The organism is Burkholderia territorii, from assembly GCF_902833055.1.
Taxonomy (GTDB): Bacteria; Pseudomonadota; Gammaproteobacteria; order Burkholderiales; family Burkholderiaceae; genus Burkholderia; species Burkholderia territorii.
The window spans coordinates 57,672-114,333 of record NZ_CADFEJ010000009.1 but is presented as its reverse complement, the minus strand read 5'-3'; the positions used below and the strand labels follow the sequence as shown (position 1 = coordinate 114,333).

The following is a 56,662-nucleotide window of genomic DNA, read 5'->3' as shown; positions in this document are numbered from 1 at the left end:
GACATGAAGAACGACATGCCCGAACTGGCCCCGCAAGCGCTGCCGTCGGTCGATGCGCTGACGTCGCTGCTGCGCGACCAGCGCGCGGCCTACCTGCGCGCGCCGTACCCGGAGTGGGACACCCGCGCGCAGCACTTGCGCGCGCTGCGCACGATGCTGATCGATCACGCGGATGCGCTTGCCGATGCGATCAGCGCCGACTTCGGGCATCGCGCGAAGCAGGAAGTGCTGCTGTCGGAAATCTGGATGGCGAAGGAAGAGATCGACGATGCGCTCAAGCACGGCAAGCGCTGGATGAAGCCGATCCGCAAGCCGATGAACAAGTGGCTGCGGCCGGCGCGTGCGAAGGTGCTGCCGCAGCCGCTCGGCGTGGTCGGCATCGTCGTGCCGTGGAACTATCCGATCCTGCTCGCGGCCGGGCCGCTGATCTGCGCGCTCGCCGCCGGCAACCGCGCGATCGTCAAGATGTCCGAACTGACGCCGCGCACGTCCGCGCTGTTCGAACAGCTGATCGCGAAAACTTTCTCGCGCGACCACGTCGCGGTCGTGAACGGCGATGCGCAGATCGGCGCCGCGTTCACCGCGCTGCCGTTCGATCATCTGCTGTTTACCGGCTCGACGCATGTCGGCCGCCACGTAATGCGCGCCGCGGCCGACAATCTCACGCCCGTCACGCTCGAACTCGGCGGCAAGTCGCCCGCAATCATCGGCCCGAACGCGCGCTTCGACGCGGCCGTCGACGCGATCATCGGCGGCAAGACGCTGAACGCGGGCCAGACCTGCATCGCGCCCGACTACGTGCTGCTGCCGCGCGGGATGGAAGCCGCGTTCATCGAGCGCGCGCGTGTGCGTTTCGCGAAGCTGTATCCGGACCTGTCGACCAACGGCGACTACACGACGATCGTGTCGCCGCGCCATTACGCGCGGCTGCAACAGCTCGCGGCCGATGCGCAGGCGGCCGGCGCGCAACTGCATCCGTTGTCGGATGCGCCGTCCGATCCCGCGTCGCGCAGGTTCGTGCCGTGTGCGCTCACGCAGGTGCCGGCCGCGTCGCAGCTGATGCAGGAGGAAATCTTCGGGCCGCTGCTGCCGCTCGTGCCGTACGAACGGCTCGACGAAGCGATCGCATACGTGAATGCGCGTCCGCGACCGCTCGCGCTGTACCTGTTCGACGAGGATGGCGGCACGGTCGAGCGCGTGATGCGCGAAACGATCTCCGGCGGCGTGACGGTCAACGATGCGTTGCTGCACATCGCGTGCGGCAGCTTGCCGTTCGGCGGTGTCGGCGCGAGCGGAATGGGCGCGTATCACGGCTACGACGGCTTCGTGACGTTCTCGAAGATGAAGCCCGTGCTCACGCAGGCGCGCCTGAATACCCGCGGGCTGATCGCGCCGCCTTACGGCAAGCGCTTCGCCGCGGTGATCAAGATGATGCTGAAGTTCTGAGCGACGCGTGGCGGGCGGCGCCACACGCGGCGCCCCGCTTCCGAATGCCGCGCGGCGATGCCGCCGCGCGCGCCGTCATACGGGCCAGAGCGGCCCTTCCTGCATCGCGCCGATCTGCTCGCGCAGTTCGAGCACGCGTGCTTCCCAGTAGCGATGCGTGTTGAACCACGGGAACGCGGCGGGAAACGCCGGGTCGTCCCAGCGTCGCGCGAGCCAGGCCGCGTAGTGGATCAAGCGCAGCGTGCGCAGCGCCTCGATCAGATGCAGCTCGCGCGGCTCGAATTCGCAGAAGTCCTCATAACCGGCGAGCAGGTCCGCGAGCGCACGCGACGCGCCTTCGCGATCGCCCGGCAGCAGCAGCCACAGATCCTGGACGGCGGGCGCCATCCGGCTGTCGTCGAAGTCGACGAAATGCGGGCCCGCGTCGGTCCACAGCACGTTGCTCGGATGACAGTCGCCGTGCGTGCGCAGCAGGCGGATCTCGCCGGCACGCTCGAACGCTGCCTCGACGCCTTCGAGCGCGAGCGCCACCGCCGTCTCGTAGGCGGGCCGCACGTCGGCGGGAAGGAAATCGTGCGCGAGCAGGTAGTCGCGCGGCTCGTAGCCGAACGTGCGGATGTCGAGCACGGGACGCGCGACGTACTGCTGCGTCGCACCCACCGCGTGAATCCGGCCGATGAAGCGGCCGAGCCATTCGAGCGTGTCGCTGCGGTCGAGGTCGGGCGCACGGCCGCCGCGCCGCTCGAAGATCGAGAAGCGGAAACCGTCGAACGCGTGCAGCGTGCGGCCGTCGATGACGCGCGCGGGCACCGCCGGAATCTCGCGTGCGGCGAGTTCGGCGACGAACGCGTGTTCTTCCAGGATTGCTTCGTCCGACCAGCGCGCGGGCCGATAGAACTTCGCGACGACGGGCGGGCCGTCCTCGATACCGACCTGGTAGACGCGGTTTTCGTAGCTGTTGAGCGCGAGCAGGCGCCCGTCGGTGCGCAGCCCGGCCGGCATCAGCACGCTGTCGAGCGCGTCGAGCACGCACTCGGGCGTGAGACCGGCGAACGGCGGGCCGGCGGGAGCTGCGGGGGCGGAAGTGACGTCTTTCATGCCCCGCATTGTGCCGTCAGCCGCGCCGAAACACGAGCGTCCGGTGCGGCACGCGCGGTCAGTGGATCGCGGCGCCGGCCGGCAGCACGGATTCGCCGGTATCGATCAGGTCCTCGAGAAAGAACGGCTCGGTGTTGAGTTCCTTCGACTCGCCCGGCACGCCCGCGTACCAGGTCACCATGGCCATGTCGCCCAGAACGCGCTGGACGATGCCGCGCGCGCCCTTCGGCACCGCGATATGGGTAGTGCAGACAATCGACCCGACATGCATGATGGTTCCCCACTCTTGAAACTTGAATCCCGGCTCGCTGGCGAGCCGGCAAATGCACGATCCGCGCCGCCCTCGCCGGGGTGTTGCGCGTGATCCCATTGTTCACGGTTTATCGAAGCGCGAAAAGAAGAAGAAGCGGGCGAAGTGCCGCGAATTCGTCGAATGTCTCCAATCAACCACTGCGCCGCGCGTGCGCTTGCACGAGCGGATACCCCCATCATACCCTGTCGAATGTGACCGTCCGCCGAATCCGGCCACGCGCGCGGCGCCGGCTTCCGCGCAAGGTGTTGCGCGAGACGGCCGCCCTGCGTTACCTTTGACGCTCATTCGCGTTCAAGCGCATTCCGACACGATGCAATCGCCCACGTCCGCCCTCGCAACATCCCGGCCGCAGTTCGACTCGCGGCCGCAGGCGTGCGCGCATCCGTCGGTCCTCCCTCCTCCTGTCGCACCGCCGCTCGTCGGCGCCGCGCCGCCCCCGCCGGCGGCACGCGTCGGCTGACCGGCCGGCTTTCGGTTTCCCGTTTTCCATTCGTTCGTCCGCAGCCGTTCGTGCGCCGTCGCGCACGGCGCGTTTCCGCGCACGCGACATGGAACGTTTCGATCCGTTCGACAGGTGAATTCACATGGTTTCGCTCAAACGCGCGCTCGCCGCGCATGGCGTGACGTCGCTCTTCGTGCTGCTGTGGAGCAGCGGCGCGATCTTCGCTGAACTCGGTCTGCGTCACGCATCCGCGTTCGTCTTCCTCACCGCGCGATTCGCGCTCGCGTCACTCGTGCTGCTCGTGCCGGCCATCGTGCGCGGACGCTGGCTGCCGCCGCGCGGCGCGCGACGCATGGCCGCAATGACCGGCCTGCTGATGATGGGCGGCTATTCGATCTTCTATCTGCTCGCGCTCGAGCGCGGGATCGCGCCGGGCGTGCTGGCGACGATCCTCGGCGTTCAGCCGATCCTCACGCTGGCAATCGTCGAGCGTCGCTGGCGACCGATGCGCGTCGCGGGGCTCGCGCTGTCGCTGACCGGCCTCGCGCTCGTCGTGTGCCGGGGCGTGGGCGGTGCCGGCTTGCCGGTCACGGGTGTGGCCTGCGCGCTCACGGCGCTCGTCGCGCTGACCGCCGGCTCGCTGCTGCAAAAGCGCATGCGCGCGGCGCCTGCCGACGTGCTGCCGCTGCAGAACGCGATCGGCCTCGCGCTGTGCGTGGCGATCCTGCCGTCGCGGCCGGTCTCGCTCGACATCGGCTGGGCATTCGTCGTGTCGCTGCTGTGGCTCGGCATCGTGATCTCGGTGATCGCGCAGTTGCTGTTCTACCGGTTGATGCAACACGGCGATCTCGTCAACGTGACGAGCCTGTTCTATCTCGTGCCCGTCGTCACCACGCTGATGGACGCGATCTGGCCCGGCAACCGGCCGGAGCCGCTCGCACTCGTCGGCATGGGCGCGATCGTCGCGGGGCTCGCGCTCGTGTTCCGCACGCCGGCCGTTCGCGCGCGAGCGGATCGCGCGTAAGCGAACGGGCCGCCGCGCCCGCGGACGCGGCGGCCCGCATCGACATGTGCGTGATTTTTCGGCGCCAACCGAAAGGAGCGGGAAAGAATGGTGCAAGGCATTCGTCCGGCTTGCCGGAAAAACGCGGAATTGCACGGGTTTTCCGCATACTTTTAATGGTTCGGATAGCGAAAAACGCGGCGAGGTTGCCTATACTCGAATTGACCGCCCCGTTCGCAATCGGGGGCGGCGCAACATGAGAAATGCCCGGCATGGAGATGGAAGACGCGCGTGCGCCTGTTCCGGCCGGCTACGGAGACACGCATGACGACCTATTTCACGATCGGCGACTTCATCCTGTTGATTCCGATGGCGCTGGCCGGCGCGCTATTTCTCGGCGCGGTGCCGTGCGCAACCGAATTCCGCCACAACCTGTTGCGCGCGCTCGGCGTGATTCTCGGCGTCGGCGTAGCGGTATTGCTCGTCGAAGGCCTGCCTGCGCTGCTCTAGCGGGCGTTGACGTGCACCGGTCACGCCGCTGCATCGCAGCAGCGTAACCGTTCGTGTGTGCGTGCGCAGCAATACGGGATGCGTTGGTTCGCATCCCGTATCGACAATGCTCGATGCCGCTCAGATTGCCTGATCGGTTGAGGGCTTTTCCCACAGATTGATGCCGCCCTCGGTCGCGTAGCGATCGATCTCCGCAAGTTCGTCGGCCGAGAAGTCGAGATTCTTCAGCGCGCCGACGTTTTCACGCACCTGCTCCGCACGGCTCGCACCGATCAGCGCGGACGTCACGCGGCCATTGCGCAATACCCACGCGAGCGCCATCTGCGCGAGGCTCTGCCCGCGCCGTTGCGCGATGCCGTTGAGCTTGCGCACGTGCTCGAGGTTGTCCGCGCTCAGATGCTCCTGCTTCAGCGAACCGCCGCCCGGCTTGTTCACGCGCGCATCGGCCGGCACGCCGTTCAGGTATTTGGATGTCAGCAGCCCCTGCGCAAGCGGCGTGAATGCGATGCTGCCCGCGCCGATGTCGTCGAGCGTGCCGAGCAGATCCTGCTCGATCCAGCGGTTCAGCATGTTGTACGACGGCTGGTGGATCAGCAGCGGCACCTTGTACTGCGCGAGCAGTTCGGCCATCTCGCGCGTCTTCGCGGCCGAATACGACGAGATGCCGATGTACAGCGCCTTGCCCTGCTGCACGGCCGATGCGAGCGCGCCGGCGGTTTCCTCGAGCGGCGTGTGCGCGTCGAAGCGGTGCGAATAGAAGATGTCGACGTAATCGAGACCCATCCGCTGCAGGCTCTGGTCGAGGCTCGCCAGCACGTACTTGCGCGATCCGCCGCCGCTGCCGTACGGCCCCGGCCACATGTCCCAGCCGGCTTTCGTCGAGATCAGCAGTTCGTCGCGGTATGGGCGGAAATCTTCCTTCAGCAACCTGCCGAAATTGGTCTCGGCGCTGCCGTACGGCGGCCCGTAGTTGTTCGCCAGGTCGAAGTGATTGATGCCGAGGTCGAAGGCGGTGCGCAGGATCTCGCGCTGCGTGGCGATCGGCGTCGAGTCGCCGAAGTTGTGCCACAGACCGAGCGACAGGGCGGGCAGTTTGAGCCCGGATTTGCCGCAGGTGCGGTATTGCATGTCGGCATAACGTTCGGAAGCTGCTTGGTAGGCCATGAGTCGATTCCGTGAAGACGTCGGGGTGGGACGCGCGCCACGCGCGAACATCGCGCGCGGCGGCGAGGGAAACGTACGACAGTTATGGTATCGAACGTAGCCGAAGCGCGCACGGCAATGGACGCGGCCGCGTGCGTCGCCTACACTGCGGCGTCTCGAATCACCGTTACAGCGAGGTTGGTATGTCCCGGGTCATCTCGGTTGCGCTGCTGGTCGGCGGCGTCGTGCTGCTGTATTTCGGCGGCCAGTCGTTTCATTCGATCAACGACAACGTGTCGCGCTTCTTCACCGGCTCGCCCGCCACGAAGACGATCCTGCTGATCGCCGGCGGCGCCGTCGCATCGCTGATCGGCCTGATCGGCCTCGCGATGCCCGCCAACAAGCGCTGAGCGCGCTGCGCAAAACGCAACGGGCGGCCCAGGCCGCCCGTTCGTTCATCTGCCCACGCGGCCGCAGTGCCGCATCGGACAACCGGCGCGGCCGCCTCGCCGCCGAACGCTGCTAGAACTGCACTTCCGGCTTCGCCGCCGAACGCGTGCCAGGCAGCGGCCGGTTGCTCACGCCGTGGTACGTATAGACGAGCGAGAACTTCACCTGGTCGGAGCGGTTCTGCCCCGCCGAATGCAGCGTGTTGCAGTGGAAGAACACGACGTCGCCCGTCTGCAGCGACGGACAGGTTGCCGCATCGATCATCTTGCGGTTTTTCGGCAGGTCGCTGCGGAAGAACTTCGCGTCGTCGAACGCTTCCGGCCCGAATTCTGCCGTGTGCGAACCCGGCACCAGCCAGAGCGCACCGTTTTCATTCGTTTCCGGCCCGAGCGCGAGCCACACCGAGACCATGTCCGCGCGTTCGAACGACCAGTAGCGGAAGTCGCGATGCCAGCCCGTCAGGCTGCCGTACGCGGGATGCTTCGTCATCATGCAGTTGTGATGCGCGCGTGACAGCACCGGCTGCTCGCCGAAGTACTCGCGCATCCACGCGCCGATTTCGGGCGCGATCGCGCGCGCCGCGAACGCCGGGTCGCGCGTATACGCGTCGAGCAGCCGCCGCACCGTGTGACCGCCCGGCGCATGCTTCGACTCGGGTGCGCCCGGGTAGCGCAAATCCGCCTCGAACTCGATCGGCTCCGCCGCTTCCTGCAACTGGCGCACCGCGATCTGCCTGAGCGCCGCGCACTGCGCCTCGTCGACGAGGCCGCGCGCGACGACGAAACCGCGTTCGCGCAATTCCGCGACTTGCGCGCGGATCGATTCCGACTGCAATGGAGACGACATGGGATGCCAGACGTTTATCGTGTGAATGTGACGATTGTAAATCGGCGCCGGATGCCGCGAACAGCGCCATTGTCGTGCGCAGGGGCATGCCAATCGTCGATTTGATCTGGCGCAAGGGAACTGTGCGGCGCGGCGCGAGCCTCAGCGACAGGCGGTATGCGGCGACACGCCGGCGGCACAAGGGTTTATCGCGACTTTTGCACGTCACGAAACCCTTGTAGCCTGTCGCGGCCTGTCAATTCTGGCGGGCGCGGCGCGCAACGACTTTCGGTAAGATCCGTTGCGCAATCCGAGGCCGTTCATACCAGTGCGCTTTTCAAGGGCGCCATCCATACAAGCGAAGCATCGTTCACATGCCATTCCGTCTGACTTCCCGTTTCAACCGCACTGCCAAGCGCGTCGCGCCCTCCGCTCCCGCCCGCCCGCTGCGCCATCACCGCGCACGCACGCAGGCGCTCGCCGAGCACACGCACGCGCACAGCCGGCTGGACGGCATCCGCGCGTGGTTCCACGCGTTCTTCTCGATGATGAGCGCGCAGGCGTTCGCGCGCCGTGCCGGCCTGCGCTCGCTGCTGCAGAAGCCGTCGTCGCTGCGCGCGCTCGCGCTGCGCCGCACGCTCGGGCCGCAGCGGCGCATCAACCGCCCGCGCCGCCTCGCGGCCAGCAATGGGTGGTTCGGGTTCAGCGCACGCTGAGCCCCCCCCATGAAAGCCATTGCGGACGATGCTGTCCGCAATGCGCAATCTCATACGTTCGAGTACTCGCGCTGATTTGCCCCTTCGATGGGTCAGTCGAAGTCGGTGCGTCGGACCGCCGTCCACGTCAGCATCTGTCCGGCATCGCCGTTCCCGCTGGTTCAACCACGATTCGATGCCGTACGCACTTGTCCCAGAACGCGTCGGTCGCTTCCCGGGTCATTTCCAGCGCCTCGCACATTGCCACGAAACGCTCTCGTGTAAACGGTCCGCCGGCTAGCGCGTCGATCATCGCGTAACCATTCGCGTTGAACTTGAATACAAAAAAATGCGCGGCATCAAAGAAGCTGCGATCCGCCTTTCGCTCAATCAAGTTTCGATTAATTTCGTACATATAGGCCCTCCGTCTAGCACCAGTAGTTCGTCAAGTCCTTATCGAGTCGCTGATCCACAAGCCTGTACAGCGCGGCCTCCGAACAAGAAGCCGCTGCCACGTATTCGGCCAGCGAATCGGCCGAGATGTGATCGCGCAGCATGTCCAGCACCCACAGGTTGACCTGGCGCTCTACGTCGATAGAAGCATGACGCCTCGGATCTGTTGCCAGCGTACGCGTCGCGACATGGCCGATTTCGTGCAGGGTCGTGAAGAATCTCAAGGCGCCCTCCACTCTTTCGCTCACGACGACATGGCGCTGACCGCCATGCTCATAAATGAGCGCATTTGCACCGATATCATGGGCGGCAACCGTCACGCTTGCTATTCCATGTTGCGTCGCCGCATCGAGCACAACGCGCTCGAAGAAGGCCGCCTGCTTGCCTGCAACGAAAGTGCAATACTGTTCGGCGAGTGCCCCCTCCGACAACGAGCCGATTCGCTCTCCCCATTCGCCGGCAGCAAGTTCGCCGTCTGCGCCGATAACGAGCGGAGGAAGGCGCCTGGTCGGGCGAATTTCGCGACCGGTCCGGACATCATGGGTAGGGCAAGCAATCCAGCCGTCGCCGCTTTTGCTGTCCATGAAGGCCGACGCGGCTTGCAACACCTCCCGCTTCATCCCGGGCGTGAGCGGCTCAAATGCGGCGCAAGACCCCGACGATTCATAAAAGGCCAGCTTGACTCGCGCGACGCCCAGCCGCCACGCATGCTCGAACAACGCCATCGCTTCGCCCCGGTTTTGTTCGTGCAAGCACAAGGCGAGGTTGACCTTCAGTCCGGCCGCGCGCAAGCGGACGATCGCATCCCCGACCTCATTGAAACTCCCGGCACCGCGGATAGCGTCGTTAGACCGTGCGGTTGCACCGTCGAGACTGACCTGAACGCTCGGAATCCCATGCCTGCAAAGGGTTTCGACATGCTCGTCCGTGACTCCGGCGCCGGTCAGGCCGACCAACGGCAACAGGCCGGCGGTTCGCGCATATTCGACAATCAAATCGAAATCGCGGTGAAGAAGCGGTTCGCCCCCTGACAATACGAGCATGTAGGCCCGATGATCACGCGCCTCGTCGATGATCGACAGGCACTGCTCGAGCGGCAACTCATAACGGCCAATCTTGTCGTTCTCCACCAGAAAGCAGTGCCTGCACCGCGACTGGCAGCGATACGTGATGTAGAGGCTAATCGTTTGAGGGAGAAACGGGGACGATACGTTCGCCATCGACATCACCTCGAAAAAGTGAAATCAAACCAATCAAGACCGCGGTAGACGCGCTCAACATGACGAACGCGCTCGCGAATCCGATCCGTTGCGCGATCATCCCGCTTCCCCACAAGAACACCGCGGCACACACCGCTCTGACCAGAGACGCCGCCGACAGAATCGTGGTTCGGTTGGTTGTCCCCGCGGGTAAACAGCGGTTAATCAAGTAGGCGGCATATGACGGATACATGCCTCGGACGATCTGGTGACAAGCAATCGAGAACAACACCCATTCCAACGAAGCGAAAGCATTCGGAACGGTGATCACGCAAGCCGCCGCCGCGAACAGGAGAATCAAGACCGTCGCCGGGACACGGGACAACAACGCGGATTTGCGTATGTGGCTGAACACGTAGGCTGCCGCTGAAGAAAACCCGTACATCGCGGCGAATATCCACCCGATGGCCTCGACATCTGCGCCGCCCTCTAGCAGCAACGGCTGATAAAAATTGAAGCCGGCCCGCAGACAGGCGAACGTGACAGCCGCTACGAGGATGGCTCCCAGCAAAGCGCGGGATGAAATGGTGGTCGCAATGCCGTCTCTCGCGATTTCGACAAGCCCGGGCCGGCGCGATCGATGCTCGTACACCGGTTCGCGAATCCAAAGCGCAAACGACAACGTCAATGCGGCGAGAATGCCCATGTCGAGATACATCGGGAATGCGAGGGAGCGCGACGCAAGCCAGCCACCGACTACCGAAGCAGCCCCCCCGCACAACAAAGACACGCTCGTCGCACGAGCATTGACGGTGTGAAAGTCGGCATCTCGGCCGCATGCGGCGAACGCGTCGAACATCATTGCCTGAAATGCTCCATTCGATAGTGCCCCCCCGCATGCGAACAGAAATGCGATCAGCCACGGCGATGCCCGATGCCCGTAGCGGACCAGACAAACCATCGCGGCGAAATACACGACGTTGCCGGTCACCAGCGCGAACTTTCTGCCATACCGATCGGCAAGCACGCCTGTCGGAATCTCGAGCAACCACAAAAAAACGAAGATCAGCGAAATGATCGAGCTGTATTGGGCGAACGTGAATCCGGCATAGGACGTGTAAAAAAACACGAGAACGGGCGCCGAGAATGCTTCGAGAGCGAGGCATGCCTGTAAATAGCAAAGGCGCCGCCAGCGCTTCAGCTCATCGGCCATCACGATTCCGATGTAAAGAGATTGCGCGAGTAGGCGTTGAATGCGACATGGCAACCGTGTTGATGAACGTCATCGAACGATCTGATTGTCGGTGTGCGCTCCCCCTGAGCTTGCCCACGCCACCGCCGGAACAAGGCGTCACCTCGCCACATCGCGTCTATATCCGCAGGCGACTGGATGGCTTGCTCGGTCCGGTCCTCTTCGACGAGCATGTCGCACGCCGAAACGGTGAGATCGCTATTGATGATCATCGACGTCGTGCCCGCACCGCATCCGAAAGTCGCATCCGAGGAAGACCGATTCGGCGAGATGTGTATCCGCTTCACGAAGGCGCCCCCTTCGACATCAAGCCCCGGAAATCGGGACGAGTGATGCACGATGGCTTCCGCAATTTCTCGACACATGTCGGGTGACAGCAAGTGTTGCCGAGCCAGCAATCGACCGGTCCCAATAGGGATAAAGGCATTCAACTTGATGCCGGTTACCCCCAAGGCGGCCGCCAGTTCGAACATGCTTTCGAGCCGACGATAATTGACCCCGGTCAGGGTAAATGCGAGATGAATACGTGCGCCTGCGTCGACCAGCGCCCGAATCCCGCGGACGGCGCGCGCAAATGTCCTGGGGCCGCGAATGGCGTCGTTTTCCTCCGCCACGGGGCTTTCGAGGCTGACCTGATACTGCACGCCACCTGCGTCGACCAATTCGTGCGCCTTCTCGGTATCGACCAATGTCGCATTGGTCGCGATTTTCGACCGCATCCCGTGCGAAGTGATTCTCCTGACGATTTCAGCCAGATCGTTTCTCGCAACCGGCTCGCCGCCTATTAAGACAATTCCGAAAACGCCGCGAGCACCGAGATAATCAATAATCGGCACAATTTCATTAAATTCGGGAGCGCGTTGATAGTCCGTCAAATAGCAGTGCGTGCAACGCAGATTGCATCGCTGCGTGATATACCATTTAACGAACAGCGGAAAATCCATTGCCTCGATTTTTTTCATGACGGCCTCTCATCCCTGACGGGAGCAGGAGGCACCCTCCACTCCCGCCTGCTGCTGATCTCTACGCGGGTCAGCCAAGCACGCTGGAGCTGCTCAAGCAGCCCTCGACATTGATAGCGGTGAAATCAGCCGGTTCGCCTGGTACGGCGATATCGATGTTGTATTCGGAGCGCATCACTTCGGCCGCGACATTTTCATTACTCGATTGAATCGATTCCATCATTTTCTCCATTAAATTAAGATTTCCATTTACGGACAGATCGAACACAACTCGCTTCAACCCGTCATTTGAAAAGTTACTTCTCGAAAACAGGATCGTCAACGTCAACGAATGTCAACATTTGTAACAATTTAGAGATAGTGAATAGATCGCTCAGCGTGACGTCGATCAATATCGATCCGATCGATAAATGACCTGATTGAAAATCGAAACGAAATTGAATATTTGAATTCACCGCGCGTCGGTACATCGTTCGCCCGTCATCGCGCAGGCGTGTTCTATCGGCACGGCGAAACAGTCCCGCGTATTTCGTCTGCGAAGCCGAAAACAACACGCCCCGAGAAGCGGCGGCGCGAAGATGGTTGGCCAGCGGGACGAATCAACGCGCGCCGTCAACGGCCACGATGGCCGTTTTGAGAAGGGAAAAAGACAATGCCCCGGAAGTCCACGACTTACGGGGCATTATTGGCCGCAACCACTATCGATACTTCACGGGTTCGAGCGGAGTGCTGCCGGGCCAACGCCCGACGATGGCAGGACGACGCTTACGCGACGCGAGCCGTCGGCTCCACGCCGGCCGCTTCGGCCAGTGCGAGCGCCTTGTCGGTCGCTTCCCACGAGAATTCCGGCTCTTCGCGGCCGAAGTGGCCGTAAGCTGCCGTCTTCTCGTAGATCGGGCGCAGCAGGTCGAGCATCTTGATGATGCCCTTCGGACGCAGGTCGAAATGCTCGCGCACGAGCTTCGTGATCACCGCATCCGACACGCGGCCCGTGCCGAACGTATTGACCATCACCGAAGTCGGCTCGGCGACGCCGATCGCGTACGACACCTGGATCAGCGCGCGCGATGCGAGGCCTGCCGCGACGATGTTCTTCGCGACGTAACGGCCGGCATACGCAGCCGAACGGTCGACCTTCGACGGATCCTTGCCCGAGAACGCGCCGCCGCCGTGCGGTGCGGCACCGCCGTAGGTGTCGACGATGATCTTGCGGCCCGTCAGGCCGCAGTCGCCCTGCGGGCCGCCGATCACGAACCGGCCGGTCGGGTTCACCAGGAACTTGATGTCGCCCTTGATCAGCTCGGCCGGCAGCGTCGGCTTGATGATTTCCTCGATCACGGCTTCGCGCAGTGCCGGCAGTTCGATGTCCGGTGCGTGCTGCGTCGACAGCACGACGGTATCGATCGAATCGGGCTTGCCGTCGACGTAGCGGACCGTCACCTGCGACTTCGCGTCCGGGCGCAGCCACTGCAGGCGGCCGTCGCGGCGCAGGCTCGCCTGGCGCTCGACGAGACGGTGCGACAGGTAGATCGGCAGCGGCATCAGCTCCGGCGTTTCGTCGCATGCGTAACCGAACATCAGGCCCTGGTCGCCCGCGCCTTGATCGAGGTTGTCGTCGTGCGCGCGATCGACGCCTTGCGCGATGTCAGGCGACTGCTTGTCGTACGCGACCAGCACCGCGCAACCCTTGTAGTCGATGCCGTAGTCGGTGTTGTCGTAGCCGATGCGCTTGATGGTGTCGCGCGCGATCTGGATGTAGTCGATGTTGGCCGTCGTGGTGATTTCACCGGCCAGAACGACGAGACCCGTGTTGCACAGCGTTTCGGCTGCAACGCGGGAGTATTTGTCCTGCTCGAGGATGGCGTCGAGAATCGCGTCCGAGATTTGGTCCGCGACCTTGTCCGGATGGCCTTCGGAGACGGATTCGGACGTGAAGAGATAATCGTTTGCCACTTTTTCAGGCTCCTGTGTGGTTACGGTTGGTTTCACGTAGCCAGCTTCGTTGGGCCTGAAGCGGCGACGCTTTAGCGGATTACCAGGACCGGGCAGCGCGCTTCGCGCCAGCCGGCTTCGCCCCGCAAGTTGTCAGTTAACTCGGCGAAGCCCGTATTATAGCGGCTTTCGTGAATTGTCACAGAGCGCCGCCCGTGCTGCATCTTCCGCTGTCCTACCCCCCTGTTCGCAACGTGCCGGCCTGCCGGCCTCACGGAGACTTCGCATGCTAGGCCGCCTCGGCACGCACCTCGCCATCGGCTTGCTGAAGCTGCTCGCCCTGCTGCCGTACGGCCTGACCGCACGGTTCGGCGACGGCCTCGGCTGGCTGCTGTACCAGATTCCCAGCCGGCGAAAGCGCATCGTACACACCAATCTGAAACTCTGCTTCCCCGACTGGAGCGACGAGCGGCGCGAAGAAGTGGCCGGCCGGCATTTCCGCCACGCGATCCGCAGCTACGTCGAGCGCAGCGTCCAGTGGTTCGGTTCCGAGCGCAAGCTCGCGAAGCTGATCCAGGTCGACAGCGCCGTCGACCTCACCGATCCGGACCTGCCGCCGACGCTGTTCCTGGGCCTGCATTTCGTCGGCATCGAAGCCGGCTCGATCTGGCTGAACCGTTCGCTGCAGCGCCGCTGCGGGTCGCTGTACCAGCCGTTCTCGAATGCCGTGCTCGAGGAAGAGGCGAAGAAGGCCCGCGGGCGCTTCGACGCGGAGATGGTCGGCCGCGCGGACAGCGCGCGCGTCGTGCTGCGCTGGCTGCGCGACCGCAAGCCCGTGATGCTCGGCGCCGACATGGACTACGGCCTGCGCAATTCGACGTTCGTGCCCTTCTTCGGCGTGCCGGCGTGCACGCTGACGGCCGTCGGCCGGCTCGCGAAAACGGGCCGCGCGCAGGTCGTGCCGTTCATCGGCGAGGTGCTGCCGAACTACAAGGGCTACCGGCTCAAGGTATTCAAGCCGTGGGACAACTACCCGACCGGCGACGACGATCTCGACGCACGGCGGATGAACGAATTCCTCGAGGAGCAGATTCCGTTGATGCCCGAGCAGTATTACTGGGTGCACAAGCGCTTCAAGACGCGCCCGCCCGGCGAGCCGAGCCTCTACTGAGTCGAACCCGCGGGCGCGCCGTCAGAGGCGTGCCTGCGCCCCGAACGACACCCCGCGCAGCGCAGGACGCCCCTGTCGGCTGCATGTATCATTTGCGGTTGAGATCAGCACGACGAACGACGCGGCCCGCGAGGCCGGCTCGCACGTCCACCGTGCCGACCGCCCTGTTCGCCATGGAATTCCGGACCCTGTGAAACTCTCGTTCACCAAGATGCACGGCGCGGGCAACGACTTCGTCGTGCTCGACAGCTATTCGCGCGCGCTGCCGCCGCTCACCGACGCGCAGGTGCGCGCGCTCGCCAACCGACACTTCGGCATCGGCGCAGATCAACTGCTGCTCGTCGAGAAGCCGACCGTCGACGGCGCGGATTTCAAGTACCGGATCTTCAATTGCGACGGCGGCGAGGTCGAACATTGCGGCAACGGCGCGCGCTGCTTCGTGAAATTCGTCCGCGACCGCGGCCTGACCGACAAGCGCAGCGTGCGCGTACAGGTGATGAAGGGCTTGATCACGCTGACGATGCAGGACGACGGCGAAGTCGTCGTCGACATGGGCGCACCCGTGTTCGCGCCGGCGCACGTGCCGTTCGACGCGTCGGGGCTCGACGGCCGCGCCGATGGCAACGACACGCTGTGGCCGCTCGACGTCGGCGGCCATACGCGCTGGATCTCGACGGTGTCGATGGGCAACCCGCACGCGGTGCAGGTCGTCGACGATGCCGAAGCGTGGCCGGTGCTCGACGAAGGCCCGCTGATCGAGCGTCACGCCCGCTTCCCGCAGCGGGTGAACGCCGGCTTCATGCAGATCGTGTCGCGCCACGAAGTGAAGCTGCGCGTGTACGAGCGCGGCGCGGGCGAGACGCTCGCGTGCGGCACCGGCGCGTGCGCGGCGGTGGCGGCCGGCATCCGGCGCGGCCTGCTCGATTCGCCGGTGACCGTGCACACGCACGGCGGCACGCTGACGATCAGCTGGGACGGCGCGCGCGACGAATCCGCCGCGCTCATGATGGCCGGGCCCGCCGCGACCGTGTTCGAAGGCGAGATCGACCTGAACGTCTGACCCTTCAACGTCCTGATAACTGAACGCTCCAGCCACATGAACGATCGCGAAGTCGCCGACTACCTGCTCGCCAATCCCGAATTCTTCGCGCAACACGCGGAACTGCTCGCGACGATCCGTCTCGCGAACCCGCACGGCAAGGCCGCGATCTCGCTGCAGGAGCGGCAGATGGAGATGCTGCGCGACAAGAACAAGCATCTCGAGCGCCGGCTCGCCGAACTGGTGCGCTACGGCCACGAGAACGACAGCCTGTCCGCGAAGTTCAGCCGCTGGACGGCGCGCGTGATCGCGGAACGCGACCCGTACGCGCTGCCGCGCACGATCGCCGAAGGCATCGCCGACGTGTTCGACGTGCCGCAGACGGCGCTGCGCGTGTGGGACGTCGCCGACACCTACGCGCAGGCCGATTTCGCGCGCCAGGTCGGCGAGGAAGTGCGCCTGTTCGCGAACGGGCTGTCGACGCCGTATTGCGGCGCGAACACAGGCTTCGAAGCGGCCCAGTGGCTCGCGCCCGCGCTTCCGGCACCGGCCGCGACCGCGACGGAAGGCGCCGAAGCCGCGCCGGCCGGCGACGGCGCGGCCACGTCGGTCGCGCTGCTCGCGCTGCGCGCGCCGCTCGCCGGCACCGACGCGCCGGCGTTCGGCCTGCTCGTGCTCGGCTCGCCCGATCCGCGCCGCTTCCACGACGGGATGGCGACCGACTTCCTCGCGCAGATCGCAACGCTCGCGAGCGCGGCGCTTACGCGCCTGCTGCCGCACTGATCCACCGCCCGCGATGACCGACGATCCGATCGCCGCCTACCTGTCGAACCTGAAGCACGTCAGGCAGCTGTCGGAACACACGCTGCGCGCGTACACGCACGAACTCGACGAACTGAAGAAGCTCGCCGCCGGCCGCCCGCTCGATGCGCTCACGGCCGCCGACATGCGCGGCGCGGTCGCCCGCGCGCATGCCGGCGGGCTGTCCGCGCGCTCGATCTCGCACCGGCTGTCCGCGTGGCGCGCGTTCTACCGCTGGCTCGCGCAGCGCATCGAGATGCCCGCGAACCCCGTCGCCGCGGTGCGCGCGCCGAAGCGCCCGAAAACCCTGCCGAAGGCGCTGTCGGTCGACGACGCAGCGGCACTGATGGACGCGCCGCTCGCCGGCACGACCGAGGGCATCCGCGATCACGCGATCCTCGAGCTGTTCTATTCGTCCGGGCTGCGCCTGGCCGAACTGGTCGGGCTCGACGTCAGGTATACGGAGGCGGACGGCTACCGCTCGGCGGGCTGGCTCGATCTCGCCGAAGCGGAAGTCACCGTGCGCGGCAAGGGCAACAAGGAACGCAAGGTGCCGGTCGGCCGCAAGGCGATCGACGCACTCAACGCGTGGCTCGCGGTGCGCGACGAATTCGTGAAGCACGATCCGCATCCGCTGTTCGTGTCCGTGCGCGGCAACCGGATGGCACCGGGCGTCGTGCGCGACCGCGTGAAGCGCGCGGCGCTGAGCGCGGGCATTCCCGCCAATGTCCATCCGCACGTGCTGCGCCACTCGTTCGCCACGCACGTGCTGCAGTCGAGCGGCGACCTGCGCGCGGTGCAGGAGCTGCTGGGCCACGCGAGCGTCGCCGCGACGCAGGTTTATACGTCGCTCGACTTCCAGCATCTCGCGAAAATTTACGACAGCGCGCATCCGCGCGCGAAGAAGCGCGACTGACGCGCATCCCGCCATACCCGCCGCGCACGGCGGCCGGCCACGGCCGGCACCCGCCGCGGCCTCTTTCGATCCGATCATGCAAACCGTCACACTCAGACCGTCCAGGGACAAATCGCTGCTGCGCCGGCATCCGTGGATCTACGCCAATGCGATCGACCGCGTCGACGGCACGCCCGCGCCCGGCGCCACCGTGATCGTGCGCGCGCACGACGGACGCTTTCTCGCGCGCGGCGCGTACAGCCCGCAGTCGCAGATCCGCGTGCGCGTGTGGAGCTTCGACGAGAACGAGCCGATCGATCACGCATTCTTCAAGCGCCGCGTGCAGCGTGCGGTCGCGCACCGCACGTCGATGGTGTCGGGCACGGGCGCGGTGCGGCTCGTGTTCGGCGAAGCCGACGGGCTGCCCGGGCTGGTCGTCGACTATTACGTCGCGGATACGGCCGCACCCGGCGCCGCGCCGCGCGGCCAGCTGGTGTGCCAGTTCATGGCCGCGGGCGTCGACGCGTGGAAGGACGCGATCGTCGCGGCACTCGTCGGCGCGACCGGCTGCCCGAACGTGTACGAGCGCTCGGACGTGTCGATCCGCGACAAGGAAGGGCTCGCGCAGACGACCGGCGTGCTCGCCGGCGACGCGCCGCCCGCGACGCTGATCGCGAACGAAAACGGCGTGCGTTATCACGTCGACGTGCCGCACGGCCACAAGACGGGCTTCTACGTCGACCAGCGCGACAACCGCGCGCTCGTCGCGCAATACGCGGCCGGCCGCGACGTGCTCAACTGCTTCTGCTACACGGGCGGCTTCTCGCTCGCGGCGCTCAAGGGCGGCGCGAAACGCGTGGTGTCGATCGACTCGTCGGGCGACGCGCTCGCGCTCGCGCAACAGAACGTCGTGGCCAACGGCTTCGACGCCGAACGCGCGACCTGGCTCGACGCGGACGCGTTCAAGACGCTGCGCCGCCTCGTCGACGAAGGCGAGCGCTTCGACCTGATCGTGCTCGATCCGCCGAAGTTCGCGCCGACCCGCGACAGCGTCGAGCGCGCATCGCGCGCATACAAGGACATCAACCTGAGCGGCTTCCGGCTGCTGCGTCCGGGCGGCCTGCTGTTCACGTACTCGTGCTCGGGCGCGATCGACATGGATCTGTTCCAGAAGATCGTCGCGGGCGCGGCGGCCGACGCGAAGGTCGACGCGCGGATCCTGAAGCGGCTGGGTGCGGGCGTCGACCACCCGCTGCTCGCCGCGTTCCCGGAAGGCGAATATCTGAAGGGCCTGCTGTTGCAAATCGTCTGATCGCCCCGATCTACGCGCACGCTCGCGTCCGCCGGCCGTTGCCCGCTGGCGGCCCCGCGCTCGAGCCTGTCGTCCGGACGACGGGCGAGGGCTTGACAGGTATGTTTCAATGGATGGTTGTGCGCCCCGGCTCGCCAGTCGACGGCGCGACGCACACATCCTGGTTTTGACCCCGATTCACGAACCACAGGCGACCGACATGGCCACTCCCGTCACCATCCTCACCGGCTTCCTCGGCAGCGGCAAGACGACGCTGCTCAAGCGCATCCTGAACGAACAGCACGGCATGAAGATCGCCGTGATCGAGAACGAATTCGGCGAAGAGAACATCGACAACGAGATCCTCGTTCAGGACACGAACGAGCAGATCATCCAGATGAGCAACGGCTGCATCTGCTGCACGATCCGCGGCGACCTGGCACGCGCGCTCGGCGATCTCGCCGCGAAGAAGCGCGAAGGCAAGCTCGACTTCGACCGCATCGTGATCGAAACGACCGGCCTCGCGAATCCGGGCCCGGTCGCGCAGACCTTCTTCATCGACAGCGAGATCGCCGACGACTTCCTGCTCGACGCGGTCATCACGCTGGTCGACGCGAAGCATGCGAACGCGCAGCTCGACGAACACGAAGTGGTGCAGCGCCAGGTCGGCTTCGCCGATCGCCTGTTCATCACGAAGTCGGACCTGGTGGACGACCAGGCCGTCGCGGCGCTCAAGCACCGCCTGATGCACATGAACCCGAAGGCGACGATCAAGGTCGTGAACTTCGGCGAAGCGGACATCAAGGAAATCTTCGACCTGCGCGGCTTCAACCTGAACGCGAAGCTCGAGATCGACCCGGACTTCCTCGCCGAGGACGACCACGCGCACGATCATCACGATCACGACCATGATCACGATCACGCGCATTGCGACCACGATCACGGTCAATGCGCGCACGATCACGGCCACGGTCATCACAACCATCACCACGCGCACCACGACGACAAGATCAAGTCGTTCGTGTACCGCAACGACCGCCCGTTCGACCCGAACAAACTGGAAGACTTCCTCGGCGGCATCCTCCAGATCTACGGCGAGCGGATGCTGCGCTACAAGGGCGTGCTGTACATGAAGGGCGTCGACCGCAAGGTCGTGTTCCAGGGCGTGCACCAGATGATGGGCAGCGACCTCGCCGCGAAATGGCTGCCGGCCGAGAAGAAGACCAACAAGATGGTGTTCATCGGTGTCGACCTGCCGCAGGACCTGATCACCGACGGCCTCGACGCCTGCCTCGCCTGAGCGTTCGGGCGCCGGCGCGGGCCTTGCGCGCGGCCGCCTGCCCGGGCGGCCGCGGCGCGTGCGCGGTGCTTTTCCGGGCAGGGTTTCGCCGTCATCGCTTTTTCGCGATTTGCGCGTTATATTTTCAAGATATTGGCGCAGCCGACGGGGATCGACCCGATACGGCGCCCGCTTGCGATTCAGTTACAATACGTGCCCGCTGGAGTACGGCAATAACAGGCCCGGTTCTTGCTGAACCATTACCCGGGCATCGCAACCGCGCCGGATCGCCCATCCGCCACCCGGCCGCGGCCGATGCGATCTGCCGCGCAGCACCGGTTCGCCGCGCGCGCAAATCCGCGCCAGGGCTATCCTGGTATTTGAGAACCGGTTTTCCAGAGGCTTTCGGCCCCGCGGCGGCAAATCGCAAATGATTGCAAGCGCAGTTGCGGGTAATCCCAAAGTGCAGGCAATATCTCCTGATTTGCCGCACATTGAAGAAGCAAGCAGATGACGAAGAAACTCTTGACCGAAGCCGAAATCCTGAAGATGAGCGACAAGGATTACATGAATGAGGATCAGCTCGCCTTCTTCAAAAATCGGCTCGAACAGTTGCAGGCGGACATCCTCAAGAACGCAGGCCAGACGACCGAGAACCTGCGCGAGACGGTGATCGTGCCCGATCCCGCCGATCGCGCGACGATCGAGGAAGAGCACGCGCTCGAGCTGCGCACGCGCGATCGCGAACGCAAGCTCCTCAAGAAGGTTCAGCAGTCGCTCGCCCGCATCGATTCCGGCGATTACGGCTGGTGCGAGGAAACCGGCGAACCGATCGGCATCCCGCGCCTGCTTGCGCGTCCGACGGCGACGCTGTCGCTCGAGGCGCAAGAGCGCCGCGAGCTGCGCCAGAAGCTGTTCGGCGACTGATCGAGCGGCGTTCCGCTCCGACACGCTGCTTCCCGAAAGCGCGCGGCCTGCCGCGCGCTTTTTGTTTTTCCGGCGCGCCTCCCGGCCCGCCGGCCGATTTGCCCGCCCCTCTTGATATCCCGGCGCCCGCCCTAAAATGAAACGGATGCGCGCCGGGCCGCTCCCCGGCGCACTGCGATTCATGCGGCGGCGCCACGCGCCGCCCGACTCTTCCCCGTTTTTCTCAAGGAACGCAGATGGAGCAATTTCACGGCACGACCATCGTTTCGGTCCGGCGCGGCGACAAGGTCGCGCTCGGCGGCGACGGCCAGGTAACCCTCGGCAACATCGTCATGAAGGGTGGCGCGCGGAAAGTGCGGCGAATCTACAACAACCAGGTTCTGGTCGGATTCGCGGGCGGCACCGCCGATGCGTTCTCGCTGCTCGATCGCTTCGAAGCGAAGCTCGAGAAGCACCAGGGCAACCTGACCCGCGCGGCCGTCGAACTCGCGAAGGACTGGCGCACCGACCGGATGCTGCGCCGCCTCGAGGCGATGCTGATCACGGCCGATGCGACCACCACGCTCGTCATCACCGGCAACGGCGACGTGCTCGACCCGGAAGGCGGCATCTGTGCGATCGGTTCGGGCGGCGCCTACGCGCAGGCCGCGGCCCGCGCGCTCGCGGAGAACACCGAGCTGTCCCCGCGCGAGATCGTCGAGAAGTCGCTCGAGATCGCCGGCGACATGTGCATCTACACGAACCACAACCGCATCATCGAAACGATCGAGTAAGGACCGCACCATGAGCACCATGACCCCTGCCGAGATCGTCTCGGAACTCGACAAGCACATCATCGGCCAGGACAAGGCGAAGAAGGCGGTGGCCGTCGCGTTGCGCAACCGCTGGCGCCGCCAGCAGGTCGCCGAGCCGCTGCGCCAGGAAATCACGCCGAAGAACATCCTGATGATCGGGCCGACGGGCGTCGGCAAGACCGAAATCGCGCGGCGCCTCGCAAAGCTCGCCGACGCGCCGTTCATCAAGATCGAGGCGACCAAGTTCACCGAAGTCGGCTATGTCGGCCGCGACGTCGACAGCATCGTGCGCGACCTGATCGAGATCTCCGTCAAGCAGACGCGCGAATCCGAGATGCGCAAGGTGCGCAGCAAGGCGACCGACCAGGCGGAGGACCGCATCCTCGACATCCTGCTGCCGCAACCGCGCGCGGTGGGCTTCGGCGGCAACGCGGACCATGCGAACGACGACAACAACGCAACGCGCCAGACCTTCCGCAAGCGCCTGCGCGAAGGCCAGCTCGACGACAAGGAAGTCGAGCTCGACCTCGAGCAGCCGTCGGTGGGCATGGACATCATGGCGCCGCCGGGGATGGAAGAGATGACCGAGCAGATCCGCTCGATGTTCTCGAACCTCGGCAGCGGCAAGAAGCAGCGCCGCAAGGTGAAGATCAAGGAAGCGCTGAAGCTGCTGACCGACGAGGAAGCGGCGAAGATGCTCAACGACGAGGAAGTGAAGACGAAGTCCGTGCAGAACGTCGAGCAGAACGGCATCGTGTTCCTCGACGAGATCGACAAGATCACGTCGCGCAACAACGAAGGCAGCGGCGGCGAAGTGTCGCGCCAGGGCGTGCAGCGCGACCTGCTCCCGCTCGTCGAAGGCACGACGGTCAACACGAAGTACGGGATGGTGAAGACCGATCACATCCTGTTCATCGCGAGCGGCGCGTTCCATCTCGCGAAGCCGAGCGACCTGATTCCCGAACTGCAGGGGCGCTTTCCGATCCGCGTCGAGCTCGACTCGCTGTCGGTGAAGGATTTCGAGGCGATCCTCGTCGCGACCGACGCGAGCCTCGTCAAGCAGTACCAGGCGCTGCTCGCCACCGAGGACGTGGAACTCGAGTTCGCCGAGGACGGCATCCGCCGCCTCGCCGAGATCGCGTACGCGGTCAACGAGAAGACCGAGAACATCGGTGCGCGCCGCCTGTACACGGTGATCGAGAAGCTGCTCGAGGAAGTGTCGTTCTCGGCCGGCAACCATGCCGGCGAGCGCGTGACGATCGATGCGAAATACGTCGATCGCGCGCTCGGCGAAGTGGCGCAGGACGAAGACCTGTCGCGCTACGTGCTGTAACGCGCGCGGTGTCGAATGCGAAACGGGCGGCTCCTTGGAGCCGCCCGTTTTCGTTGGTGCGCCCGGCGATGCCGCCGCGCCCGTTACTGCCGCACCGGCTTCTTCGCGAGCTTGCGTTGCAGCGTGCGGCGGTGCATGTTCAGCGCGCGCGCGGTCGCCGAGATGTTGTTGTTGTTCTCCGCCAGCACGCGCTGGATGTGCTCCCATTCGAGCCGGTCGACCGACAGCACCACCGGATTCTCGAGCGCCTCGTCGGCCTGCACCTCGCTCGCGTTGGTCTGCAGCGCGGCCAGGATCGACTCGATGTTCGCGGGCTTCGCCAGATAGTTGTCGGCACCTTCCTTCACCGCCTGCACGGCGGTCGCGATGCTCGCGTAGCCGGTCAGCACGAGAATCCGCGCGTCGGGCTGCAGGTCGCACAGCGGCGCGATCAGGCTCAGGCCCGAATCGTTGCCGAGATGCAGGTCGACGGTGATGAACTGGAACTTGCCGCCGGCCGCCAACCGCAGCGCCGCCTCCTTGTCGTGCGCCTGCTGGACCGCGTAACCGCGGCGCTCGAGGCCGCGCGCGAGCGTGCCCGCGAACACCTCGTTGTCGTCGATCACCAGGAAATTGTTCTCGCTCATGTGGTTTCTCCGTCTACGTGTTGGTTGAGGCGGCCGGCACCGCGATACGCGTCACCGGCAGGCGCAGCACCGCGCGCGTGCCGCGGCCCGGGGTGCCGGCCGGGCGGCTGTCCGGCATGGCCGCCGCGCGTTCGGTCGCGCGCTGGCCCGACGCGGTTGCCGCGTGTCCGTTCGCGCCGCCGACGCGCCCGTTGCCGCCCGTCGCGCGCGGCGCGACATCGGACAGCTCGATCTCGCCGCCCAGCCGCACGGCCGCGCTGAACGCGAGGTACAGGCCGACCCCGTGCCCGCCCTGTGTGCTGTCGACCGGCATCGAGCCGAGCGAGTCCCGCAATGCGGCCGGGATGCCGGGGCCGTCGTCGCAGACCTCGAATTCGATCTGGTCCGCGGCGCGCTCGTGGTGCGCGAGCTTCGCGGCCAGCGTCACGCGGTGCGGGCTCGCCCGCGCGGCGTTGTCGAGCAGGATCGTCAGGATCTGGCCGGCCGCGACGGTATCGTCGAGGCCGACGCCCGACGGGCGCGCGCCGAGCAGTTCGAACTGCACGTGCGGATGCCGCAGGCGCCAGTGCTCGACGAACGTGTCGAGCCAGTCGTCCACCGGCTGGCGGCTCGCCGGCGCGCTCGCCCGGCTGCGCAGGCGCGCGAGCGCCGACGTACAGAGCGTCATCTGTTCTTCCAGCACCTTCAGGTCGGCCTCGTAGCGCGCGAGCCCCGGATCGGCGCGTGCCGCGTCGCGCAGCTCCTCCGCGAGCATCGCGATCGTCGACAGCGGCGTACCCATCTCGTGCGCGACGGTGGCGGCCTGCACGCCGAGCGCAACCGCCCGCTCGTCGCGCAGCAGATGCGCCTGCGCTTCGCCGAGCGCCGCATCGCGCTGGCGCAACGCATTCGACATGCGCGCGACGAACCACGCGATCAGGCCGACGCTGACCATGAAGTTCACCCACATCCCCGTGCGGTAGTAGTCGAACAGGTTCGCCGGGTTGTCCATGTTGAGCGGCACCGAATCGAAACCGAGCGCCGCGTAGCACGCGACCGCGAACGCCGCGAGCCAGATCATCAGGTGCCACGGCAGCACGGCCGCCGCGATCGCGAGCGACGGCAGGTACAGCGACACGAACGGATTAGTCGTGCCGCCCGACAGGAACAGCAGCGCCGACAGCGCGCCGAGGTCGACCCACAGCTGGCCGAGCAGCTCGAAATTGGTCTCGGGACGCGCGCGCAGCACGCGCACCCAGGTCAGCGCGTTGAAAACGATTTCGAGCGCGATGACCATCAGCATTGCTGGCAACGGCAGATGCACGCCGAAATAGGTCTGCACGACGCCGATCGTCACGAGCTGGCCGATGATCGCGAGATTGCGCAGCCAGAACAGGTGGCTGAGGTTGACGCGCCCGGTGGTGGTAATTCGTTGCATCCGAGCAGTTTACCCGTTTAGCGCCCGGCACCTCTACCGGGGGCCGGACCAGTGCGGACGGACGGGCGCGCCGAGCGGGCGCGCCGGGCGGGCGTGCGCCGTACCGGCTTGCAACAGGCCCGCGCCGTCAGCCGCCCGCGCGCGCCATGCTGCGGGCGATCTCGTCGGCGAGACACTCGGGGCAGCGACAGCGCGTACCGGGCGCCGGCGGCGCGCCGCCGGACAAGGTCGGCATCGACGCGCACCAGCAGTCGAACGGCTGCGTGCGGGCGCCGCAGTCGAAGCCGCGCCCGCAGTGCGGGCAACGCGCGCGGCCGGGAGTCGAACGTGCGTCGGCGGCGGTATCGGTCATGGCGGAAACGCGGAAGGGCGGAAAGCGGGCATGAACGTCACCCTACGCGACAAGCATAGCGCGACGGACGGATTTTGCACGTCGGCCGGTCGGCCGATGCGCGCCGCCGACGCCGCCCGCCGCGCGGTCCGCCCCTGCGTCGCGCGGGTCCCGTGCAGGGTCCCGCGCCATGGCCGGCGGGCCGCCGCGGCTGGCGGCAGGCCGCGCGATCGGCCGTCCGGCCAGCCCAAAAACCCGATGCTGCGCTGCGCCACTCCTGTACAATTCGCCCTGTTTCAACCGTTCCCAGCCAGAGCCGCCGCCATGTCCGAGCCCATCGACCTCTCGCAGATCGCCCCCACGCTGAAGGCAGAAATCCTCGCCGAGGCGCTGCCGTACATCCGCCGGTACCACGGCAAGACGGTGGTCATCAAATACGGCGGCAACGCGATGACGGAAGAGCGCCTCAAGCAAGGCTTCGCGCGCGACGTGATCCTGCTGAAACTGGTCGGCATCAATCCGGTGATCGTCCACGGCGGCGGTCCGCAGATCGATCACGCGCTGAAGAAGATCGGCAAGGCCGGCACCTTCATCCAGGGCATGCGCGTGACCGACGAAGAGACGATGGAAGTCGTCGAATGGGTGCTGGGCGGCGAGGTCCAGCAGGACATCGTGATGCTGATCAACCACTTCGGCGGCCACGCGGTGGGCCTCACGGGCAAGGACGGCGGCCTGATCCACGCACGCAAGCTGCTGATGCCGGACCGCGACAACCCGGGCCAGTACATCGACATCGGCCAGGTCGGCGAAGTCGAGGCGATCAACCCGGCGGTCGTGAAGGCGCTGCAGGACGACGCGTTCATTCCGGTGATCTCGCCGATCGGTTTCGGCGAGGACGGCCTCTCGTACAACATCAACGCCGATCTCGTCGCCGGCAAGCTCGCCACCGTGCTGAACGCCGAGAAGCTGCTGATGATGACCAACATCCCCGGCGTGATGGACAAGGACGGCAACCTGCTGACCGATCTGTCCGCGCGCGAGATCGACGCGCTGTTCGAGGACGGCACGATCTCCGGCGGCATGCTGCCGAAGATCTCGTCGGCGCTCGACGCCGCGAAGAGCGGCGTGAAGTCGGTGCACATCGTCGACGGTCGCATCGAGCATTCGGTGCTGCTGGAAATCCTGACCGAGCAGCCGTTCGGCACGATGATCCGCTCGCATTGAGCGCGCGCCGCACAACTGCCCGTCCCGGCCTGCCGGCGTCGCTGCGACGCCGGCGCATCTCCCGCAGCCGCCCGCGCGCCGGCGCGCCCGTCTGGCTGTTCGATCTCGACAACACGCTCCATCACGCATCGCACGCGATCTTCCCGGAGATCAACCGCGCGATGACGCAGTACATCATCGACGCGCTGCAGGTCGGGCGCGCCGAAGCCGACCGGCTGCGCACCGGCTACACGCAGCGCTACGGCGCGGCGCTTCTCGGCCTCACGCGCCATCATCCGATCGATCCGCACGACTTCCTGCGTGTCGTCCACACGTTTTCCGACCTGCCCGCGATGCTGCGTGCCGAGCGCGGGCTCGCGCGCATCGTCGCCGCGCTGCCGGGCCGCAAGTTCGTGCTGACCAACGCTCCCGAGAACTACGCGCGCGCGGTGCTGCGCGAGTTGCGCATCGAGCGGCTGTTCGAGCGCGTGATCGCGATCGAGCACATGCGCGACCGTCGCACGTGGCGCGCGAAGCCCGACCATACGATGTTGCGCCGGATCTTGCGAGCCGCGCACGCGCGGCTCGAAGACGCGATCCTCGTCGAAGATACCCGCAGCCACCTGAAGCGCTACAAGCGCCTCGGCATCGGCACGGTATGGATCACCGGCCACCTGCCGGGCCATTTGCCGAACATCGGCCGTCCGCATTATGTCGACCAGCGCATTCGTTCGTTAAAATCGCTCCGACTGGGCACACGATCGGGGCGACAGAAATGCAGCCGACTTACCCGCAGGACCAAGCCGTAACGGAAGACCAGGCGTCACCGTCCCGCCCGCGCCCGAAGCCGGGCGAGCGCCGCGTGATGATCCTGCAGACGCTCGCCGCGATGCTCGAGGCGCCGAAGCCCGAAAAAATCACGACGGCCGCGCTCGCGGCCCGCCTCGACGTGTCGGAAGCCGCGCTGTACCGGCATTTCACGAGCAAGGCGAAGATGTACGAAGGGCTGATCGAGTTCATCGAGCAGGCGCTGTTCGGGCTCGTCAACCAGATCGTCGCGAAGGAGCCGAACGGCGTGCAGCAGGCGCGCACGATCGCGCTGACGATGCTCAATTTCGCCGCGAAGAATCCGGGCATGACGCGCGTGCTGACGGGCGAGGCGCTGGTCGGCGAGGACGAGCGCCTCACCGAACGCGTGAACCAGCTGCTCGACCGGATCGAGGCGACCGTCAAACAGTGCCTGCGGGTCGCGCGTAGCGAGGCGCAGGCGCCCGATGGCGCCGCGCCGTTCGTGCTGCCGGCCGACTACGATCCCGCCGCGCGCGCGAGCCTGCTCGTCAGCTACGTGATCGGCAAGTGGCACCGGTTCGCGAAAGGCGGATTCCAGAAACCGCCCGGCGAGCAGGCCGACGCGCATTTGCGGCTGATCCTGCAGTAGCCGCGCGCGGCCGGCCCGCGCAATCCGCGCGGCACGGAATTCCGCTATACTCCTCCGACCTGCGGCCACCTTGGCGGCAGGCCGGAAGCGCGCCGATTTGCTGACTCGATTGCGGGCGCGCGAACCGGCCGGGGCATTGATGCGTCTTCGTCCCGGCGGTTCACTACAAATGCGGCTAAAGAGGTCGTCAGCCGCGCACCTTCGCCTCCGCGCATCGCCGACACCGTTTAGCCGCCCAGTCATAAGGCGGAACGAATGGAATCGATCGGCATCGTCGCTCCACAGACCATGCACTTCGCCGAACCGCTGCGCTTGCAAAGCGGCAGCGTGATCGGCAACTATCAGCTCGTCGTCGAGACGTACGGCGAGCTCAACGCCGCGCGCTCGAACGCGGTGCTCGTCTGCCACGCGCTCAACGCGTCGCACCACGTCGCCGGCATCTACGCGGACGATCCGCGCAGCACCGGCTGGTGGGACAACATGGTGGGCCCCGGCAAGCCGCTCGACACCGACCGCTTCTTCGTGATCGGCGTGAACAACCTCGGCTCGTGCTTCGGCTCGACCGGCCCGATGAGCATCGATCCGTCGACCGGCAAGCCGTATGGCGCGCGCTTTCCGGTCGTCACCGTCGAGGACTGGGTGCACGCGCAGGCGCGCGTCGCCGACGCCTTCGGCATCGAGCGCTTCGCCGCCGTGATGGGCGGCAGCCTCGGCGGAATGCAGGCGCTCGCGTGGAGCCTGATGTATCCGGAGCGCGTCGCCCACTGTATCGACATCGCGTCGACGCCGAAGCTGTCCGCGCAGAACATCGCGTTCAACGAGGTCGCGCGCTCGGCGATCCTGTCGGACCCCGACTTCCACGGCGGCGACTACTACGCGCACGGCGTGAAGCCGAAGCGCGGCCTGCGCGTCGCGCGGATGATCGGGCACATCACGTATCTGTCCGACGACGACATGGCCGAGAAATTCGGCCGTGCGCTGCGCCGCGCGGACGGCGCGCTCGACGCGTACAACTTCAGCTTCGACGTCGAATTCGAGGTCGAGTCGTACCTGCGCTACCAGGGCGACAAGTTCGCCGACTACTTCGACGCGAACACCTACCTGCTGATCACGCGCGCGCTCGACTACTTCGACCCGGCGAAGGCGTTCGACGGCAACCTGACGGCCGCGCTCGCACACACGCAGGCGAAGTACCTGATCGCGAGCTTCTCGACCGACTGGCGCTTCGCGCCCGCGCGTTCGCGCGAGATCGTGAAGGCGCTGCTCGACAACAAGCGCACGGTCAGCTACGCGGAGATCGACGCGCCGCACGGCCACGACGCGTTCCTGCTCGACGACGCGCGCTATCACAACCTGCTGCGCGCGTATTACGAACGAATCGCCAACGAGGTGGGTGCATGAACCAGCAAGCGCTGAACTCCCTGTCCGCACGCGCGGACTTCCGTGCGATCGCCCGCTGGGTCGAACCGCGCTCGACCGTGCTCGATCTCGGTTGCGGCGACGGCTCGCTGCTGTCGCTGCTGTCCGAGGAACTGGACGTGTCCGGCTACGGGATCGAACTGAACGATGCCGGCGTGCTCGCGAGCGCGAAGAACGGCATCAACGTGATCCAGCAGAACCTGGAAGACGGCCTGCGCCTGTTCGAGGATCACAGCTTCGATTTCGCGATCCTGTCGCAGACGCTGCAGACGATCCACCAGACGGCCGCGATCCTGCGCGAGACCGCACGGGTCGGCCGCGAATGCATCGTGTCGTTCCCGAACTTCGGCTACTGGGCGCACCGGCTGTCGGTGCTGCGCGGCCGGATGCCGGTGTCGAAGTCGCTGCCTTACCAATGGCACAACACGCCGAACGTCCGGGTGCTGACGATCAAGGATTTCGAGGCGCTCGCGCCCGAAGTCGGCGTCACGATCCTCGACCGCGTCGTGCTGCACGAAGGCCAGCCGATTCGATGGGGAGCGAACTGGCGTGGTAGTCTTGCTGTCTACCGCGTCAAGCGCAGCTGAGCCGGGGAGCCGTTGACGGGTGATCCGGCCCGCACTCCGCGTGCGGCCGCCCCTCCCGCGCCGTGCGCGCCGCCTGCGCTGCCGCCGCAATCAGTCAACGCTACCCAGTTCCTGTCCATGTCCAAAACGCCACACGAGGCGCCCGCACTCACCGCTCACGAGGATCATCCCGGCTGGCGCGCCTATCTGAACACGCACATGCTGATCTGCGTGTTTCTCGGCTTCACGTCGGGGCTGCCCCTGTTCACGCTCGTCTACCTCGTGCAGGCATGGCTGCGCTCCGAGGGCGTGAACCTGAAGGAAATCGGCCTGTTCGCGCTGATCCAGTTCCCGTATACGTGGAAGTTCCTGTGGGCGCCGCTGATGGACCGCTTCATCCCGCGCCTGCCCGGCTGGCGGCCGGGCCGCCGGCGCGGCTGGATGCTGCTCACGCAGGTGCTGGTTGCCGGCGCGATCGCCGCGCTCGGCTTCGTGTCGCCGCGCGACTCGATCTGGACGGTCGCCGCGCTCACGACGCTCGTCGCGTTCTTCGGCGCAAGCTCCGACATCGTGATCGACGCGTATCGCCGCGAACTGCTGCGCGACACCGAGCAGGGCCTCGGCAACGCGGTGCACGTGAACGCGTACAAGCTCGCCGCGCTGATTCCCGGCTCGCTGGCGCTGATCCTGTCCGACCACATGCCGTGGGACGTCGTATTCGCGATCACGGGCGCGTTCATGCTGCCGGGCATCCTGATGACGCTCGTCGTGCGCGAGCCCGAGGTGGCCGGCGCGCCGCCGCGCAACCTGCGCGACGCGATCGTGCTGCCGTTCCGCGAATTCATCCAGCGCGACGGCTGGAGCGGCGCGCTGCTCGTCATCGCGTTCATCTTCCTGTTCAAGATCGGCGACACGATGGCGACCACGCTATCGACGTCGTTCTTCCTCGACATCGGCTTCACGCGCACCGAGATCGGCATCGTCGCGAAAACCACCGCGCTGGTCGCGAGCGTGGCCGGCGGCATCATCGGCGGCATCTGGCTCGTCAAGATCGGCATCGGCCGCGGGCTGTGGATCTTCGGCGCGCTGCAGATGGTGTCGACGCTCGGCTTCGCATGGCTCGCGCAGGTCGGCCCCGGTTCGCCGGTGCTCGCGCTGCTCTACGACTTCACCGTCGCGGCCAGTCACGCGCTCGCGTCGTTCCTGTCGATCTTCGGCTTCGAGGTCACGCCGCACCTGAGCCCGATGACGGTCGCGCTCGCGCTCGTCTACGCCGCCGAAACGTTCACCACCGGCCTGACGATGGCCGCGTTCGTCGCGTATATCGCGAGCACGACCGACCCGCGCTACACGGCCACGCAGTTCGCGCTGTTCACGAGCCTCGCGTCGGTGCCGCGCACGCTTGCATCGGCCGCGAGCGGCTTCATCGTCGCGAAGATCGGCTGGTTCGACTACTTCATCGTGTGCACCGCGCTCGCGATCCCCGGCATGCTGCTGCTGTTCAAGATCGCGCCGTGGAACGGCACCGCGCGCAACGGCGAGGCCAGCCGTGCGCAATGATCGACAGCGTCGCGCGGCACGCGCCGCCGCCGCGCTGAGCGTCGGCATCGCGACCCTCGGCGCGGCGGCCAGCGCGCCGGCGGCCGATGCCGGCGCGGGCGCGCCCGGGCCGGCACCCGTCGTCGCGCCGTCCGCGCCCGCCACGCCCGCCGCTCCCGTTGCGCAGTCCGCCGCCGAAGCCGCGCAGCCGAGCGGCGCGGCCGTGCCCGCGAAGGCCTATGCGCCGACGTCGCAGCAGGTGCGCTACGGCAACGCGATCGCGTTCCGCACGCTGATCCCGTCGCCGCTGCTCGAACAACTGACCGCGAGCGAATACGCGCAGATCGTGCAGGCAGCCGCCGACAACGACCGCCTGCTGCCCGCGAACCAGCCGCGCGTGAAGCGGCTGCGCGCGATCCTCATGAAGCTCGCGCCGTATTCGGTGAAGTGGAACGATCGTGTGAAGAACTGGGCGTGGGACGTCAATGCGATCCGCTCGCGCGACATCCGCGTCACGTGCCTGCCGGGCGGCAAGGTGCTCGTGTACGGCGGGCTGCTCGACCGCGTCCGCCTGAACGACGACGAGTTCGGCGTGCTGCTCGCGCACGGCATCGCGCATGCGCTGCGCGAACACGCGCGCAGCAATCTCGGCACGGCCTCGCAAACGTCGCTGCGCGCGGCCGCGCTGCCGCCGCTGTTCGGCGTCGGCGATCCGCTGCCGCAGGCGCTGAACCTCGGCGCGCGGCTGCAGACGCTGCGCTACGATCCGACCGACGAAACCGAGGCCGACGTGATCGGCGGCGACATTGCCGCCCGCGCCGGCTTCGATCCGCGCGCGGCGATCACGCTGTGGGACAAGCTCGCGGCAGCCACGCGCGCGAACCGGACATCGGGCTTCATCTACATGCATCCGTACAGCGCCGCGCGGCGGCAGGATCTGCTGAACCGCCTGCCGGACCTGATGCCGCTGTATGCGAAGGCCGTCGGCAAGCGGGTCGACACGCTGCCCGACTATGCGGGCATCAGCGCGCAGCGGCGCAAGATCGTGCGGCGCTGAGCGGCGTCCTCGGCGGTTTTGCAGGCGCGCATCGGCGGCACATGAAGCCGGGCGCTACGCGCCGGCTTCCGACTCGACGGGCCGGCTGCCGCTTTCGCGCATCCAGCGCACGTCGTCTCCCGGGCTGCGGCCGAACAGCCGCTTGAACTCGCGGCTGAACTGCGACGCGCTCGCATAGCCGACCCGCGCCGCGGCGGCACCCGCCCCAAGGCCGTCCTGCACCATCATCAACCGCGCCTGGTGCAGGCGCGCTGCCTTCACGTACTGCATCGGCGACGTCGCCGTCACATGCTTGAACTGCGCGTGGAACACCGCGAGGCTCATGCCGGCCTCGCCCGCGAGCGTCTCGACGTCGAGATCGGCCTTCAGGTCAGCATGAATGCGCCGCAGCGCCTTCGCGATGCGGCCGAAATGATGTTGCTGGGCGAGCGCCGCGCGGATCGCGTCGCCCTGCGCGCCCGTCAGCACGCGGTACGCGATCTCGCGCATGATCGCCGGCCCGAGCACGCACGTGTCGTGCGGCGACGCGAGCGCTTCGAGCAGCCGCACGACCGCGTCGGCCAGCGGCGCATCGAGCGGCGTCGAATAGACGCCGTGCGGCTCGCTGACCGCCGCACCGAGCGTCTCGTCGAGCAGGATCGCGAGCTCGGCGATCACCGCGAGATCGACGCGGATCGAGATCGCGAGAAACGGCTCGTCGATGCTTGCGAAGGTTTCGCATTCGAACGGCAGCGGCACCGACAGCACGAGATACTGCTGCGCGTCGTAGACGAACGAGCGGTCACCGAGGTAGCCGAGCTTGCGGCCCTGGCACACGACGACGATGCTCGGCTCGTACAGCACCGGCATGCGCGGCACGGGGCGGCTCACGCGGATGAAGCGCACGCCGTCGAGCGCCGCCAGCGTATCGCCCTCATTCGGCGCGAGGCGCGAATGCAGCTCGATCATGCGGCGCCGCACACGGTCGCCCGAGTCGTCGAAAAGGGGCTGGAAGGTCATCGGCGTCGTCCGGTCCGGCAAGAGAATCAGGCTTGCAATGTAGCACCTTGAAAGCACTTTGACGGCCGTTCGCGCGCAATTCGAGAGGAATAGGCAAATCTTCGAGACCTTCGTGTATTTCGCCGATGTCGCCCGCTCCTTACGATGGGCACCTGTCTCGCCGCGTCGCCACATGACGCGGCGGCAGTCTGATTCGCCGGGCGTTTTCCCGGACAAGGAGCCCCCCTGCATGAGCACAACCTACGCTTACGCGGCGACCGACGCACGCTCGCCGCTCGCCCCGTTCGAATTCCAGCGCCGCGCGCTGCGCGACCTCGACGTCCAGATCGAGGTGCTCTACTGCGGTGTCTGCCACTCGGACCTGCACCAGGCCCGCAACGAATGGCGCAACACGATCTACCCGGTCGTGCCGGGCCACGAAATCGTCGGCCGCGTGACCGCGACCGGCCCGCAGGTGTCGCGCTTCAAGGTCGGCGAGCTGGTCGGCGTCGGCTGTCTCGTCGATTCGTGCCGCACCTGCCCGAGCTGCGCGGAAGGCCTCGAGCAATATTGCGAGAACGGCTTCGTCGGCACCTACAACGGCCAGGATCGCGTGACCGGCGACGTCACGTACGGCGGCTATTCGACGCAGCTCGTCGTCGACGAGGCGTTCGTGCTGCGCGTGCCCGAGACGCTCGACCCGGCCGGCGCCGCGCCGCTGCTGTGCGCGGGCATCACCACCTATTCGCCGCTGCGCCAGTGGAACGTCGGCCCGGGCCAGAAGGTCGGGATCGTCGGCCTCGGCGGGCTTGGCCACATGGGCGTGAAGCTCGCGCGCGCGATGGGCGCGCACGTCGTGCTGTTCACGACGTCGCCGTCGAAGATCGAGGACGGCAAGCGCGTCGGCGCGCACGAAGTGGTGATCTCGAAGGACGAAGCGCAAATGAACGCGCACCTGAACAGCTTCGACTTCATCCTGAACACGGTCGCCGCGCAGCACGACCTGAACCCGTTCCTCCACCTGCTGAAGCGCGACGGCACGATGACGCTCGTCGGCGCGCCGGAGCACGACCATCCGTCGCCGCAGGTGTTCAACCTGATCTTCAAGCGCCGCCGCCTCGCGGGCTCGCTGATCGGTGGAATCGCCGAGACGCAGGAAATGCTCGACTTCTGCGCGCAGCACGGCATCACGTCGGATATCGAAGTGATTCCGATGCAGCAGATCAACGCGGCTTACGAGCGGATGCTGAAGAGCGACGTGAAGTACCGGTTCGTGATCGACATGGCGTCGCTCAGGCAGTAAGCGACGCGCTAGACGAAAAACGGGCCGCATGTTCGACATGCGGCCCGTTCTGCATCCGGCGACCGGACGGCTCGACTGCCACGCGCGCGGCGCGGCGCCGGCGATCACTTCTTGTAGTCGTAATCCACCGTCAGCGGCGCGTGATCGCTGAACTTGATGTCCTTGAAAATCGACGTGCGCTTCGCGGTGGCGGCCACGCCCGGCGTCGCAATCTGGTAATCGATCCGCCACCCGACGTTCTTCGCGTATGCCTGGCCGCGGTTGCTCCACCACGTGTATTGCTCGGGGCGCGGATCGAGCGTGCGGAACACGTCGACGTAGCCGACATCGTCGAACAGCTGCGTGAGCCACGCACGCTCTTCGGGCAGGCAGCCCGAGTTCTTCTGGTTGCTCTTCCAGTTCTTGATGTCGATTTCCTTGTGGACGATGTTCACGTCGCCGCACAGGATCACCTCGCGCTTCTTCTTCAGCTCGGCAAGATGCGGCATGAATTCGTCCATGAAGCGGTACTTCGCCTGCTGGCGCTCTTCGCCGCTCGAGCCGGACGGCACGTACACCGACACGATCGACAGCTTGCCGTAGCGCGCCTCGACGTAGCGCCCTTCGGGGTCGAATTCGCTGCTGCCGAAGCCGATGATCACGTCATCGGGCTCGTGGCGGCTGTACACGCCCGCACCGCTGTAGCCCTTCTTCTCGGCGTGGTGGAAATAGCTCCTGAAGCCGTGCGGCTCCACGAATTCGGCCGGCAGGTCGTCGGCCGAAACCTTGATTTCCTGCACGCACACGCAATCGGCGTTCTGTTCGCCGAGCCACTCGAAAAAGCCCTTCTTCGCGGCGGAGCGGATGCCGTTCAGGTTGGCGGTAATCACTCGCATCATGTCGGGTTCCGTTGTTCAGTTCTGTTCTGTTCGATGTTCTTGCACGATCGCGGTCTAGCGGATCTTCACGCCCTCGAGTTCGGGCTTCGCCGGCGGGAATTCGAGCTTCATGTCGGTCATCGTGCGCAGCAGCAGCTCGGCGATCATCACGTTGCGATGCGTCTTCGAGTTCGCCGGAATCACGTACCACGGCGCATGCTCGGCCGACGTCGCGGCGAGCGCGTCGCGGTAGGCGGACTGGTACGCGTCCCAGTGCTTGCGCGCGTCGAGATCGGCGATGTCGAATTTCCAGTGCTTGGTCGGATCGTCGATGCGCGCCTGCAGCCGCTCGCGCTGCTCGTCCTTCGAGATGTGCAGGAAGCACTTGACGATCGTCGTGCCGTTCTCGAACAGCATCGTCTCGAAATCGCGGATCTGCCGGTAGCGGCGCTCGCATTCCTTGCCGTCGATCGCGCCGAGCACGCGTGGCACAAGCACGTCCTCATAGTGGCTGCGGTTGAAGATCGCCAGCTCGCCCGCGGCCGGCACCTGCAGATGCACGCGCCACAGGAAGTCGTGCATGGCCTCGATCGGCGTCGGCGCCTTGAACGACACGACGCGCAGGCCGAGCGGGTCGACCTCGCGGAACACCGCGCGCACGGTGCCGTCCTTGCCGCTGGTGTCCATCCCCTGCAGCACGAGCAGCACACGCTTCTTCTGCTGCGTGTGCAAACGTTCCTGCTGGACGTCGAGCTCGGTCGACACGGCCGACAGCCGTTCGCGGTCGGCCTCCTTCGACCCCGACGAGAACGGCTTCGCGGCCGGATCGAACGCATCGAGCGAGAATGCGGCGGCTTCCTTCTCGCGCGTGCTGTACGGCACGCGGAAATCGTCGAGCGACGGTTGTTTCGCCATTCGTTCCTCCGTTGGACGGTGCGACGCATACGCGCACACGATAACGCATGCAGCAAAACGACGGGCCGCCCCGAACAGGTTCGGCGGCGGCCCGTCGTCAGGCGCGGTTCAGGCGCGCGGCCATGCTCAGCCGAGCTTCTTCTTCAGCAGCTCGTTGACCTGCTGCGGATTGGCCTTGCCCTTGGTCGCCTTCATCGCCTGGCCGATCAGCGCGTTGAACGCCTTTTCCTTGCCCGCGCGGAATTCCTCGACCGACTTCGCGTTCGCCGCGAGCACCTCGTCGATGATCGCTTCCAGCGCGCCGGTGTCGGAGATCTGCTTCAGGCCCTTCGCGTCGATGATGCGGTCGGCCGCCGCTTCGTCGGTCGCCTTCTCGTCCCAGATCGTCGCGAAGATTTCCTTCGCGATCTTGTTCGAGATCGTGCCGTCGGCGATGCGCTGCAGCAGCAGCGCGAGCTGCGCGGCCGAGACCGGAATCGCGTCGATCTCGATGCCGTCGCGATTCAGCTGCGACGACACGTCGCCCATCAGCCAGTTCGCGGCGATCTTCGCGTTCGCCGCGCCGGCCTTCGCGACCACGGCCTCGAAGTACGCGGCCATCGCCTTGCTCGACGTCAGCACGCCCGCGTCGTACGCGGACACGCCGTACTGCTCGACGAAACGCTGCTGCATCGCGGCCGGCAGCTCGGGCATTCCGGCCTGCACGCGCTCGACCCAGTCGCGGCCGATCACGAGCGGCATCAGGTCGGGGTCGGGGAAGTAGCGGTAGTCGTGCGCGTCTTCCTTGCTGCGCATCGAGCGCGTCTCGCGCTTGTCCGGATCGTACAGGCGCGTTTCCTGCACGACTTCGCCGCCGTCCTCGATCAGCTCGATCTGGCGGCGCACTTCGTAGTTGATCGCTTCCTCGAGGAACCGGAACGAGTTCAGGTTCTTGATCTCGGCGCGCGTGCCGAACTTTTCCTGGCCCACCGGGCGCACCGACACGTTCGCATCGCAGCGGAACGAGCCTTCCTGCATGTTGCCGTCGCAGATGCCGAGCCACACGACGAGCGCATGCAGCGCCTTCGCGTAGGCAACCGCCTCGGCCGCGCTGCGCATTTCCGGCTCGGTGACGATCTCGAGCAGCGGCGTGCCCGCACGGTTCAGGTCGATGCCCGTCATCCCGGCGAAGTCTTCATGCAGCGACTTGCCTGCATCTTCCTCGAGGTGCGCGCGGGTCAGGTTGATGGTCTTCTCGTACGCCTGCTTGCCGGCCTTTTCGTTGGCGGGCACCTGGATCGTGATCTGGCCGCCCTGCACGACCGGGATCTCGTACTGGCTGATCTGATAACCCTTCGGCAGATCGGGGTAGAAATAATTCTTGCGCGCGAAGATGCTGCGCGGCGCGATGGTCGAGCCGATCGCGAGGCCGAAGCGGATCGCACGCTCGACCGCGCCGCGGTTGAGCACCGGCAACACGCCCGGCAGCGCCAGGTCGACCGGGCAGGCCTGCGTGTTCGGCTCGGCGCCGAACTGCGTCGACGCGCCGGAGAAAATCTTCGAGACGGTCGACAGTTGCGCGTGCGTCTCGAGACCGATGACGACTTCCCATTGAGTCATATGCTTACACCCCCGCCGGAACTTGCTTGTGCCAGTCGGTCGCGCGCTGGAACGCGTCGGCGACCTGCAGCATCCGGGCTTCGTTGAAATAGTTGCCGATGATCTGCAGACCGACCGGGCGCTTCGCGTTCGCGCCGGCGCCGAAGCCGCACGGCACGCTCATGCCGGGCAGGCCCGCGAGGCTCACCGACAGCGTGTAGATGTCCGCGAGATACATCTGCACCGGATCGTCGCCCTTCGCGCCGAGGTCCCATGCGACCGTCGGCGACGCCGGGCCCATGATCACGTCGCAGGACTTGAACGCTTCCTGGAAATCGTTCGCGATGATGCGGCGGATCTTCTGCGCCTGCAGGTAGTACGCATCGTAGTAACCGTGCGACAGCACGTAGGTGCCGACGAGAATCCGGCGCTTCACCTCGGGGCCGAAGCCTTCGGCGCGCGACTTCTTGTACATGTCGAGCAGATCGCCGTACTGCGCGGCGCGGTGGCCGAAGCGCACGCCGTCGAAACGCGACAGGTTCGACGACGCCTCGGCCGGCGCGATCACGTAATACACGGGGATCGACAGTTCCGTCTTCGGCAGCGACACGGGCACGAGCGTCGCGCCGAGCGCCTCGTACTGCTTGAGCGCCGCGTCGATCGACGCGCGCACGTCGTCGGCGAGGCCGTCGCCGAAGTATTCGTTCGGCAGGCCGATGCGCAGGCCCGCGAGCGGCTTGCCCGCATCGTTGCCCGGCGCCCACGGCTGGCCGAGGTGGCGCGTGAAGTCTTCGTCGTCGCGCTCGAGGCTCGTGGAATCGCGCTCGTCGAAGCCGGCCATCGCGTTGAGCAGCAGCGCGCAGTCGGACGCGCTCTGCGCCATCGGGCCGCCCTGGTCGAGCGAAGACGCGAACGCGATCATCCCGTAGCGCGACACGCGGCCGTAGGTCGGCTTGATGCCCGTCACGCCCGCGAACGACGCGGGCTGGCGGATCGAGCCGCCGGTGTCGGTGCCGGTCGCGGCCGGCGCGAGGCGCGCGGCGACCGCCGCCGAGCTGCCGCCCGAGCTGCCGCCCGGCACGGCGTTCGTGTCCCACGGGTTCTTCACGGCGCCGAACGCCGAATTCTCGTTGGACGAGCCCATCGCGAACTCGTCCATGTTGGTCTTGCCGAGCGTGACCATGCCGGCCGCCTGCAGGCGGGCCACGACGGTCGCATCGAACGGGCTCTCGTAGTTCGCGAGCATCTTCGAGCCGGCGGTCGAGCGCCAGCCGCGCGTGACGAACACGTCCTTGTGCGCGATCGGCAGGCCGGTCAGCGCGCCGCCCGCGCCGCGCGCGAGCTCGGCGTCGGCGGCCTTCGCCTGCGCGAGGGTGAGGTCGGCGTCGACGTGGACGAACGCGTTCAGGTCGCGGGCCGCGTCGATCCGTTTCAGGTAGAGCTGCGCGAGCTCGACGGCCGAGCATTCCTTGGCGGCGAGCGCGGCGCGCAGTTCGGTCAGGCTTTTTGCGTGCATTGAGTGTTTTCCTGGGAATTCTGGGTGGCGCGCGGCGCGAAGGCGGCGCGCTTGTCATCGAATGCTTACTCGATCACCTTCGGCACGAGATAGAGGCCGTCCTGGACGGCCGGCGCCGGACGCTGGTTGTCGTCGCGATTGACGACTTCCGTCACGGCGTCGTCGCGCAGGCGCTGCGCGACTTCCTGGATCTGTTCGATCGGGTGGGCGAGCGGCGCGATGCCGGCGGTGTCGACCGCCTGCATCTGCTCGACGAGGCCGAAGAATTCATTGAGCTGGCCGAGCGTATGCTCGGCGTCGGCGTCGGCCATTTCGAGTCGCGCCAGGTGCGCGATGCGTTTCACATCGGTCAGGGTCAGGGCCATGCGATCACCGGAAAAACAAGGCTGCGCAGCGCATCGAAAGCAGCGCTGCGGCGGGGGGTTGGAGGGTGCGATCCCACCCTCAAAAATCGGGGCCGAAGCGGCAAAAATACCGCCCGTTTCGATTCAAATACCGCGAAATTATAAGGTATCATTACGCGTTCGACCCAAACCCGGCAGCCTTTTCCCGCACCGTTTCGCCCGCTTCGGCAAGCCGTGCGTGCTTCGTGCGATCCCCGGTAGACATCACTCGCAGCTTCGTGCGCCGCGGCGGCCGCTTCCGCCACGCTTCCCGAGGCTGTTATTTTTTCCGCTGCCGCCCTCAGCGTTCGCTATGCAGGGCCGGCCCAGAGCGAAACAGGATTCTGAATGTTCGGTTTTTTGCGCAGCTACTTCTCCAACGATCTGGCGATCGACCTCGGCACCGCAAACACCCTGATCTACATGCGCGGCAAGGGCATCGTGCTCGATGAGCCGTCCGTCGTGTCGATTCGCCAGGAAGGCGGCCCCAACGGCAAGAAGACGATCCAGGCGGTCGGCAAGGAAGCCAAGCAGATGCTCGGCAAGGTGCCGGGCAACATCGAGGCGATCCGCCCGATGAAGGACGGCGTGATCGCCGACTTCACCGTCACCGAGCAGATGATCAAGCAGTTCATCAAGACGGCGCACGAGTCGCGCATGTTCTCGCCGTCGCCGCGCATCATCATCTGCGTGCCGTGCGGCTCGACCCAGGTCGAGCGCCGCGCGATCAAGGAAGCGGCGCACGGCGCCGGCGCCTCGCAGGTCTACCTGATCGAGGAGCCGATGGCGGCCGCGATCGGCGCCGGCCTGCCGGTGTCGGAAGCCACGGGCTCGATGGTCGTCGACATCGGCGGCGGCACGACGGAAGTCGGCGTGATCTCGCTCGGCGGCATCGTCTACAAGGGCTCGGTGCGCGTCGGCGGCGACAAGTTCGACGAGGCGATCGTCAACTACATCCGCCGCAACTACGGGATGCTGATCGGCGAGCAGACCGCCGAGGCGATCAAGAAGGAAATCGGCTCCGCGTTCCCGGGCTCCGAAGTCAAGGAAATGGAAGTGAAGGGCCGCAACCTGTCGGAAGGCATTCCGCGCAGCTTCACGATCTCCAGCAACGAAATCCTCGAAGCGCTGACCGATCCGCTGAACCAGATCGTGTCGTCGGTGAAGATCGCGCTCGAGCAGACGCCGCCGGAACTCGGCGCCGACATCGCCGAGCGCGGGATGATGCTGACGGGCGGCGGTGCGCTGCTGCGCGACCTCGATCGCCTGCTGGCGGAAGAAACCGGCCTGCCGGTGCTCGTCGCCGAAGACCCGCTCACCTGCGTCGTCCGCGGTTCGGGCATGGCGCTCGAGCGCATGGACAAGCTCGGCAGCATCTTCTCGTACGAGTGATCGCCTGAGCAGTCCCGTTTGATATGACGCACCCGCGGCGTGGCCGGATCGCTCGTTCAGAACGAACCGCCACGCCGTTTGCGCGTCTGAGCATTATTTAACCGATCCCACGCGCCCGGCGCCGACCATGGAATACAGTCCGCCGCCCCTCTTCAAGCAAGGTCCGCCCGCGCTCGCGCGGCTCATCTTCTTCGTCGCCCTCGCCATCGCGCTGCTCGTGTCGGACGCGCGCTTCAGCACGCTCGAAATCGTCCGCGGCGTGCTCGGCACCGTGCTGTATCCGCTGCAGCGCGCGGCACTCGTGCCGCGCGACCTGTTCATGGGCGCGGCCGACATCGCCGTCACGGGCGCTTCGCTGCGCCACGAGAACGACGCGCTGCGCAAGCGCAACCTGCAGCTGTCGACGCAGGCCAACCAGGCCGCGGTGCTCACGCAGGAAAACATGCACCTGCGCGCGGTGCTCGAGCTGCGCCAGCACATTGCGACGCAATCGACGCCCGTCGAGATCCAGTACGACACGAGCGACCCGTTCACGCAGAAGATCGTGATCGGGCAAGGTTCGCAGCAGGGCATCCAGAACGGCGCGCCGGTCGTCAGCGAGGACGGCGTGGTCGGCCAGATCACGCGCGTGTTCCCGCTGCAGGCCGAAGTCACGCTGATCACCGACCGCGATCTCGCGATTCCGGTGCAGGTGCTGCGCACCGGCCTGCGCAGCGTGATCTACGGCACGCCGAAGGGCGATTCGCTCGACCTGCGCTTCGTGCCGACGAGCTCGGATCTCGTCGCCGGCGACGAACTCGTCACGAGCGGCCTCGACGGCGTGTACCCGCCGGGCCTGCCGGTCGCGAAGGTCGTGCGCGTCGACAAGCTCGCCGATACCGCGTTCGCCCGCGTCACCTGCGCGCCGGTCGCCGCGGTGCGCGGCGCGCGCCAGATGCTCGTGCTGCACTATCAGAACGACGCCCCGCCGCGCCCGGCCGAGCCCGACCCGGCCGCCGAGAAAAACGCGAAGGGCAAGAAAGGCGCCAAGGCCGCTGCAAAGAGCGACAAGAGCGAAAAGGCCGACAAGACCGAAAAGGCGGACGCGAAGGCGCCCGGCGCGAAACCCGCGCCGTCGGCCCCTGCCGCTCCGGCCAAGCCCGCCGCCGCGCCCGCGAAGCCCGCGGCCGGGCAACCAGGAGCCCAGCGATGAACCGCCCGCAATACATCCTGCAGCCGGTCAACCCGTACTTCATCGTCTTCAGCCTCGCCGCCGCTTTCCTGCTGAACCTGATGCCGTGGGGCCGCCTGCCCGGCGTGCCGGACTTCGTCGCGCTGGTGCTGCTGTTCTGGAACATCCACCAGCCGCGCAAGGTCGGGATGGGCGTCGCCTTCGCGCTCGGCATCCTGATGGACGTGCATGACGCAGGGCTGCTCGGCGAGCACGCGCTTGCCTATACGCTGCTTTCGTACGGCGCGATCACGATCCACCGGCGCGTGCTGTGGATGCCGATCGGCGTGCAGGTGCTGTACGTCACGCCGCTGCTCGTCGGCGCGCAACTGGTGCCGTTCGTGATCCGCCTGATGATGGGCGCCGCGTTTCCCGGCTGGCGCTATCTGGTGGACGGCTTCGTCGAGGCGGCGCTGTGGCCGATCGCGAGCCACCTGCTGCTGATGCCGCAACGCCGCCCGGTCGACCCGGACGATACGCGCCCCATCTGAGCCGGACCGACCTTGAATACCCGCCGCCCCCACGCCCGCGCGCCGCGCTCCGGGGCGGCTCCTCGCCCGCGCGCGTTCGCCGCGCCCGGGCCAGATCGATCGTAACCGCATGACCGAATTCAACGACACCCAACAGCAGCTCTCGAAGTTCCGCCTGCGCGTCGCGGCGGCGGGCGTGTTCGTGTTCGTCTGCTTCGGGCTGCTCGCGAGCCGCTTCTTCTACCTGCAGTTGATGCAGCACGGCAAATACGCGCTGCAGGCCGAGGAAAACCGCATCTCGGTCGCGCCGATCGTACCGAACCGCGGGATCATCACCGACCGCAACGGCGTGGTCCTCGCGAAGAACTATTCGGCGTACACGCTCGAGATCACGCCGTCGAAGCTCGACGACACGCTCGACAACACGATCGACAAGCTCTCCGAGATCATCCCGATCGACGCGCGCGACCGCCGCCGCTTCAAGAAGCTGCAGGAAGACTCGAAGAACTTCGAGAGCCTGCCGATCCGCACGCGTCTCACCGACGCGGAAGTCGCGCGCTTCACCGCGCAGCGCTTCCGCTTCCCCGGCGTCGACGTGCGCGCGCGCCTGTTCCGCCAATACCCGCTCGGCACGACGGCCGCGCACGTGATCGGCTACATCGGCCGCATCTCGAAGCGCGACCAGGATCGCATCGACGCGATGAGCGACGACAACGACAGCGATCCGGAACACTACGATCCGCGTCGCGACGCGAACAACTACAAGGGCACCGACTACATCGGCAAGATCGGCGTCGAGCAGAGCTACGAATCCGAGCTGCATGGCCTCACGGGCTTCGAGGAAGTCGAGGTGACGGCGGGCGGGCGCCCGGTGCGCACGCTGTCGCGCACGCAGGCGACGCCCGGCAACAATCTCGTGCTGTCGCTCGACATCGGGCTGCAGCAGGTCGCAGAGCAGGCGTTCGCCGGCAAGCGCGGCGCGCTCGTCGCGATCGAGCCGAAGACGGGCGACGTGCTCGCGTTCGTGTCGTCGCCGAGCTTCGACCCGAACTCGTTCGTCGACGGCATCGACCAGCAGACCTGGGACGAGCTGAACAACTCGCCCGACAAGCCGCTGCTGAACCGGCCGCTGCACGGCACTTACCCGCCCGGCTCGACGTACAAGCCGTTCATGGCGCTGGCGGGCCTCACGCTCGGCAAGCGCTCGCCGGGCTGGGGCTTCCAGGATCCGGGCTACTTCACGTTCGGCGGCCACACGTTCCGCAACGACGTGCGCTCGGGCCAGGGCTGGGTCGACATGAACAAGGCGATCATGGTGTCGAACGACACCTACTTCTACATGCTCGCGCGCGACCTTGGCGTGAACGCGATCGCGAACTTCATGAAGCCGTTCGGTTTCGGCCAGATCACCGGCATCGACATCCAGGGCGAGGCGCGCGGCATCCTGCCGTCGACCGACTGGAAGAAGAAGGCATTCAAGAAGGCCGCGCAGCAGAAGTGGTTCGACGGCGAGACGATCAGCCTCGGGATCGGCCAGGGCTACAACTCGTTCACGATCCTGCAGCTCGCGCACGCCACCGCGACGCTCGCGAACAACGGCGTCGTGATGAAGCCCCACCTCGTGAAGGAAATCGAGGATCCGATCACGCGCGGACGCCACCTGACCGTGCCGAAGGAAAGCGAAACGATTCCGCTCAAGCAGGCCGATATCGACGTCGTGAAGCGCGGGATGGAGAACGTGATCGAGAACCCGTCCGGCACCGCGTACAAGGTGTTCCGCGGCGCACCGTACCTCGCGGCCGGCAAGACCGGCACCGCGCAGGTGTTCTCGCTGCAGGGCTCGAACTACAAGGGGCACCTGCTGGCCGAGCACCTGCGCGACCACGCGCTGTTCATCGCGTACGCGCCGGTCGACCATCCTCAGATCGCGCTTGCGCTGATCGTCGAGAACGGCGGCTGGGGCGCGCAGGCCGCGGGGCCGATCGCGCGCCGCGTGCTCGACTTCTACCTCGTCGACCGCCAGAAACCGGAGAACGAGGCGGCCGCCGTCGCCGCCGCCGCGTCGGCGACCGAGCCGATCAACGCACCGGTGATCGGCGATGCATCGAAGACCGTGTCGGTCGCGGCCGGCTTCAAGGCACTGCCGCAGCCCGTCGTGCCGGCCGCGGCCAGCGCGGCGGATGCGGCATCGGCCGCGTCGGCGCCCGAGGCGTCAGGTGCGCCGGGTGCGCCGGGTGCGGCCGGGGCAAGCGCGGCGCAGCCGGCCGTCGCGAGCGCGGCGGCGCCGATGCCCGCGAGCCTGCCGCCGATCCGGCGCCCGCACCGGCCGCGCCGGCCCGCCAGCGATGCGCAACCGCTCGCCACCGTGCCGCGCGACGACAACTCCCGTGCCGTGGCCGCCGCGAAAGCGGCGAATGCCGGCACCGCTCATTAACGGAGAAAGGCATGCAATTCGACAAGCGCGCCTGGCTCGACAAGATCAAGCAGATGTTCGCGGGCTTCGACCGCCCGCTCGCCCTCATCGTGTTCCTGCTGCTGTGCGTCGGCATCGTCACGCTGTACAGCGCGTCGATCGACATGCCGGGCCGCGTCGAGGACCAGTTGCGCAACATCCTGCTGACGTTCGTGCTGATGTGGGTGATCGCCAATATTCCACCGACGACGCTGATGCGCTTCGCGGTCCCGCTTTATTCGTTCGGGGTCGCGCTACTGGTCGCGGTCGCGCTGTTCGGAATGACCAAGAAGGGCGCGAAACGCTGGCTGAACGTCGGCGTCGTGATCCAGCCGTCGGAAATCCTCAAGATCGCGACACCGCTGATGCTCGCGTGGTATTACCAGCGCCGCGAAGGCGGACTGCGCTGGTACGACTTCGTCGCCGCGTTCGGGATCCTGATGGTGCCGGTCGGACTGATCGCCAAGCAGCCCGACCTCGGCACGGGCCTGCTCGTGTTCGCGGCCGGCTTCTTCGTGATCTACCTCGCGGGCCTGTCGTTCAAGCTGATCGTGCCGGTGCTCGTCGCGGGCGTGATCGCGGTCGGCTCGATCGCCGTGTTCGAGGAGCGCATCTGCCAGCCCGAGGTGCAGTGGCCGCTGATGCACGACTACCAGAAGCATCGCGTGTGCACGCTGCTCGACCCGACCTCCGACCCGCTCGGCAAGGGCTTCCACACGATCCAGGCCGTGATCGCGATCGGCTCGGGCGGCGTGCTCGGCAAGGGCTACCTGAAAGGCACGCAGGCCCACCTCGAGTTCATTCCGGAGAAGCACACCGACTTCATCTTCGCGGTGTTCTCCGAAGAATGGGGACTCGTCGGCGGCCTCGTGCTGCTGACGCTGTACATGGCGCTGATCGCGCGCGGGCTCTACATCGCCGCGCAGGGCGCGACGCTGTTCGGCCGGCTGCTCGCGGGCTCGCTCACGCTCGCGTTCTTCGTCTATGCGTTCGTCAACATCGGGATGGTGAGCGGCGTGCTGCCCGTCGTCGGCGTGCCGTTGCCGTTCATGAGCTACGGCGGCACCGCGCTCACGACGCTCGGCATCGCGATCGGGATGATCATGAGCGTCGGGCGACAGCGGCGGTTGATGAAGAGCTGACGCCTCGCTGCGGCACACCGCCGCCTGCGGCGCAGTCGCGGCAATGAAAAACAGCGCACGAGGCGCCGTTTTTCGTTGGCAGATCGAATGCGATGTGTGCGGCGCGCTCACTGCGGCGTCGCGCGCGGGCTCGCGTGATCCGCGCCGGTGCCCGATGCCGGCTCCTGGGTCTTCAGGCGCGCGCTCAGTTCCTTGAACTTCATCCCGGCCGTCTCGTCGCCCTGCGCGGCCGCAGCCGCGTAATACGCACGCGCGATGTTCAGGTTCTGCGTGACGCCGTCGCCGCCGCGCTCGTAGAACGACGCGGTAACGTACTGCGCGGTCGGCTCGCCCGCGTCGGCCGCCTGCTTGTACCACGCGAACGCCTGGCGGTTGTCGCGCGGCGTACCGCGCCCGTCGAGGAACTGGTTCGCGAGCGACAGCTCGGCCTGCACGTGCCCCTGCTTCGCCGCACGCAGGAACCAGCGGTGCGCCTCGGCCGGATTGCGCGCGACGAACTCGCCGTCGTCGAACATGCGCCCGTACACGTACTGCGCGTGCGACATGTTCGCGTCGGCCGCCCGTTTCAGCCAGCGCAGCCCTTCGTCGACGTTCGCGGTCACGCCGACGCCGGTGAGCAGCATCATCGCGTAGTTGAACTGCGCGAGCCGGTCGCCGCGTTCGGCCGCGTCGTGGAACTGCACCAGCGCCGCGCGATAGTCGCCGGCGTTGTAGTCGGCCACCGCCGATTGCGTCTCGCGCGCCGGGTCCGGCTTCGCATGCGGCGCATTCTGCGCGACCGCCGCGACGCACACGGCCCACAGCCCGAGCATCGCGCCGATCCGCGCGCGTGCGCGGCTCGTATGCCGCGCGCCCTCGCACCCGTTCATGACCGCACCTCCTGCAGCGCCTGGCGCGTCGCACGCAGCAGCCAGCTCACGTCGGCCGACAGCGTGATCATCCGGTAGCCTGCGTCGCGATACTGACGCGCGCTCGCGGTATCGCTCGCGAAGATGCCGACCGCGACGTCGGCCTGCTTGCCGGCCGCGAGCACGCGCGCCATCGCGGCTTCGACGTCCGGGTGGCGGCTGTCGCCGAGATGCCCGAGGCTCGCTGCCAGATCGGCCGGGCCGACGAACAGGCAGTCGACGCCCGGTGTCGAGGCGATCCGGTCGACTTCATCGATGCCGCGCGCCGATTCTATCTGCACGATCACGGCGACCTGCGCATTCGCCGTCTGCAGGTAATCGCGGCGCATGCCGAACGCCGCCGCGCGCACCATGCCGGCTACGCCGCGCAGCCCGTCGGGTGAATCCGGCGACGGGAAGCGGGTGAGCCGCACCGCGTGCGCGGCCTCGTCGGCCGTCTCGATGCACGGGAACATCAGCGTGCGCGCGCCGGCGTCGAGCGCGCGCTTCACGAGCCATGGCTCGCGCCCCGGCACGCGCACGACCGGCTCGCTCGGCAGGTGCGCGGCGGCCAGCGCGCGCAGTTGCGATGCGACGTCGCGGCTGTCGTTCGGCGCGTGCTCCATGTCGATGCAGAGCCAGTCGTAGCCGGCGTGCGCGAGCGCTTCCGCGACCGTTTCGCAGCCGAGCGACAGCCACAGGCCGTACAGCGGCTCGTCGCCGTCGTGCAGACGTTGTTTGAGGGAATTGGTGAGCGTGCTCATCGATACGGCCTCCGGGACGGAACGGCAATCGAACGGGACAAGCAACAAGCGAAGCGGGCGCAACACGCGGTGCCGCCATGCACGGCGGCGCCGAACCAGGCGCTGGAACGTCAGTCGGACGTGGGCCGCCGATATGACAGCGCGGGTCGCGCAGCAGAGCGCGGAAGCGCTTTCCGGTGCCACGCAGCGATCATAGCGCGGCGTTACGCGGAATGTGGGAACTGGCGGGGAGCGGCGGCGCACAAGGCTGCACGGCGCCGTGGCAGGCAGCCCGCGCCGCTTGGCGAGGCTGCCGAAATGGCAGGATCAGCGGCCGGGCTGGCGCTCGACGTCGGCCCAGCAGTTCGGCGTTTCGTACAGGCGCACGCGTTCCAGACGCAGGTTCACGCCGTAGTGCGCGTCGTACACGTTCGCGAGGATGTCGAACGCGATCGCCGCGAGGTTCTCGACGGTCGGGATCCGGTCGAGCACGACGGTCTTGTGGTCGGCCATCTGCTCGAGGAACGAGCGCACGACTTCGTCGCGCGCGTAGACCAGGAACGCGTGATCCCACTTGTTGACGAGGTGCTCGACCGCGAGCGCCTTCACGTCGGCGAAATCCATCACCATGCCGCGATCGGGTGCCCCCTCGGTATCGACGAGATCGCCGCGCAGCGTGACTTCGAGCACGTAACGATGGCCGTGCAGGTTCCGGCACTGGCTGCGGTGATCGGGAATGCGGTGGCCCGCGTCGAATTCGAGTTTTCGGGTAATCAGCACGATGTCAAAAGCCGTGGCTCAGGGAATGTTCAGATATTTGTGGGTCTGCATCGACAGCCGCCACTGCGGATGCCGCTTGCACCAGTCGATCGCGAGCTTCGTATTGAGATCGCGCGACGGGCCGTCCATCGGCTGCACGAGAAAATACTCGAAATCGAGCTTCGCGTAGTCGGCAAGCCGCTGGTTGTCCTGCGGGATCACGACCTTCAGTTCGTTGCCCTTCGTGATGACGAGCGGCGCGTCGGCCTTCGGGCTCACGCAGACCCAGTCGATCGTCTCGAGCACCGGCAGCGAGCCGTTGGTCTCGATCGCGATCTCGAAGCCTGCCGCGTGCAGCGCGTCGACGAGCGGCTGGTCGAGCTGCAGCATCGGCTCGCCGCCCGTGCAGACGACGAAACGGTGCGCTTCGCCGTCCGGCCACAGCGCGGCGATCGTCGCCACCAGCGCTTCGGCGTCCTTGAACTTGCCGCCGTTCTCGCCGTCGGTGCCGACGAAGTCCGTATCGCAGAAGCGGCACACGGCGTCCGCCCGATCCTCTTCGCGGCCCGACCACAGATTGCAGCCGGCGAACCGGCAGAACACGGCCGGACGGCCCGCATTCGCGCCCTCGCCCTGCAACGTGTAGAAAATTTCCTTGACCGCGTAAGTCATCGTGCTTCGTCCGGCTCGCGCCGCTCGTTGTCGATCAGAATCCGTTGTTCATCCAGCGCTGCCGGCGCACCGCTTCACAGCGGCGCTTCGGTCACCCGCTCGCCTTTCAGGTAGGCCTCGTAGCCGCGCTTGCGCAGCTTGCAGGCCGGGCATTCGCCGCAGCCGAAGCCCCAGTCGTGCAGTTCCGCGCGCTCGCCCACGTAGCACGTGTGCGTCTCGACGCGAATCAGCTCGACGAGCGCCTCGCCGCCGAGTTGCTCGGCGAGTTGCCAGGTCTGTGCCTTGTCGAGCCACATCAGCGGCGTCTCGAGCACGATGCGAGTGTCCATCCCGAGGTTCAGCGCGACCTGCAGCGCCTTCATCGTGTCGTCGCGGCAGTCCGGGTAGCCCGAGAAGTCGGTCTCGCACATCCCGCCGACCAGCACGCGCAAGCCGCGGCGATAGGCAATCGCGGCCGCGATCGTCATGAACAGCAGGTTGCGGCCCGGCACGAACGTGTTCGGCAAGCCGTTCGCCGCGGTCTCGATCTCGATCGTGCGCGTCATCGCGGTATCGCTGATCGCGCCGAGCACCGACAGGTCGATCATGTGATCGTCGCCGAGACGGCCCGCCCACGCGGGAAACTGACGCTTCAGCGCGTCGCGCACGCCTTCGCGACATTCGAGTTCGACGCGATGACGCTGGCCGTAATCGAAGCCGAGCGTCTCGACCGTCTGGTAGCGTTCCAGAGCCCAGGCCACGCACGTGGCCGAGTCCTGCCCGCCGGAAAACAACACGAGCGCGCCGTCTTTAGCGTCTGTCCGAATCACCGTGATACTCCGTGAATGTGTAGGCTCGCGTCGCGCTGCGCCCGGGGCCGGCTGCCGCCGGACGGCCCGACGCGTGCCGGCCTGCGCCGGCTCGACCAGTATAGGCAGCGCGGTCGGCCGCGAACGCGGCAGCGCGCTTATACCGCCCATCGCGCGGCATCGTTGCCGCGCGTCACGGCGGCGCCTGCGGGCTGCCCTGCCGTGCGCATGAAGCGGTGCGCTAAGTCATTGAGCGGGCACGGATTTTATCACGCCCCGACGAATGCTGCCGGGCGCACCGCCAATGCCGCGCAAGCCCACCACAAACGAAAAACCCCAAGAACCTTCCGATTCTTGGGGTTGGAACTGCTGGTGGCCTGGGACGGAATCGAACCATCGACACGCGGATTTTCAATCCGCTGCTCTACCAACTGAGCTACCGGGCCAACGAAGAAGAGAAAGTATATCCACCCATCTCCACTTGCGCAAGTGTTTTCGCGAAATATTTTACGCGGCGCCTTCCGACGGCTTCTTGCCGAGCTCGACGCCGAGTTGCTTGAGCTTGCGATACAGGTGCGTGCGCTCGAGGCCCGTCTTTTCCGCGACGCGCGTCATGCTGCCGTTCTCGCGCGCGAGGTGATATTCGAAGTACGCGCGCTCGAAGGCGTCGCGCGCTTCGCGCAACGGGATGTCGAACGGAATCGCGGCCGTCTGGCCCGCGAGGCCGAGTGCCGAGGCCATGTCGTCGCCGAGCGTCGGCAGCGCCGCCGCGGATGCGACTGCCGCCGGCCCCGCTGCTGGCCCGACACCGGATTTCGCCGCTGCGTTGACGGACACCGGTGCCGCGCCGCGCGCGAGCCCGTGCTCGACGGACTTCAGCAGTTTCTGCAGCGCGATCGGTTTCTCGAGGAAATCGAGTGCGCCGATCTTCGTCGCCTCGACGGCCGTGTCGATCGTCGCGTGCCCGGACATCATGATCACGGGCATCGTCAACAGGCCCTGTGCCGCCCATTCCTTGAGCAGCGTGACGCCGTCGGTATCGGGCATCCAGATATCGAGCAGCACGAGATCGGGCGCCTGATTCAGACGGTATTCCCGCGCGGCCTGCGCGTTTTCCGCCGCCTCGACGACATGTCCTTCATCGCTGAGGATCTCCGAGAGCAATTCCCGGATGCCCATTTCATCATCTACCACCAGGATGGTTGCCATTTACGCTGCCTTTGTCTGCACACTTGCTTTTGTCTTTGCGGGGGCCGCCCCGCCCTGCGCGCCCGTTTCGGCGCCCGGCGTATCGCTCGCCATCTGCAGGAACAGGATCGACACCTGCGCACCCTCGACGGTCTCGCCGTGCATGCGATTGCGCAGATCGATTCGCGCGCCGTGCTCGTCGACGATTTTCTTGACCGTGGCCAACCCGAGGCCCGTACCCTTCGCCTTCGTCGTCACGTAAGGCTCGAACGCACGGGTCAGGATGCGTGCCGGAAAACCCGGCCCGTTATCGGACACGGTAAGACGTACCGCGACGCGCGTTTTGCCCTCGGCGTCGGGATCGCCATATTCTACTGTCTTGGTTTCGATCAACACACGCGGATGCGCGACTTCCGCGACCGAATCCTGCGCGTTCTGCAGCAGGTTGTGAATCACCTGGCGCAATTGCGTCGCGTCGCCGCGAATCACCGGCAGCGACGGCGCGAGCTCTGCGACGATCGCGCTCTTGCCTTCGCCCACGCCGTATAGCCCGAGCACTTCGCTCGCCAGGTCGTTCAACTGCAGATTCGCGAGCACCGCCGGCGGCGTGCGCGCATATTCGCGGAAGTCGTCGACCATCCGCTTCATCGCGGCCACCTGGTTGACGATCATCGTCGCGCCGCGCTTGAGCACATCCGCATCGGACGGTGCGAGCTTGTCGGACAGCTTCATCTGCAGCCGTTCGGCCGACAGCTGGATCGGCGTCAGCGGATTCTTGATCTCGTGCGCGAGCCGCCGCGCGACCTCGCCCCATGCAACCGAGCGCTGCGCGGAAATCACGTCGGAGATGTCGTCGAACACGACGACGTAACCCGATGTTTGCGGATCGTCGGCCTCGCCCTCGACCGTCGACACGAGGCGCGTGCCGCGCACGAGCAACGTCAGCGGATCGGCTTCGCCCGGCACCTCGATCGCGAACTGCTGCTGCCAGTGTCCGCGATCGCCGCTGCCGCCGTCCGACGCCGCTTCGCGATCGGCGAACGCCTTGCGCACCATCGCACCGAATTCCGCGACGACGCCGATCCGGTCGAGCGCCGTGCCGATCATCGAGCCGAACGGCTGCCGGAAGATGCGCTCCGCGCCGCGGTTGGCCGTCGTCAGCCGGAACTGGCGGTCGAGCACGAACACGCCGGCCGTCAGGTTCGCGAGGATGCTCTCGAGATACGTCTTCGAATGCTCGAGCGCGATCCGGTTCTTCTCGACCGCCTGTCGCGCCTCGGACAGCTGGCGCGTCATCGCATTGAACGACTGCGTGAGGAAGCCGAGCTCGTCGCGCGACTTGATCTCGCGCTTCGGCGTGTAGTCGCCTTCCGTGATCTCCTTCGTGCCCTGCGCGAGCAGGAACAGCGGCCGCGCGAGCTGCTGGCCGAGCGCGAGCGCGAGCATCATCGCGATGAAGGTCGCAAGGAACAGCGCGAGCGTCAGCGTGCCGATGTACATCTTGCGCAGCCCGGTGCGGCCGAGCGACTTCTCCTGATATTCGCGATACGCGCGCTGCACCGCGTCGGCGTTGTGCGCGAGCGCGGGCGGCACTGGCTGCGTGAGCTGCAGGAATCGCTCCGCCGGTTGCAGCAACGACGTCGTCGCATCGGGAATCGGCCGCACGACGCGCAGCCGCAGCGCGCCCTTCGCGCCGTGCGCGCGCGGATCGCCATCGACCTCGCCCTCGATCGCTGCGTATGCGCCGTGTTCGCGCGCCTGGCTCAGCATCAGCGGCGTCGGCAGGTCGTCCGGAATCAGCGCGGCGAAATTGCCCGATGCCTGCGCAACGATGTGCAGGTCGGGCGCCGCGCCGGAGCCGCCGCGGCTCGGCTCGACGATCGTCGCGTCCTGCACGCCGAACTGATCGCGCAGGCGCAACAGCGTGAGCGTCGTGCCGTTCGTGTTCGCATCGACGCTCGCGAGCTGGTCCGACATCAGCCGCGCCTTCGTCTGCAGGTCGGACAGCGACGCGTCGAGCATCCCGCGGCCGAGGTTCAGGCCGGCCGTCAACGCGGTCTCGACGTTCACGTCGAACCATGACTCGATGCTGCGCGACACGAACTGGTACGACACGATGTAGATGATCCCGCCCGGCACCACGCCGACGAGCGCGAAGAACACCGCGAGCTTCGCGAGCAGCCGCGTGCCGAACTTGCCCTTCCGCAGGCGCACGACGATCATCCCGATCAGCCCGAGAACCACCAGCAGGAACACGAGCGCGACGATGATGTTCATCGCGTACAGCCACGAGTAGTAGCGGTCGAAGAATTCGGTGTTCGCGCTCGCGGCCGCGAGCAGCACGAGCAGCAGCAGTGCCGTGAGCGCGACGGTCGACACGATCACGCGAACGAGGAGGCTTTTCCCGCTGGCCGCGCGGCGCACTTTATTTAGCACGTTCGGTCACCGTGAAAGTGAAGCGCTTCCAGTCGGACCCGAGCGTCCAGTCGCGGTTGTTCACCGCGTCGACCTGGAACGGCTTGGGCATCAGCGCCGTATCGAGCTGCATGCGTACCGAGGCGGTGTAGGTTTCGCCAGCGCGCACCTGGTTGCGGTCGATCACGTGCCACGACGTGATGTGCCGAACGACCGCGAGCGCGTCCTTCAGCGACGGGAAGCCGAGTTGCAGCCCGCCCGTCGACACGCGGTATTCGCGTGTGAGCGGCTGGAACGACAGGCGCATCGTCTGCGATACCGACACCGGCTGCTCGTCGAACCAGTACCAGCGCGCGCGGCTCAGTTCGAAGTCGGTCGTGAAGTAAAGCGGGATGCCCTTGTTGACGGCATCCTCGAGGTTCGGATTCAGCTCGAAATCGAAGCGGGCATCGAGGCTCCAGCCGCTTCCGTCGGCCTGCAGCGATGCGCGCTGCACGGCGATGGACTCGGCACGCGCCGACCGAACGACGGTCAGGCACAGCGTCAACGCGACCAGCAGGACGGCCGCGAGCCGTAGTGGAAAAAGGTGTTTGATTGTCACCGTTTCTGAAACCGCGCGTAGAAAAATCCGTCGTGATCGGTGTTCTGGTCGAGTGCGCCGGCCGCCCCGCCGTGCGCGCCGCCTGGCAGCAGTTGGCCGGGCGCGTCCAATCGTACCGCATCTTCACAGGCCGCTTCAAACCAGCGAGCCTGCAACTCGCCTTCCTTCGGAAAGATCGAACAGGTCACGTAGAGCAGTTCGCCGCCCGGCTTCACGAGCGGCCACAACGCCGTCAGGATGCGGCGCTGCTCCGTGACGAGCGCGTCGATGTCGGCTTCGCGGCGCAGCCAGCGAATGTCGGGATGACGACGCACGATGCCCGACGCCGAGCACGGCACGTCGGCCAGGATGCGGTCGAACGGACGGCCGTCGTACCACGCGCCCGGCGCCCCCGCATCGCCGACGCGCACGTCCGCCTCGAGCGACAGGCGCGCGAGGTTCTCGCCGATGCGCGCCGCGCGGGTCGCGTCGCTTTCGAGTGCGACGACTTCGGCATCGACCAGCTCGAGGATATGCCCGGTCTTGCCGCCCGGTGCCGCACACGCGTCGAGCACGCGCATGCCGTCGCGCGCACCGAGCCATTCGGCCGCGAGTTGCGCACCGGCATCCTGCACCGACACGACACCATCGGCGAAGCCCGGAATGCGGTCGACCGGCAGCGCGGACGCGAGCCGCACCGCATGGCGGCCGATCGCCGTCGCTTCGATTCCGCTCGCGCGCAGCGTGTCGAGATACGCGTCGACGGTCGCGCGGCGCGCGTTCACGCGCAACGTCAGCGGCCCCTGATGTTCGCCGGCCGCAAGAATCGCCTGCCACGCATCCGGCCATGCACGCTTCACCGCATCGACCCACCAGGCGCGGTAATTCCAGCGTGCGACGGGATCGTTCTGCATCGCCGCGACGAGCGTGTCGCGCTCACGCTGGAAACGCCGCAGCACGGCGTTGACCAGCCCCTTCGCGAACGCAAATTCGCGCCGCGCGCCGATCACGGTCACGGCCTGGTCGACGATCGTGAAGGCCGGGTATGCCGCTGCCTCCTGCGGATCGAGCAGCAGCGCGAGCGCCCCGGCGAGCACCGCATGCACATGCGCGGGCGGCGCCTTGCTGACGAGCCGGCCGATCAGCCAGTCCGCACTGCCGAGACGACGCATCGTCCGGTACGCGACGTCTTGCGTCGCGCCGCGCGCCAGCGCCTGCGCGCCGGCCGGCATCTGCGCGAATACCGCGGCGAGCGCCGCCGGCAGCGCGGTGCCGCGCCGCACCGCATCGACGGCCTGCGCGGCCGCGTCGAGCGCGAAGCCCAGCGAATCGGGCGCGAGATGCAGCGCGGACAGGCGCGCGGCGCGGCCGGAGGAGGACTGAGCGGAGGAGCGGGTTCGTGTCATCGGAGCAAAATCGGCAAACGGGCGCCGCGAGCGGCGGGAACCCTGCGGCCGCAGTGGCCGCCTCGATTCCAAACCGAGCATTGTAGCGTGAGGCCATGCTGCCCCTTTACGGGGCGCGCAAATGAAACGCCCCGCAGCGCGGGGCATGCGGGGCGATGTGCGGGGGCGCGGCGACTTAG

General features: G+C 66.6%; 56 protein-coding genes and 1 tRNA gene (1 of these 57 running past the window's edge). 27 read left to right on the top strand and 30 right to left on the bottom strand.

Annotated elements, in window-relative coordinates; translation table 11 throughout:
* The first annotated feature begins 3 nt into the window (after positions 1-3).
* Positions 4-1,446, top strand: coding sequence for a coniferyl aldehyde dehydrogenase (locus HW466_RS17745; protein ID WP_060348121.1), 1,443 nt, complete (start codon positions 4-6; stop codon positions 1,444-1,446).
* A 75-nt stretch (positions 1,447-1,521) separates the two neighbouring features.
* Here the strand turns inward: HW466_RS17745 and HW466_RS17740 are convergent, their stop codons facing one another.
* Both HW466_RS17740 and HW466_RS17735 read right to left on the bottom strand, forming a co-directional pair.
* Positions 1,522-2,544: a serine/threonine protein kinase gene (locus HW466_RS17740; protein WP_414144391.1), complete on the bottom strand. Its 1,023-nt coding sequence runs from the start codon at positions 2,542-2,544 to the stop codon at positions 1,522-1,524.
* 58 nt (positions 2,545-2,602) lie between these two features.
* Positions 2,603-2,815: a hypothetical protein gene (locus HW466_RS17735; RefSeq protein WP_011886311.1), complete on the bottom strand. Its 213-nt coding sequence runs from the start codon at positions 2,813-2,815 to the stop codon at positions 2,603-2,605.
* Positions 2,816-3,441: 626 nt separating this feature from the next.
* Here HW466_RS17735 and HW466_RS17730 point away from each other — a divergent pair.
* Both HW466_RS17730 and HW466_RS17725 read left to right on the top strand, forming a co-directional pair.
* The gene (locus HW466_RS17730) at positions 3,442-4,323 is read left to right on the top strand and encodes a DMT family transporter (protein WP_174905923.1); all 882 of its coding nucleotides are present in this window, start codon (positions 3,442-3,444) and stop codon (positions 4,321-4,323) included.
* A gap of 303 nt (positions 4,324-4,626) precedes the next feature.
* Entirely contained in the window at positions 4,627-4,812 is a 186-nt protein-coding gene (locus HW466_RS17725) for a hypothetical protein (protein ID WP_059448451.1), read from the top strand.
* Between the two features lie 120 nt (positions 4,813-4,932).
* Here the strand turns inward: HW466_RS17725 and mgrA are convergent, their stop codons facing one another.
* Complete coding sequence (gene mgrA / locus HW466_RS17720) at positions 4,933-5,976, bottom strand: L-glyceraldehyde 3-phosphate reductase (RefSeq protein WP_151006469.1); 1,044 nt, start codon at positions 5,974-5,976, stop codon at positions 4,933-4,935.
* 182 nt (positions 5,977-6,158) lie between these two features.
* Between mgrA and HW466_RS17715 the strand changes: the two genes are divergently transcribed.
* On the top strand, positions 6,159-6,365 hold the full coding sequence (locus HW466_RS17715; protein WP_059448449.1) for a DUF3185 family protein: 207 nt from the start codon (positions 6,159-6,161) through the stop codon (positions 6,363-6,365).
* 112 nt (positions 6,366-6,477) lie between these two features.
* On the opposite strand, the gene HW466_RS17710 is transcribed toward HW466_RS17715, so the two are convergent.
* On the bottom strand, positions 6,478-7,251 hold the full coding sequence (locus HW466_RS17710; protein WP_151006468.1) for a phytanoyl-CoA dioxygenase family protein: 774 nt from the start codon (positions 7,249-7,251) through the stop codon (positions 6,478-6,480).
* A 353-nt stretch (positions 7,252-7,604) separates the two neighbouring features.
* On the opposite strand from HW466_RS17710, the gene HW466_RS17705 reads away from it, so the two are divergent.
* Positions 7,605-7,946: a hypothetical protein gene (locus HW466_RS17705; protein ID WP_059869950.1), complete on the top strand. Its 342-nt coding sequence runs from the start codon at positions 7,605-7,607 to the stop codon at positions 7,944-7,946.
* Between the two features lie 127 nt (positions 7,947-8,073).
* On the opposite strand, the gene HW466_RS17700 is transcribed toward HW466_RS17705, so the two are convergent.
* The 6 genes from HW466_RS17700 to metK all read right to left on the bottom strand — a co-directional run bounded on the left by HW466_RS17700 (position 8,074) and on the right by metK (position 13,744).
* The gene (locus HW466_RS17700) at positions 8,074-8,340 is read right to left on the bottom strand and encodes a hypothetical protein (protein ID WP_151005401.1); all 267 of its coding nucleotides are present in this window, start codon (positions 8,338-8,340) and stop codon (positions 8,074-8,076) included.
* 13 nt (positions 8,341-8,353) lie between these two features.
* A complete protein-coding gene (locus tag HW466_RS17695) occupies positions 8,354-9,598 on the bottom strand; it encodes a radical SAM protein (protein ID WP_170296690.1) in 1,245 nt (414 codons plus the stop codon).
* On the bottom strand, positions 9,558-10,790 hold the full coding sequence (locus HW466_RS17690) for an MFS transporter (protein WP_151005397.1): 1,233 nt from the start codon (positions 10,788-10,790) through the stop codon (positions 9,558-9,560). Before HW466_RS17690 ends, HW466_RS17695 begins: the two co-directional genes overlap by 41 nt.
* Entirely contained in the window at positions 10,790-11,791 is a 1,002-nt protein-coding gene (locus HW466_RS17685; protein ID WP_151005395.1) for a radical SAM protein, read from the bottom strand. Before HW466_RS17685 ends, HW466_RS17690 begins: the two co-directional genes overlap by 1 nt.
* 70 nt (positions 11,792-11,861) lie before the next feature.
* Positions 11,862-12,011 carry a hypothetical protein gene (locus HW466_RS17680; protein WP_155630629.1) on the bottom strand — a complete coding sequence of 50 codons (150 nt, stop codon included), beginning with the start codon at positions 12,009-12,011 and terminating at the stop codon, positions 11,862-11,864.
* Between the two features lie 545 nt (positions 12,012-12,556).
* Entirely contained in the window at positions 12,557-13,744 is a 1,188-nt protein-coding gene (gene metK / locus HW466_RS17675; RefSeq protein ID WP_011546455.1) for a methionine adenosyltransferase, read from the bottom strand.
* Positions 13,745-13,985: 241 nt separating this feature from the next.
* Here metK and lpxL point away from each other — a divergent pair, with 241 nt between their 5' ends.
* The 9 genes from lpxL to hslU all read left to right on the top strand — a co-directional run bounded on the left by lpxL (position 13,986) and on the right by hslU (position 23,253).
* Positions 13,986-14,894, top strand: a complete 909-nt coding sequence (gene lpxL, locus HW466_RS17670; RefSeq protein ID WP_269112330.1) for a lauroyl acyltransferase LpxL — start codon at positions 13,986-13,988, stop codon at positions 14,892-14,894.
* Between the two features lie 190 nt (positions 14,895-15,084).
* On the top strand, positions 15,085-15,954 hold the full coding sequence (dapF, locus tag HW466_RS17665; RefSeq protein ID WP_151005393.1) for a diaminopimelate epimerase: 870 nt from the start codon (positions 15,085-15,087) through the stop codon (positions 15,952-15,954).
* A gap of 36 nt (positions 15,955-15,990) precedes the next feature.
* Positions 15,991-16,716 (top strand): DUF484 family protein, encoded by a 726-nt coding sequence (locus tag HW466_RS17660; RefSeq protein ID WP_059504473.1) that lies wholly within the window; start codon positions 15,991-15,993, stop codon positions 16,714-16,716.
* Between the two features lie 13 nt (positions 16,717-16,729).
* On the top strand, positions 16,730-17,650 hold the full coding sequence (gene xerC / locus HW466_RS17655) for a tyrosine recombinase XerC (protein ID WP_059448443.1): 921 nt from the start codon (positions 16,730-16,732) through the stop codon (positions 17,648-17,650).
* A 76-nt stretch (positions 17,651-17,726) separates the two neighbouring features.
* On the top strand, positions 17,727-18,941 hold the full coding sequence (locus tag HW466_RS17650) for a class I SAM-dependent rRNA methyltransferase (RefSeq protein ID WP_059771762.1): 1,215 nt from the start codon (positions 17,727-17,729) through the stop codon (positions 18,939-18,941).
* 199 nt (positions 18,942-19,140) lie between these two features.
* Positions 19,141-20,220 (top strand): CobW family GTP-binding protein, encoded by a 1,080-nt coding sequence (locus HW466_RS17645; RefSeq protein WP_151006532.1) that lies wholly within the window; start codon positions 19,141-19,143, stop codon positions 20,218-20,220.
* Positions 20,221-20,709: 489 nt separating this feature from the next.
* Positions 20,710-21,126: an RNA polymerase-binding protein DksA gene (gene dksA / locus HW466_RS17640; RefSeq protein ID WP_006477498.1), complete on the top strand. Its 417-nt coding sequence runs from the start codon at positions 20,710-20,712 to the stop codon at positions 21,124-21,126.
* 236 nt (positions 21,127-21,362) lie between these two features.
* Positions 21,363-21,899 (top strand): ATP-dependent protease subunit HslV, encoded by a 537-nt coding sequence (hslV, locus tag HW466_RS17635; RefSeq protein WP_006760749.1) that lies wholly within the window; start codon positions 21,363-21,365, stop codon positions 21,897-21,899.
* Positions 21,900-21,909: 10 nt separating this feature from the next.
* Positions 21,910-23,253 (top strand): ATP-dependent protease ATPase subunit HslU, encoded by a 1,344-nt coding sequence (gene hslU, locus HW466_RS17630; RefSeq protein WP_151006414.1) that lies wholly within the window; start codon positions 21,910-21,912, stop codon positions 23,251-23,253.
* A gap of 83 nt (positions 23,254-23,336) precedes the next feature.
* On the opposite strand, the gene HW466_RS17625 is transcribed toward hslU, so the two are convergent.
* The 3 genes from HW466_RS17625 to HW466_RS17615 all read right to left on the bottom strand — a co-directional run bounded on the left by HW466_RS17625 (position 23,337) and on the right by HW466_RS17615 (position 25,648).
* A complete protein-coding gene (locus HW466_RS17625; protein WP_059448439.1) occupies positions 23,337-23,879 on the bottom strand; it encodes a response regulator transcription factor in 543 nt (180 codons plus the stop codon).
* 13 nt (positions 23,880-23,892) lie between these two features.
* Positions 23,893-25,296: an ATP-binding protein gene (locus HW466_RS17620; RefSeq protein WP_176316090.1), complete on the bottom strand. Its 1,404-nt coding sequence runs from the start codon at positions 25,294-25,296 to the stop codon at positions 23,893-23,895.
* Between the two features lie 127 nt (positions 25,297-25,423).
* A complete protein-coding gene (locus tag HW466_RS17615; protein WP_059504461.1) occupies positions 25,424-25,648 on the bottom strand; it encodes a cysteine-rich CWC family protein in 225 nt (74 codons plus the stop codon).
* Positions 25,649-25,951: 303 nt separating this feature from the next.
* Between HW466_RS17615 and argB the strand changes: the two genes are divergently transcribed.
* The 7 genes from argB (at position 25,952) to HW466_RS17580 (ending at position 32,849) form a co-directional block, all read left to right on the top strand.
* Positions 25,952-26,851, top strand: coding sequence for an acetylglutamate kinase (gene argB / locus HW466_RS17610; RefSeq protein ID WP_006490510.1), 900 nt, complete (start codon positions 25,952-25,954; stop codon positions 26,849-26,851).
* Positions 26,848-27,639: a pyrimidine 5'-nucleotidase gene (locus HW466_RS17605; RefSeq protein ID WP_059771759.1), complete on the top strand. Its 792-nt coding sequence runs from the start codon at positions 26,848-26,850 to the stop codon at positions 27,637-27,639. The genes argB and HW466_RS17605 overlap by 4 nt, the downstream gene beginning before the upstream one ends.
* Positions 27,606-28,268 carry a nucleoid occlusion factor SlmA gene (slmA, locus tag HW466_RS17600; protein WP_060348116.1) on the top strand — a complete coding sequence of 221 codons (663 nt, stop codon included), beginning with the start codon at positions 27,606-27,608 and terminating at the stop codon, positions 28,266-28,268. The genes HW466_RS17605 and slmA overlap by 34 nt, the downstream gene beginning before the upstream one ends.
* A gap of 255 nt (positions 28,269-28,523) precedes the next feature.
* A complete protein-coding gene (gene metX, locus HW466_RS17595) occupies positions 28,524-29,669 on the top strand; it encodes a homoserine O-succinyltransferase MetX (protein ID WP_151006027.1) in 1,146 nt (381 codons plus the stop codon).
* Positions 29,666-30,274: a methionine biosynthesis protein MetW gene (gene metW / locus HW466_RS17590; RefSeq protein ID WP_059448433.1), complete on the top strand. Its 609-nt coding sequence runs from the start codon at positions 29,666-29,668 to the stop codon at positions 30,272-30,274. The genes metX and metW overlap by 4 nt, the downstream gene beginning before the upstream one ends.
* 117 nt (positions 30,275-30,391) lie before the next feature.
* Entirely contained in the window at positions 30,392-31,813 is a 1,422-nt protein-coding gene (locus HW466_RS17585) for an AmpG family muropeptide MFS transporter (protein WP_059448432.1), read from the top strand.
* Positions 31,803-32,849, top strand: coding sequence for a M48 family metallopeptidase (locus HW466_RS17580; protein WP_059448431.1), 1,047 nt, complete (start codon positions 31,803-31,805; stop codon positions 32,847-32,849). Before HW466_RS17585 ends, HW466_RS17580 begins: the two co-directional genes overlap by 11 nt.
* A 54-nt stretch (positions 32,850-32,903) precedes the next feature.
* Here the strand turns inward: HW466_RS17580 and HW466_RS17575 are convergent, their stop codons facing one another.
* A complete protein-coding gene (locus HW466_RS17575) occupies positions 32,904-33,848 on the bottom strand; it encodes an AraC family transcriptional regulator (protein WP_151005699.1) in 945 nt (314 codons plus the stop codon).
* 229 nt (positions 33,849-34,077) lie between these two features.
* Between HW466_RS17575 and HW466_RS17570 the strand changes: the two genes are divergently transcribed.
* Complete coding sequence (locus HW466_RS17570) at positions 34,078-35,130, top strand: NAD(P)-dependent alcohol dehydrogenase (RefSeq protein WP_060348115.1); 1,053 nt, start codon at positions 34,078-34,080, stop codon at positions 35,128-35,130.
* Between the two features lie 104 nt (positions 35,131-35,234).
* On the opposite strand, the gene HW466_RS17565 is transcribed toward HW466_RS17570, so the two are convergent.
* From HW466_RS17565 to gatC, 5 genes are all read right to left on the bottom strand, one after another.
* Positions 35,235-36,008 carry an exodeoxyribonuclease III gene (locus HW466_RS17565; protein WP_059771756.1) on the bottom strand — a complete coding sequence of 258 codons (774 nt, stop codon included), beginning with the start codon at positions 36,006-36,008 and terminating at the stop codon, positions 35,235-35,237.
* A gap of 54 nt (positions 36,009-36,062) precedes the next feature.
* Entirely contained in the window at positions 36,063-36,902 is an 840-nt protein-coding gene (locus tag HW466_RS17560) for a polyphosphate kinase 2 family protein (protein WP_059448427.1), read from the bottom strand.
* A gap of 126 nt (positions 36,903-37,028) precedes the next feature.
* Positions 37,029-38,501, bottom strand: coding sequence for an Asp-tRNA(Asn)/Glu-tRNA(Gln) amidotransferase subunit GatB (gatB, locus tag HW466_RS17555; protein WP_059448426.1), 1,473 nt, complete (start codon positions 38,499-38,501; stop codon positions 37,029-37,031).
* 4 nt (positions 38,502-38,505) lie between these two features.
* Positions 38,506-39,996: an Asp-tRNA(Asn)/Glu-tRNA(Gln) amidotransferase subunit GatA gene (gene gatA, locus HW466_RS17550; protein WP_059448425.1), complete on the bottom strand. Its 1,491-nt coding sequence runs from the start codon at positions 39,994-39,996 to the stop codon at positions 38,506-38,508.
* Between the two features lie 65 nt (positions 39,997-40,061).
* Positions 40,062-40,361, bottom strand: a complete 300-nt coding sequence (gene gatC, locus HW466_RS17545; protein WP_006407213.1) for an Asp-tRNA(Asn)/Glu-tRNA(Gln) amidotransferase subunit GatC — start codon at positions 40,359-40,361, stop codon at positions 40,062-40,064.
* A gap of 366 nt (positions 40,362-40,727) precedes the next feature.
* Here gatC and HW466_RS17540 point away from each other — a divergent pair, with 366 nt between their 5' ends.
* From HW466_RS17540 to rodA, 5 genes are all read left to right on the top strand, one after another.
* A complete protein-coding gene (locus HW466_RS17540; RefSeq protein WP_004189550.1) occupies positions 40,728-41,771 on the top strand; it encodes a rod shape-determining protein in 1,044 nt (347 codons plus the stop codon).
* Between the two features lie 127 nt (positions 41,772-41,898).
* A complete protein-coding gene (gene mreC / locus HW466_RS17535) occupies positions 41,899-42,963 on the top strand; it encodes a rod shape-determining protein MreC (protein ID WP_174906093.1) in 1,065 nt (354 codons plus the stop codon).
* Positions 42,960-43,472 (top strand): rod shape-determining protein MreD, encoded by a 513-nt coding sequence (gene mreD / locus HW466_RS17530; protein ID WP_011886346.1) that lies wholly within the window; start codon positions 42,960-42,962, stop codon positions 43,470-43,472. Before mreC ends, mreD begins: the two co-directional genes overlap by 4 nt.
* A 109-nt stretch (positions 43,473-43,581) precedes the next feature.
* Positions 43,582-45,885: a penicillin-binding protein 2 gene (gene mrdA, locus HW466_RS17525; protein ID WP_176316089.1), complete on the top strand. Its 2,304-nt coding sequence runs from the start codon at positions 43,582-43,584 to the stop codon at positions 45,883-45,885.
* A gap of 11 nt (positions 45,886-45,896) precedes the next feature.
* Positions 45,897-47,045 (top strand): rod shape-determining protein RodA, encoded by a 1,149-nt coding sequence (gene rodA, locus HW466_RS17520; protein ID WP_059448422.1) that lies wholly within the window; start codon positions 45,897-45,899, stop codon positions 47,043-47,045.
* A gap of 107 nt (positions 47,046-47,152) precedes the next feature.
* On the opposite strand, the gene HW466_RS17515 is transcribed toward rodA, so the two are convergent.
* The 11 genes from HW466_RS17515 to htpX form a co-directional block, all read right to left on the bottom strand.
* Positions 47,153-47,914 (bottom strand): tetratricopeptide repeat protein, encoded by a 762-nt coding sequence (locus HW466_RS17515; protein ID WP_059504447.1) that lies wholly within the window; start codon positions 47,912-47,914, stop codon positions 47,153-47,155.
* Complete coding sequence (locus HW466_RS17510; RefSeq protein ID WP_174905978.1) at positions 47,911-48,696, bottom strand: HpcH/HpaI aldolase family protein; 786 nt, start codon at positions 48,694-48,696, stop codon at positions 47,911-47,913. The genes HW466_RS17515 and HW466_RS17510 overlap by 4 nt, the downstream gene beginning before the upstream one ends.
* A gap of 306 nt (positions 48,697-49,002) precedes the next feature.
* On the bottom strand, positions 49,003-49,455 hold the full coding sequence (gene queD / locus HW466_RS17505) for a 6-carboxytetrahydropterin synthase QueD (protein ID WP_044847357.1): 453 nt from the start codon (positions 49,453-49,455) through the stop codon (positions 49,003-49,005).
* An 18-nt stretch (positions 49,456-49,473) separates the two neighbouring features.
* Entirely contained in the window at positions 49,474-50,106 is a 633-nt protein-coding gene (queE, locus tag HW466_RS17500; protein WP_151006758.1) for a 7-carboxy-7-deazaguanine synthase, read from the bottom strand.
* Between the two features lie 74 nt (positions 50,107-50,180).
* Positions 50,181-50,915, bottom strand: coding sequence for a 7-cyano-7-deazaguanine synthase QueC (gene queC / locus HW466_RS17495; RefSeq protein WP_059504443.1), 735 nt, complete (start codon positions 50,913-50,915; stop codon positions 50,181-50,183).
* A 349-nt stretch (positions 50,916-51,264) separates the two neighbouring features.
* Positions 51,265-51,340 (bottom strand) — tRNA-Phe (locus HW466_RS17490).
* 61 nt (positions 51,341-51,401) lie between these two features.
* The gene (gene esaR / locus HW466_RS17485) at positions 51,402-52,103 is read right to left on the bottom strand and encodes a response regulator transcription factor EsaR (RefSeq protein ID WP_059448417.1); all 702 of its coding nucleotides are present in this window, start codon (positions 52,101-52,103) and stop codon (positions 51,402-51,404) included.
* On the bottom strand, positions 52,104-54,518 hold the full coding sequence (esaS, locus tag HW466_RS17480; RefSeq protein ID WP_151006176.1) for a sensor histidine kinase EsaS: 2,415 nt from the start codon (positions 54,516-54,518) through the stop codon (positions 52,104-52,106).
* A complete protein-coding gene (locus HW466_RS17475; RefSeq protein WP_059448520.1) occupies positions 54,508-55,098 on the bottom strand; it encodes a DUF4390 domain-containing protein in 591 nt (196 codons plus the stop codon). Before HW466_RS17475 ends, esaS begins: the two co-directional genes overlap by 11 nt.
* The gene (gene rsmB, locus HW466_RS17470; protein WP_174905979.1) at positions 55,095-56,483 is read right to left on the bottom strand and encodes a 16S rRNA (cytosine(967)-C(5))-methyltransferase RsmB; all 1,389 of its coding nucleotides are present in this window, start codon (positions 56,481-56,483) and stop codon (positions 55,095-55,097) included. Before rsmB ends, HW466_RS17475 begins: the two co-directional genes overlap by 4 nt.
* Before the next feature lie 175 nt (positions 56,484-56,658).
* A protein-coding gene (htpX, locus tag HW466_RS17465; protein ID WP_034208696.1) for a zinc metalloprotease HtpX crosses the window boundary here: on the bottom strand, positions 56,659-56,662 show its 3' end. It continues 854 nt past the right edge of the window; the window shows 4 of its 858 coding nt (coding positions 855-858); its start codon lies off the right edge, out of view — the gene reads right to left on this strand; its stop codon occupies positions 56,659-56,661.

Bases quoted from the DNA above. Each gene is read 5' to 3' on its own strand.
- metX (WP_151006027.1), top strand. From the start codon at position 28,524: ATGGAATCGATCGGCATCGTCGCTCCACAGACCATGCACTTCGCCGAA.
- HW466_RS17735 (WP_011886311.1), bottom strand. From the start codon at position 2,815: ATGCATGTCGGGTCGATTGTCTGCACTACCCATATCGCGGTGCCGAAG.
- mreC (WP_174906093.1), top strand. From the start codon at position 41,899: ATGGAATACAGTCCGCCGCCCCTCTTCAAGCAAGGTCCGCCCGCGCTC.
- HW466_RS17650 (WP_059771762.1), top strand. From the start codon at position 17,727: ATGCAAACCGTCACACTCAGACCGTCCAGGGACAAATCGCTGCTGCGC.
- HW466_RS17575 (WP_151005699.1), bottom strand. From the start codon at position 33,848: ATGACCTTCCAGCCCCTTTTCGACGACTCGGGCGACCGTGTGCGGCGC.
- HW466_RS17645 (WP_151006532.1), top strand. From the start codon at position 19,141: ATGGCCACTCCCGTCACCATCCTCACCGGCTTCCTCGGCAGCGGCAAG.
- xerC (WP_059448443.1), top strand. From the start codon at position 16,730: ATGACCGACGATCCGATCGCCGCCTACCTGTCGAACCTGAAGCACGTC.
- HW466_RS17540 (WP_004189550.1), top strand. From the start codon at position 40,728: ATGTTCGGTTTTTTGCGCAGCTACTTCTCCAACGATCTGGCGATCGAC.
- HW466_RS17725 (WP_059448451.1), top strand. From the start codon at position 4,627: ATGACGACCTATTTCACGATCGGCGACTTCATCCTGTTGATTCCGATG.
- HW466_RS17560 (WP_059448427.1), bottom strand. From the start codon at position 36,902: ATGGCGAAACAACCGTCGCTCGACGATTTCCGCGTGCCGTACAGCACG.
- metW (WP_059448433.1), top strand. From the start codon at position 29,666: ATGAACCAGCAAGCGCTGAACTCCCTGTCCGCACGCGCGGACTTCCGT.
- gatB (WP_059448426.1), bottom strand. From the start codon at position 38,501: ATGACTCAATGGGAAGTCGTCATCGGTCTCGAGACGCACGCGCAACTG.
- HW466_RS17690 (WP_151005397.1), bottom strand. From the start codon at position 10,790: ATGGCCGATGAGCTGAAGCGCTGGCGGCGCCTTTGCTATTTACAGGCA.
- HW466_RS17745 (WP_060348121.1), top strand. From the start codon at position 4: ATGAAGAACGACATGCCCGAACTGGCCCCGCAAGCGCTGCCGTCGGTC.
- HW466_RS17705 (WP_059869950.1), top strand. From the start codon at position 7,605: ATGCCATTCCGTCTGACTTCCCGTTTCAACCGCACTGCCAAGCGCGTC.
- mreD (WP_011886346.1), top strand. From the start codon at position 42,960: ATGAACCGCCCGCAATACATCCTGCAGCCGGTCAACCCGTACTTCATC.
- gatC (WP_006407213.1), bottom strand. From the start codon at position 40,361: ATGGCCCTGACCCTGACCGATGTGAAACGCATCGCGCACCTGGCGCGA.
- esaR (WP_059448417.1), bottom strand. From the start codon at position 52,103: ATGGCAACCATCCTGGTGGTAGATGATGAAATGGGCATCCGGGAATTG.
- HW466_RS17620 (WP_176316090.1), bottom strand. From the start codon at position 25,296: ATGCAACGAATTACCACCACCGGGCGCGTCAACCTCAGCCACCTGTTC.
- HW466_RS17740 (WP_414144391.1), bottom strand. From the start codon at position 2,544: ATGAAAGACGTCACTTCCGCCCCCGCAGCTCCCGCCGGCCCGCCGTTC.
- mrdA (WP_176316089.1), top strand. From the start codon at position 43,582: ATGACCGAATTCAACGACACCCAACAGCAGCTCTCGAAGTTCCGCCTG.
- HW466_RS17695 (WP_170296690.1), bottom strand. From the start codon at position 9,598: ATGGCGAACGTATCGTCCCCGTTTCTCCCTCAAACGATTAGCCTCTAC.
- HW466_RS17625 (WP_059448439.1), bottom strand. From the start codon at position 23,879: ATGAGCGAGAACAATTTCCTGGTGATCGACGACAACGAGGTGTTCGCG.
- HW466_RS17685 (WP_151005395.1), bottom strand. From the start codon at position 11,791: ATGAAAAAAATCGAGGCAATGGATTTTCCGCTGTTCGTTAAATGGTAT.
- HW466_RS17710 (WP_151006468.1), bottom strand. From the start codon at position 7,251: ATGTCGTCTCCATTGCAGTCGGAATCGATCCGCGCGCAAGTCGCGGAA.
- gatA (WP_059448425.1), bottom strand. From the start codon at position 39,996: ATGCACGCAAAAAGCCTGACCGAACTGCGCGCCGCGCTCGCCGCCAAG.
- HW466_RS17585 (WP_059448432.1), top strand. From the start codon at position 30,392: ATGTCCAAAACGCCACACGAGGCGCCCGCACTCACCGCTCACGAGGAT.
- rodA (WP_059448422.1), top strand. From the start codon at position 45,897: ATGCAATTCGACAAGCGCGCCTGGCTCGACAAGATCAAGCAGATGTTC.
- dksA (WP_006477498.1), top strand. From the start codon at position 20,710: ATGACGAAGAAACTCTTGACCGAAGCCGAAATCCTGAAGATGAGCGAC.
- HW466_RS17680 (WP_155630629.1), bottom strand. From the start codon at position 12,011: ATGGAATCGATTCAATCGAGTAATGAAAATGTCGCGGCCGAAGTGATG.
- slmA (WP_060348116.1), top strand. From the start codon at position 27,606: ATGCAGCCGACTTACCCGCAGGACCAAGCCGTAACGGAAGACCAGGCG.
- HW466_RS17515 (WP_059504447.1), bottom strand. From the start codon at position 47,914: ATGAACGGGTGCGAGGGCGCGCGGCATACGAGCCGCGCACGCGCGCGG.
- hslU (WP_151006414.1), top strand. From the start codon at position 21,910: ATGAGCACCATGACCCCTGCCGAGATCGTCTCGGAACTCGACAAGCAC.
- hslV (WP_006760749.1), top strand. From the start codon at position 21,363: ATGGAGCAATTTCACGGCACGACCATCGTTTCGGTCCGGCGCGGCGAC.
- HW466_RS17570 (WP_060348115.1), top strand. From the start codon at position 34,078: ATGAGCACAACCTACGCTTACGCGGCGACCGACGCACGCTCGCCGCTC.
- HW466_RS17715 (WP_059448449.1), top strand. From the start codon at position 6,159: ATGTCCCGGGTCATCTCGGTTGCGCTGCTGGTCGGCGGCGTCGTGCTG.
- rsmB (WP_174905979.1), bottom strand. From the start codon at position 56,483: ATGACACGAACCCGCTCCTCCGCTCAGTCCTCCTCCGGCCGCGCCGCG.
- HW466_RS17660 (WP_059504473.1), top strand. From the start codon at position 15,991: ATGAACGATCGCGAAGTCGCCGACTACCTGCTCGCCAATCCCGAATTC.
- HW466_RS17510 (WP_174905978.1), bottom strand. From the start codon at position 48,696: ATGAGCACGCTCACCAATTCCCTCAAACAACGTCTGCACGACGGCGAC.
- HW466_RS17615 (WP_059504461.1), bottom strand. From the start codon at position 25,648: ATGACCGATACCGCCGCCGACGCACGTTCGACTCCCGGCCGCGCGCGT.
- HW466_RS17565 (WP_059771756.1), bottom strand. From the start codon at position 36,008: ATGATGCGAGTGATTACCGCCAACCTGAACGGCATCCGCTCCGCCGCG.
- HW466_RS17700 (WP_151005401.1), bottom strand. From the start codon at position 8,340: ATGTACGAAATTAATCGAAACTTGATTGAGCGAAAGGCGGATCGCAGC.
- mgrA (WP_151006469.1), bottom strand. From the start codon at position 5,976: ATGGCCTACCAAGCAGCTTCCGAACGTTATGCCGACATGCAATACCGC.
- argB (WP_006490510.1), top strand. From the start codon at position 25,952: ATGTCCGAGCCCATCGACCTCTCGCAGATCGCCCCCACGCTGAAGGCA.
- queE (WP_151006758.1), bottom strand. From the start codon at position 50,106: ATGACTTACGCGGTCAAGGAAATTTTCTACACGTTGCAGGGCGAGGGC.
- HW466_RS17730 (WP_174905923.1), top strand. From the start codon at position 3,442: ATGGTTTCGCTCAAACGCGCGCTCGCCGCGCATGGCGTGACGTCGCTC.